This is a genomic window from Bifidobacterium kimbladii (assembly GCF_032193675.1).
GTDB lineage: Bacteria > Actinomycetota > Actinomycetes > Actinomycetales > Bifidobacteriaceae > Bombiscardovia > Bombiscardovia kimbladii.
The window spans coordinates 288,357-342,817 of the sequence record NZ_JASTZZ010000002.1 but is presented as its reverse complement, the minus strand read 5'-3'; the positions used below and the strand labels follow the sequence as shown (position 1 = coordinate 342,817).

Sequence of the window (54,461 nt, the reverse complement as noted above, 5' to 3'; positions counted from 1 at the left end):
CACGGCAATGGTACTGCACCCGGAAGAGTGTGGGAGAGTAGCACACCGCCGCCACTAAACGTGATTAAGGGAGGCATCTCCAGGACAATATCCTTGGAGATGCCTCCCTTTTTCATATCCGCAACAGACTTGGGCTTAAAGATTCATGCCTTCTCGCACAGCCACATTCCAAGTAACTGAACACAGTTAAGCGGAATATGAAAAAGTTGCTTCGTACTCATGCTGACTTGTATTTGAGCGGCCTGCGATTTGATATTCGAAATCACTGATCCGGAAGCTCTGGCTTGTTTTGCCGCCTGTTGTTTCTGATCCAGGACATCTAGAATGGAAAGCAGCCGAATCGGGCGCACAAAAACACATATGCGGAGAAAGCGGATAAACATGGGCAAAAGAATCATTCTTGTAGGAGCCACAGGCAGAGTAGGTGCATTGACCTGCGCTGATCTGGTAAAAGCCGGTCATGAAGTGGTTGCCTGCGCACGAGAGGCCTCGAAGATTCCCGCCAGCCAGCAGGTAGAACCAATCACGCTGGATTTGCATGACCCGCTTTCCCAAGTAACCGACGCATTCCGCAAGTCGCATGCGGATGCTGTCGTCTTCACTGCAGGATCGCGTGGCAAGGACATCAACCAGATTGACGCCCTGGGAGCCATGAAGACCATAGAGGCCGCTAAAGCGGTCGGCATCACGAGGTATGTCATGCTGGGAGCCATGTATGCAGCCGATTGGCTGCGCTGGGAGCAGCCCCAGGTCAAACCTGCTATCGATGCCCTCGCTGACTATTACGTGACCAAGAACATGGCCGACCAATACCTGATCGGTTCCGGGCTGGACTACACCATTATCGAGCCAGGCAGCCTGACCGAGCAGGAAGGCACAGGAACCATCCAGGTCGAGCCAGACGGGCCCGGTCCCATACCGATCGCCGATGTGGCACAATGCCTGGCCGACTGCGTCGACCTGGAGCAGACCATAGGCAGGATCTACAACATCATCGGCGGCAGCACGCCCATCAGCAAGGCCCTGACTGCAAACCAGTAATAGAACCGCCAATTCCTCAAGAGCAATGTCCGCCTACAGACTATGGCGTGTCTGCAGAGCAACAGGAATGGTACCTTGGTTGCATTGCTTGTTGCCTTTATGCTGTTGATCGCGCGCTGGCGCATTGCGTCCCAGTGACCTTTATGAAGGTGGGGTTGGCGTGGGGACTGGGCGCAACCGAAGGAGGTCGTCAATGAACATCACCAATTTCCGGGATCTGGGTGGCATGCGGACCATCCATGGCCGCCGGGTCCGCCAGCACAAGTTCATCCGATCAGGAGAGCTGGTGGGTCTGGACGAAGATACGAAGAGGGAGCTGGTCGACCGCTACCAGGTGACGCAGGTTGTGGATTTCCGACGGCCCTTTGAGAGACAGGAAAGTCCGGACGACAGGATCGATGGCGTGACCTTTACCAACATCGATCTGTTGGAGCAAAGCGGCACCGGCGGCGCCAGCTTGGACGATTTCGCCTCGCTGGGTTTGGCGGAGCAGGTCAACGGCCACATGTTGAATGTCTATCATGACCTGGTCATGAATCCTGCGGCCCAGCAGGGGTATGGGAAGTTCCTGCGCATCGTCGTGGACAACACACAGGGGGCTACGCTCTTCCACTGCTTTGCCGGCAAGGACAGGACCGGGTTCGCCGCGGCCCTGGTGCTCTGGCTGCTGGAGGTGGACGACGACCAGATATTCGCGGACTATCTGAAGACCAACCAAGAGAGGGTCGCGGCCAACAATCAGCTGCTGGACCAATTCCGCGCCAAGGGCTTCGACCAGGATTCGTTGGACGCGCTAGAGATTGCGCTCTGCGTCAAGAAAGAATACCTGGCTCATGCCCAACAGACCATGATCGAGGCCTATGGGGACGTCTTTACCTATGCGCGGCAGGCCCTAGGGTTCGGGCCAGACCAGGTAGAGGCCCTGCGTCGCAACCTGCTTGAGTAACCGCATAAGGCTGGAAGGCGGCTGGAACGGGTAGACTCGAGCCTAGACGTTAATTGCGAGGAGGACATTGTGCGATACATGAACTTAGGACAGTCCGGATTCCGGGCCTCCCGTGTGGCCCTGGGGGTCATGCGGATCGATCAAAAGAGCCGCGAGGAAGCGCGGACCATTGTGGAGACGGCCATGAATGCGGGCGTTGACTTCTTCGACACTGCAGACTGCTACCATGCCGGGGCCAGCAGCCGGGCTCTGGGGCAGGCTCTGAAGGATCTGAGCGTAGACCGGGACAGCGTGGGCATCCAGACCAAGTTCGGCATCTTCCGCAACCCGGACAGCGACCAGATCACCCGCTACGACTTCTCCAAGGATCACCTGCTGAAGGCCCTGGATGAGGAGCTGGTCAACCTGCAGACCGACCATGTCGACTTCGTGCTGCTGCATCGTCCCGACACCCTGGTCGACTTGGGCGATCTGGCCGAGGCCTTCAATGAACTGCAGACCAGTGGAAAGGTTCGGCACTTCGGCGTCAGCAACGTCAACCCCATGCAGGTGGAGCTGCTGCAGAGCGCGGTAAGCCAGCGGCTGGAGGTCAACCAGCTGCAGTTCGGCCTGGGGCACACCGGCATGGTCGACCAGGAGATCCACGTCAATATGGGCGACGATCCCAGCCTGGATCATGATGGCGGTCTTCTGGCCTATTCGCGGCTGAAGTCCATGACCATTCAGGCTTGGAGCCCCTTCCAGACAGGATACTTCGACGGGGTCTTCCTGGACAATCCCCGCTATCCCGAACTCAACGCCGAGCTGGACAAACTGGCCAAGCAGCATGGGGTAGCCAAAAGCGCTATTGCTGTGGCCTGGATTCTGCGGCATCCCGCGGGCATACAGGTGCTTCTGGGATCTATGAACCCCGAGCGCATCACGCAGATGGCCGCCGGCGCGGATGTGGATCTGACCGCTCAGGAATGGTACGACCTCTACCTGAGCGCCGGTCACGACCTGCCCTGATCTGTGCTCTAGGGTCGCTCACGTCCACCCGGCTTTAATTGCTTCGGGTTATGAACGATTGCGCCCTGCCAGTCTGATCTTGCATCATCGGCTTGCGTCATCTGACAGGGCTTGTCTGGCCAGGCGTTGGGCGCTATGAGTGTATAAGTGCGCAGAAGGAAAGTCAGATCGGTTTCGAGGTAGTCGTACGCTGTCATGCATTATTTCACCCCACGACGTTGCGCTGCTACGTCCAAGATCATGTATCACGATCGGGCCAAGGCCCAGCAGGCCGCCGACCGCAGCATGGTCGAACGCAACGTTCTTCTGTGGGTCTACCGTTGCGACTACTGCGGAAGCTGGCATCTGACCAGTCATGAGCCGGGCTCCTACCAGCGCACGAGGATGGGCTCGCGAACTTTGAAACCGCATAGCCGCAAACGTGGGTACAAGCCTCGTCGCAGGTGAGGCAGTCATTGCCGAGTTGATGCTGATTGACTCTGCCGGCCCCTAACAGCAAGATCGGATTCCGCTGATCTCGCTGTTAGGGGCCGATTGGGCTTTGTCTGTTCACTTAAGGCCGGTGAACTAGGCTGGTGAACATATCAGGTGAGCCCTGCAGTTGTCTGGCCAGCAGGGATTTCGTTGCCCTAGCAGGCTGGGTCGAAGCCCTGTCGGCGGATCGAATCCAGCATGGGTTCATGGCCGGAGGCGGGATTGCGAACCTTGTCAGCCATCATGGCGCTGAACGAGCGGTGGGGGTCGTCCAGGTGCCGGATGTCGCGATAATAGCGGGTGACCGTCTGATCGAAGTCAGCCAAGGCATCCTTCATGCCTGCATCATCGTCGGCCCGCTGATAGGTGTTGGTAAAGATTTGCGCCTGACGAGGCATCCTGGGCTTGGGATCCGGATCCTGGGCCGGATGGCCGATGGCAAGACCCAGCACCGGATAGACCAGTTTGGGCAGCTTCAGCAGATCAATCAATCTGTTCGTGTCATTGATGACGCTGCCCAGAATGACGCCGCCCAGGCCCAGCGCGTTGGCGGCGGTCTCCATGGCGTGCAGGGCCAGGACCGCATCGTTCTGTGACTGCAGGAAGACATAACCAGTGTTGAGCAGGGTGGTGTCCGGATCCAGATCATCGGCGAATCGCCGGACCAGATCGGCATTGCGGCGCTGGTCGGCCAGGAAGATGTAGAGCAACGGGGCTTCGGCTACATAGCGCTGATGAGCCATATCGGCGATAGCCAGCGCCTCATCATGATCCGTGATCCTGACGGCCGACCATTCATGGAAATATCGGCTGGTCGCTGCATGCTGGGCCGCCTGCTCCAGCAGGGCGATGGTCTGGTCGTCAACCGGTTCGTCGGTGAATCCGCGGATGGAGCGTCGCTCAAGCAAGGTCCGTATGGTGGGATTGTCGGCCGGATTCGAGGCCGGGGTTTTCTGTGAATTTGATAAGGTCATTTTGACATTCTGGCCGTCAACGCCTGCCAATGCAAGACCTTGTCGTCAAAATCACGCAATCAGCGTTATCAGGACCAGCCTGGTTATCAGTCAGCGTCCTGTGCTTTCAGCTCTGATGGCGGCGATCGATCAGAGCCTGGGAACCACGCTCGAACAGGCCTGAGACCAGAGCGGTGACGGCGGCCGACAGAACGCCAAAGAGGAGGCCGGCGGTAGCGCTCTCCTGATCCTCTTCAGGGCTGTCCGCGCCTCCGTTGCGCTTGCGGACCAGTCCGCCCCAGAAGGCTTGGAAGAGCTTGCCAGCCAGCAGTGCGGCGATGCTGGGAAGCGCAAACTTGACCAGCTTGTCTGTCAGCGATTCCGGGTCCGATTCAATCGAGTTGCGCATGTCATTCACCTTGCCATCCACCTGATGAAGCATGCCGACCACTTGGTCGGCCATCCCGCCAGGTTCCCGTCCTGAGTCCGTCATGGGTCCATTATCCCACACGCCTGGGGGTCTGGGGCGTGACCGGACCGTGGGTTAAACTGCTATCCATGGACATTGCGAAGAATACGTCGGGCAATGATGCCTCGACCGAGAGCGAAGGCTACGCTGTGCTGCTGCGGCATGGTCAGACAGTTTGGAGCGAAACCGGACAATATACGGGGCGCACTGATATCCCCCTGACTGACCAAGGGCGCGAACAGGCCAAAGAGGCGGGTCAAAGGCTGGCTAAGGCCTTCCCCAATGGGTTTGACCCTGACTGCATTTTTTCCAGCCCCCTGCAACGAGCCAGACAGACAGCCGAGCTGGCCGGTTTCTCTGATCCGGCGCCGATGGATGAGATCTTGGAGTGGGATTACGGTCCGGCCGAGGGGCACCGTCCTCAGGATGTGGTGGCCAGCCTTGGCCGTGAGTGGAAACTGTGGATCGACGGTCCGCATGCTTTGGGCATCGATGAGCTGAGTGGCGACCGGGTGGTCGATCTGCCTTCAGGCAGTCCCGTTTCCGTACATGTGACTCAGGGCGAAAGTCTGGATCAGGTAGCTGCCCGTGCGCGTGGGATCGTCGAATGGCTCGAGCCCCTGGTGTGTTCGGGGCGGCATGTGCTCCTGGTGGCGCACGCCCACATCCTGCGCATCCTGACGACGCAGTGGCTTGACTTGGATCCCCATAAGGCCCAGCTGTTCCGGATGAATACGGCGCATTACGGTGTTCTTGGCATCTACCAGGGCAAGCGTGTGCTCAGGCAGTGGAACGTGTGATTGAGCTGAATATCAGTTTGTCTTAGTGGGTTTGACGATTTCGATTGAGTCTGAACGGGATACCGTAAGCCTGGTCGAGCAGTAATCCATGGTGCGTTATGGTTGTCGTCCAGATGTGAGGCTTTCGGCCTCATGCCTTGGACGGGATGTACTGCTGCGTAGAATTAGCCTCGCAGGTACTGTTTCGCAAGGGTTAGTTATTTTCTTGCCCGCAATAAGGTCTAAAGCTTTCTTGGCGGCAATCTCTCCAAGTCGTATGGGATCCTGATGGATTGTAGTCAATCCGACTTCATGAGCGTACAGGCTGTCATCGAAACCTGTCACCGAGACTGTGACAGGTACCTCAATGCCGCTCTTCTGCAATTCAAACATTAAGGGCACGGCTATACCATCCTCTTGGCAAGCTATAGCAGTGGGAAGGGATGAAAGGCTGAATATTTGCGTTAAAGCATCATCTATCTGGTCATGGCTGTCTGCAACCTTGATAATGGTGGGTTCCACTCCATTGGCTCGGCAGGTATCGAGAAAGGCATTAACGCGCTTTTGCGCACTGAAATGAAGTACTGAAGCATACATCTCCGTAATGATGAAGACAATATTTCGGTGCCCCAATGACAGGAGATGACGTGCCAGCAGCATGCCTCCCTGCACGTCATCAATATTGACTGCTGCGTCGAACAGCTCCGATAATGATGAATTGATGCCGACAAGAGGAACATCTACTGAATGAAGTCGTTCAACTTCGTCCTTGTCAATGTCAAACGAGGTTACGATGACTGCATCAGCGTTGCGCCTGATAGGGAGATCACGGAAGAAGTTTTGTCGTTCTTGAAGGGTCAGAATTCGACGTATAGCAATGTCATAGCCAGCCGGGTTAAAGATTGTGTTCAGCCCTTCCAAGATTGAAGAATTGAACCAGGACTGGATAGGGCTGTTAATCAGTAATGCGATACGTAGCGACTGTCCTGATTTCAGTACAGTAGCTGATCTCATGATGGAGAAGTTCAGTCGGCGCGCTGCCTCAAGTACCCGTGCCCTTGTCTTGTCGGATACCAATGAAGGGTTGTTGAAAGCTCGTGAGACTGTGGAAACCGATACATGTGCCGAGGCAGCAACATCCTGAATTGTCGCATTCACAAGGTTGCCGCCTTTCAGTTGTTCCCAGCGCTCGCAGGCCGAGCTCTCCTTCTAATGCGGGGATCGGTCGTAAATGTTCACTCTAATAATATCCATGCAGTGGCATCTCGAGGAAGAAGGTTGTCTACGATTTCTAATGAAGCAAGAACTATGCTACCGGCAGGTAAAGGAATGGGGCGTTCGCCGAAATTGGTGATGACTGCTAGTTTGCCATTTCCGCTGCTGCATGATCGGGTGTATGCAATCACTTTCGGATCGTCATAGTCCGTCAGCCAGGTCAGAGATGTATTAGGCATCTCTGTCAACAATCGTGCACGTTTAGCTATGGCCTGTCTGTAGAGACTCAACATGGATGATGGATCTGACTCTTCGCGATTAACGCAGAACCTTGCGAACCACATGGGTTGGGGCAGGTGAGGCTTTACGAATTGCCCGGATTTGCATGTGGAGAATCCGAAGGTTCCGTTCTGCCCGAATTTCTGATTCCATGATGCTGGCTCGGGGGAGTCATGGTCATCCCAAGGCAAGGGGACACGGCAGCCGTCACGTCCCTTTTCTTTTAAAGGTCCTTTCGAACGTACGGCTGTCGGATCCTCTAAGCGCTCCCACGGAATGTCTGCCACCTCAAAGAGACCTAATTCCTCCCCTTGATAAATGTATACAGACCCGGGCAAGCCCATTTCAAGTAGGATAGCGGCCCTTGCCCTCTGTGTACCTAGCACGCGGTTTTCTTCATAGGACTCGCCGTTTCGTAGCACCCAGTCCTTAGCTAATTGATGCTGTGTTCGGGAGTGGATCTGCGGCAACGCATAACGGCTGGCATGTCGAACCAGATCGTGGTTGCTCATTACCCATGTAGCCGTTGAGCGGGAGCGTTCGGCTGTTTGGAGACCATCCTCAATCGCATTCCGAATTTCTGAGGAATCCCAATTGGCCTTGGCAAATTCGAAATTGAATACCTGTCCTAATTCATTCTTGGAGGCGTAACGGTATTGGTGATCCGGCTCGACCCAAGCTTCTCCAACCGCAAACCGGGCCGGTGTATATTCATCAAATACTTTTCTCCACTCGCGGTAGATGTCATGAACCTCCGGACGATCCCAGAGAGGATTACTCCCATCTGGATTATCTTTGTTTTGCAGGGTCCATTGGTTTAGCTCTTCCAGAGGCCGGTTTAATACGTCTTTGGCCAGGCCATGTGCGACATCGATGCGGAACCCATCGGTTCCATGATCGGACCAGAAGCGAAGCGTGCGCTTGAAGTCTTCGCGCACATCCGCATTCTTCCAGTTTAAGTCGGGTTGTTCGGAAGCAAATATGTGCAGATACCATTGGCCGTCTTCAACTTGTTTCCATGCGGAGCCACCGAATTCTGATATCCAGTCAGTGGGAGGAATGGAACCATCAGGACCTCTGCCGTCACGGAATATATACCGGTTACGGGCCTCAGACCCTTTTGGTGAGGCAAGAGCCTCCTGAAACCAAGGGTGATGATCCGATGTATGGTTGGGCACAATGTCAACAATGACTTTGATCCCATGTGAGTGAGCTGTTGCTGTCATGGTATCGAAGTCCGCCATAGTTCCTAGACGCGGGTCGACATTGCGGTAGTCAATGACATCATAGCCACCGTCGACCAGTTCAGAAGGATAGAAGGGTGAAAGCCAGATGGCATCGACTCCTAGGTAATCCAGATAGCTTATTTTACTCGTAATTCCAGCGATGTCGCCAATCCCGTCTTTGTTCGAGTCTTTGAAGCTACGTGGATAAATTTGATAGACGACCGCTTGTTTCCACCAGTCGTCCCGTTTCTGCATCTGCTGCATAATGCTCCTCCTGTGACATTGTGCTGCGGCAACAGGTAAGTGGCCCCACCGATATGCCTGGTTGCTCATGCCGGCTGCACTGCCAACCTGTACGATTATTGGATGGATGTCCCTATCGGATCGATCGAAAAGACATACCGATCCGTATTGCTTTTATTCGCCGCCTATGGCCTCCTCTTTCAGCAAGTGGTATACAGATAACCTATACTATAGAGATGACAACGATTGCAATTGAGAGTTGCAATAACTCATTACGCCATGCAATTATTATAAGGCATCTGATCAGCTATGAAGACTCATTACCGAAACTATAGAACAATAAGGGGTCTTGAATATAAAAATAACCTCGACTGACTGCCATTAAAGGCAATAAAATAGAGAAGTATTGGAACTCATGCATACGTTGTTTCTGTTTTTGATAGAAGCAAATAGCTGCAATATCAGCTAAATAAGATGTCCTTTTGATTTTGAAGTGTTGATTATTTTCCTCATATTTGACAACGGTTGCAGTAGGTGTCATACTGCAAGTGTCCATGAGAATTCGCAAAGGAGCGTGAGCAATATGCGCAGCGGTATCGTGAAAAGTATGACCGTCATGACCACGGTAGCCATGCTGGCTGTGGGTTTGGCAGGTTGTGGCGGCGGTTCGTCCGCTTCCAGTTCCGACAAGGGAAGGGTTTATTTCCTTAATCACAAATCCGAAGTTGCCGATCAGTACCATCAGCTGGCAAAGGATTTCACGAAGAAGACAGGCATTAAGGTTGATATCGTCACAGCTGCGACCAACACACTAGATCAGACTACACAGTCGGAATTGGCCAAGAAGGATGCGCCGACCATTTTGAGTATCGGCATGGATAACTTCCCGAAATTTAAGAAGTATCTGCTGCCTATTCAGGATACTGATGTTTACAAGCTCCTGGATAAGAATGGCAAGGAGTATTCCATGAAGGACGGCAACGATTCCTTTACCTTCCCCTTCGCAGCTGAATATTATGGCATCATCTACAATAAGAAAATCATCAACGAATATGGGACTAAACCCTATGCAGTAGTTAAAAGCGTCGACGAAATCAAGGATTACGCGACATTAAAGAAAGTGATCACTTCAATTCAGGAGCACAAAGACGATCTGGGCCTGCAAGGTGCAGTGACTACGCCGTCTGTGGACGCTTCCGATGAGCACAGGTTCGTATCCCATATGTCACGAATACCGCTTTTCTACGAATATCAGGACTCCAATACCACCTTCAAGCCTGAATTGAAGGGCACTTATTTGAAGAACTACAAGGATCTTTTTGACCTCGAAGTTGCCAGCAGCCCGTCGAATCCAAAGACTGCCAGCAATAAGACCTATGACGACTGTGTTGCTGAATTCTCTCAGGGACAGGTGGCTTTCTTCCCTGAAGGGGTCTGGGCTTATCCTTTGATCCGCAATAACAAGGTGGCGGATGAGGATATGGGTATGCTTCCTTATTGGATGGGCATTCCCGGTGAAGAAAAAATGGGACCTGCATCTGTATATGATGCTTCATGGGCTATTAACAAAAAAACCAGCAAGGCCAATCAGGAAGCATCGCTGAAGTTCATCAAGTGGATGGTCACTTCCGAAGAAGGCAAGGAAACTCTTTCGCATAAGATGAGTTTCTCCGTACCTTTCTCGGCATTCAACGACAAGTACCAGCCCAACAATGTCTTGACTTTGTCCGCACGAGCCTATGAGAAGCAAGGTAAGCCGCTGGTCCGTAGTTTCAACCTCCCCAGCACACAGTGGGGCGACAACCTGGCCAACGCCCTTTTGGAGTATACCCAAGGTACCAAGGACTGGGACAATGTCGAGCACAGCTATATTGATGGTTGGCAGAAGGATTGGAAGCAGGTCAAACAAACAACCGGCGCCTTGCCCACTGCCACTAAACTTCACTAATCGATCGCAGACGAAAGCGGTCGTCTGAATAACAGCATCGCGCGACGGGGACAGACCCTTGATGCGTGCAAAACGCATGAATCTGCCCCCAGCTTCGTCGTCAGTGATGTCTTAAAAGCTGCTCCAAGCAAAGTTGGCGACCGCTCCATGTTAGAAAGTCAGCAACATAATGATATCGATGATAGGCAAATCCATACGTAAATGGTGGATGTTGTTCTCCTTACCGACCTTGGTAGCTTTTATGGTGGGGTTTGTAGTGCCTTTCATTCTCGGCATTTACTTAAGCTTCACAAACTTCACTACTATTACCGATGCCGAATGGATTGGTGTTGGTAATTATTCAGGTGTCTTTAGTGACCCGGAATTCATACATTCCTTAGTGCTTACAGTTCTATTTACAGTCATAACTACCGTAATCATAAATGTTGTCGGGTTCATGATCGCCTATATGCTGACCAAGAAAATCAGTGGATCGACATTGTTCCGTAGCATCTTCTTTATGCCTAACCTGATTGGTGGCATCATTCTAGGATACATCTGGCAGTTGCTGCTCAATGGTGTGCTGTCGTTCTGGAACCGGTCTATCACCTTTTCGGCGACATACGGATTCTGGGGCCTGGTGATACTTACCTGCTGGCAACAAATTGGCTACATGATGATTATCTATATCGCCGGGTTGCAGGCTTTGCCAGGGGATGTCATCGAAGCCGCGCAGGTGGATGGTGCTAGCCAAGGTCAGACATTGCGACGCGTAATTCTGCCCCTGATGATGCCCAGCATCACGGTGTGCACATTCTTGACCATAACCAACGGATTCAAGACATTCGATCAGAACCTCGCATTGACCAACGGTGCTCCATCCAATAATTCCGAGCTGATCACGCTCAATATCTATCGAACCTTCTACGGAACCGCTGGCATGGAGGGGGTCGGGCAGGCCAAGGCTGTCATCTTCTTCGTTATTGTCGCGATAGTGGCGATTGCTCAGAATCGCCTCTCTGCAAGGAAAGAGGTGGCATTGTGAGCAAAAGCACCTTGCGTCACGGCCGTTTGTGGACCGTGTTCTTTTCGCTGGTCTCATTGCTGTGGATTTATCCGTTGATCCTAGTGGTCATCAACTCCTTTAAGAAAAAGGCATATATTTCCACAGAAACTTTCAGCTTGCCCAATGCAGAAAGTTATGCAGGACTGGAAAACTATCGACGCGGCATTGAGCGTACGAATCTTTTGGTCAGCTTCGGGTGGACCATTATCCTGACCGTAGGAAGCGTTTTGTTGGTCCTGCTATGCACATCTATGTGCGCCTGGTGGATAGTTCGCGTTAACAACAAATTCGCAAAGCTCATCTATGTGTTGTTCCTTTTCAACATGATTGTACCTTTTCAGATGATCATGTTTCCACTGTCCAAAATTACGGACATGCTCGGATTGAACACGCCCTGGGGCTTGTGGGTAATCTATCTGGGCTTCGGTGCCGGTCTCGCAGTCTTCATATTTACAGGGGCTGTGAAATCGCTGCCAATGGAAGTCGAGGAATCAGCCATGATTGATGGGGCATCGGTTCCACAGACTTTCTTCAGAATCATCCTGCCCATGATGAAGCCGACGGTCATGAGCGTGGCCATTCTTGAAACCATGTGGATCTGGAATGACTTCTTGCTGCCATATCTGACATTGGATATCAGAAAATACAAAACAATATCGATAGCAGTGCAATATCTAAAAGGCGGCTATGGCGCAGTCGATCTGGGCGCCATGATGGGCTGCCTGGTCTTGGCCATCATACCGGTCGTCGTATTTTATGTGCTCTGCCAGCGATACATCGTTGAGGGTATCACTACTGGAGCTGTAAAGGGGTGAGCTGTGGGTGAAGTAACCAGTAGGAAATCGAGCGGAATAAGAGGCTTCCAACCAATAATGTGCCAGTCGGTCTCTATGGGCTATGATGCCAAAGGCGGTGCTCGTAACCGGTCTTCATTGTATGCTGCGGCAGGATTGGAATGGCCGAACGACTATATTCCAGAGGATGAGATACCTCGATATAATGATTACCCATTTTGTGTAGATGTTTCTAATAATCGACTTCTGGCTTCGCTAGATCGTTCGGCATTCGTTCGTCGTGCAGTAGTCGGTGTGGGGTCTCAGGATGCGCGGGGTTCTGATGCCCCAGGCGTATACACAAAAAAACAATTGGCTTACTTTGATGGTCATTGCGGATTGCGCATGTCGATTGACAGCAGACCTTTTCAACAGCCGTCGCTGAGCTTCGAAAAAGGCATCGTTCCTGTTTTTTGCTTCTGCCGGCGCGACGTCGAAGTGATGCTGCGGGTATTCGTGCCAGCTGTCTATGAGACAAAGGCGAGTGCTGTTTTCCTGCTGGCTGAGGTGAGAAATCAGAGTGATTCGTCCCATACGCTGAATATTGAGTTGGATTGCGAAGAATCAGGTCAATCAAAGTGGCCGGATTTGGCAACGGACGTAACGCTGATTGCTGACGGTAATACCGATAACCATGGCAGCTGCCAGGTGAGCATGGATGCCGGACAGATGATACAGATCGGTTGCATCTGTAGATTCGCCGTCGACGTGCTTCCATCGCCTCGAGTGGTAACTCTTGAGGAAATGGATTGCGCACTTGAGAAAGTCTTAGAGTCCGTGGGCTCACAAGGAGTGTTAGAAGTACCAGAAGAGCCTTGGGTTGGTGAGGAGCTGACTCGAGCGGCTGAACTTGCTAGGCAGAGTGTCCTTCAACTTGCTGACGGTGAGGTCATCGGCTCTTTCTGGGGGTCTAATGTCAACCCGAAACCTGACGTGTGGATGAGGGATTTTTCCTACACGGCTATTGGCTTAGTTGATACGAATCCACAGTTGGCATATAGGTGCGCTAGATATCTTTGCGCTGCCAGTGCTCCTGGCGAACCGTGGGGTACCTCTGAAGAAGGCCAAGCAGGTGAATCGTCGTATCGGCACTCTTTGGGTAACGCCTGCATGGGCGCAGTTGTCCTCTCGATGATTTTTCGACGTTATGGCTACGACTCAGTGGATCAGCCTGATTCGGTGATTGTCGATTATCTTCATCAGCTTGCAAGGTGCATGATCGCCGACCGGCCTGATCGAGGATCATTGTATGCCACGCGTTTCATTTCCGATGGCTTGTCACGCGGGGACTTTCATACTGGTTCCAATATGCTTGCATGGAGAGCTGCAGATGCCTTAATTGAAGATTTCCATGCTCTGTTTGATAACAGCACGATCGAGACGCTGTCGTCGATTCGTTCACAACTCGTGGAGACCATTGAAACGCTGTGCGTGGGGTCCTTCGGTCAGGGTGAGCAGTTCGTGGAAGGTGCATATGCCGATGGCACTCTAGTGCCAATTCATGATGCTGAGGAAAGTGATTTGGCGCTTGCAAGCGTTTATGGTTTTACCAAACGTGATGATCGCCGCATCATCAACCATATGTATTGGGCTCATAGCACAGCTAATCCATATTATGCCCGGATCTCCCGCGGCATTGATTTCTGGGATTTCGACGGAAGCAATGGCGTTTCATATCCTGGGCACCTGTGTTTGCTGAAGCGGACAAGGAATCGTGAGGATCTTCGGCAGGCTTTTGCAGCAATACGTAGGACAACCGATTTAGATGGGTCGTTTTGGTGGTGGCCGTTTAAACATGACGAGACGGATGCGAATCGAGTAAAACGAGGTCTGGGAAAGTGCGGCTGGTGCGGTGGTGAATTCGTGAGTCTCATACTCCATGACATTCTCGGAATACAAACCGATGCGAAAACCAGCTCTGTAAGCTTTGCACCGTATCTGCCTTGGCGCAAGGCTAGCCTCACCGGTTTCGCTTTTCTGGATGGCACAGTGGATTTTGTGGTGGACGACAAAAAGCTTAGCCTAGTAAACAACACAGGTCGCGATATCCATGCTCGTCTACAACTTTGCATGCCCGCAAATTCCATGCTTGAAGATGTCAAAATCAATGGTTCGAGCAGGAGGATGGAAGCTCAGCTGGTCAGGCTGTTCGACAGTTCTTCAGTAGTTTTGAAAGAGATAGTGGGCCCACGGAAGCGGATTGATATGACTATCGCGATTTCCTAAGCGATCAATAGCCGACATACAAGTTTGGACGAATCAGAAAGCGAATGGTGCGATTGATGGTGCAAGCATACGAGAATGACCTGCTTTATCGCCTGCTGAGGCCCAGGCATGGTGTGACTAGGTGCATAAATGGGGAAAATCCTCAGGGGGGCAAAGGGGAAGCTGGAAATTCAAGCAGTCCTTTAGGGTTTACCAGAAAAGGGCATCCCAGTCTGCCAGTTCTGCGCCGCGGCGAAACAGTCACTATTGCAGACATTCAGGAGCCGGGGATCATCAAGCATATGTGGTTCACTGTCACGGATGCCACTTCGCCACAGGGTTTGTATGTTCTTCGGAATCTGTTAATTAAAATCTATTGGGATGGTGAAGAGAGACCGTCGGTCGTCTCTCCTTTGGGTGATTTCTTCTGCTGCGGACATGGACGGAGTGCTCTGGTGGATTCCTTACCTATCTGCGTTAACCCAACGAGAGGATTTAATTGCTACTTCCCCATGCCGTTCAGCTCGGCTAGAATCGTGCTGGTTAACAACCACGACGAGGATGTGCAATCAGTCTTTTATCAGATCGATTATGAACTTAATGATGCACTGCCTGACGAGCTGATGAGGTTCCACGCTCAGTGGCGGCGGGAACCTGTCACTACTAGACAACAGGATTACACCCTGCTTGACGGTGTAGCGGGTGACGGAATATATGTGGGTACCTATTTGGCCCTTACTGCTTTGCAATCACGATGGTGGGGCGAAGGTGAGTTTAAATTCTTCATCGATGGAGATAACCAATTTCCTACCTGGTGCAGTACTGGTGCTGAGGATTATTTCGGTGGTGCTTGGAGTTTTCGATCGGAAACAAATAAAGATGCCATGCATGAACAGACCTATAATAGGGCCTTCATGGGCTACCCATTCTATTCGCGGACATCTGGGGGTGAAGCCAGTGATTATTGGGATGACTCAGGTCCTGTAGTTCGGGGAATGTATCGATGGCACCTAATGGACCCAATTATCTTCCATCAGGATTTGCGGGTCACATGGCAGCAGATAGGAGGCCGCGAGAGCGGAATGTTCGAGCGGGAGGATGATGTGGCCACTGTGGCTTATTGGTATCAAACAGAACCGCATCTGCCTTTCCCGACTGTTGTCGAAAAGCCTGATCCAAATCTGCTGATGCCTAGGTGACGTCGAAAAGAACATCATGCATTTTCTGTCGCCAGAGTCTGCCTTTATGCGTGGACTATCTACGGTTATTGATGCAGTATGGATAACCATCTTGATGATTGTGGCATCGTTGCCCGCAATTACTGCAGGCTCTGCTTTGGTCGCTGCGAATTATGCGGCCAGGAGATCTTTGGCGGGCATCGGACATGTGACACGAGATTTTTTCGCTGCCTTTAAAAGCAATTTTATGCAAGCAACCATCCTGTGGCTGATTCTTGGTATTCCTGGTGCTGCTTTGATAGTCCTCTGGATTGTTGTGCGTTCATGGGCGTTGCTGGCTCCACAGCTTATTGCTACCTGTTTTTGGATAATCAGTTTTGAGTGGGTTTGGTGGTTACAGGCGCGATTTGCCAACTCTCTTGTGGGAACATTGAAGAATTCATTGATTTTCGGGCTGACTAAATGGCCATATACCGTAGTGATCGTAATGCTTGACTGCCTCATTTTCGTACTTCTATTCGCCTCGATGGCTGTTATGCCACGCGGTCTTTTTTTGCTTGCTCTGGTGGCGCCTGGAGGCTTGGTCATGGTTAAGAGCGCAATTTTAAATTATGCAATGCGTTCCTACGTCGCATAAGAAAGTGACCATCTGAAACTGATGCAGGAATCGTTTACTTGGTCGGGAATAATATTTGCCAGAAGAAGTTGAGTGATGTAGGCTCAAGTTTCGGAGTGGTCATGATAGCTGCTTGCCCGGGCCGACGGGAGCCGGCCATCGGGACCACGAACGAAGCGCGAGCGGAGAACGTGAACGATGAGGTGCAGGGTCAGGCCCTACGCCCCGATTTCATCAGGAGGTAATGAGTATGGCACGTGCAGTTGGCATTGATCTGGGAACCACCAATTCCTGCATTGCAACCCTGGAGGGCGGCGAGCCCACCGTAATCGTCAACGCTGAGGGCGCGCGGACCACGCCATCGGTGGTGGCGTTCAGCAAGTCCGGCGAGATTCTGGTCGGCGAAGTGGCCAAGCGCCAGGCGGTCACCAACGTGGACCGGACCATCAGCTCGGTCAAGCGTCACATGGGCACCGACTGGTCCGTCGAGATCGACGGCAAGAAGTGGACCCCGCAGGAGATTTCGGCCCAGATCCTCATGAAGCTCAAGAGGGATGCCGAGTCCTACCTGGGCGAACCCGTCACCGACGCGGTCATCACCTGCCCTGCCTACTTCAACGACGCTCAGCGCCAGGCCACCAAGGATGCCGGCAAGATCGCCGGCCTGAACGTCCTGCGCATCATCAACGAGCCCACCGCCGCGGCCCTGGCCTACGGCCTGGAGAAGGGCAAGGAGGATGAGCGCATCCTGGTCTTCGATCTGGGCGGCGGCACCTTCGACGTCTCCCTGCTGGAGATCGGCAAGGACGACGACGGCTTCTCCACCATCCAGGTCCAGGCCACCAACGGCGACAACAAGCTGGGCGGCGATGACTGGGATCAGAAGATCATCGACTGGCTGGTCAGCGAGGTCAAGAACAAGTACAACGTGGATCTGTCCAAGGACAAGATCGCCCTGCAGCGGCTCAAGGAAGCTGCTGAGCAGGCCAAGAAGGAGCTGAGCTCCTCCTCCTCCACCAGCATCTCCATGCAGTACCTGGCCATGACCCCCGACGGGACTCCAGTCCACCTGGACGAGACCCTGACCCGGGCGCACTTCGAAGAGATGACCTCTGACCTGCTGGGCCGCTGCCGCACGCCTTTCAACAACGTGCTGCACGATGCCGGCATTTCGGTTCAGGACATCGATCACGTGGTGCTGGTCGGCGGCTCCACCCGTATGCCCGCCGTCAAGGACCTGGTCAAGGAACTGACCGGCGGCAAGGAAGCCAACCAGACCGTCAACCCTGATGAGGTCGTGGCTGTCGGCGCTGCCGTGCAGTCCGGCGTCATCAAGGGCGACCGCAAGGACGTGCTGCTGATCGACGTGACCCCGCTCTCCCTGGGCATCGAGACCAAGGGCGGCATCATGACCAAGCTGATCGACCGCAACACCGCCATCCCGACCAAGCGCTCCGAGGTGTTCTCGACCGCTGAGGACAACCAGCCCTCCGTGCTGATCCAGGTCTACCAGGGCGAGCGTGAATTCGCCCGTGACAACAAGCCCCTGGGCACCTTCGAGCTGACGGGCATCGCTCCGGCTCCGCGCGGCGTTCCTCAGATCGAGGTCACCTTCGACATCGACGCCAACGGCATCGTGCACGTCTCCGCCAAGGACAAGGGCACCGGCAAGGAGCAGTCCATGACCATCACCGGCGGTTCCGCCCTGCCCAAGGACGAGATCGACCGCATGGTCAAGGAGGCCGAGGCTCACGAGGCCGAGGACAAGCAGCGTCGTGAGGACGCAGACACCCGCAATGCCGCCGAGTCCGCCGCCTACCAGACCGAGAAGCTGGTCAACGACAACAAGGACAAGATCTCCGACGAGGTGGCCAAGGAGGTCACCGACAAGGTCAACGCTCTGAAAGAGGCTCTGAAGGGCGAGGACATGGACAAGATCAAGAACGCCCAGAGCGAGCTGATGACCTCTGCCCAGAAGATCGGCCAGGCCCTCTACGCCCAGCAGGGCTCCGCTGACGGTGCAGGCGCCCAGGGCGCTGCAGGTGCCTCCGGTGCCGCCTCGGGTGCAGGCTCCTCTTCGTCCGCCGATGACGACGTGGTGGATGCCGAGGTCGTGGACGACGACGACAAGAAGAAGGACGGCGAGTGACATGTCGGCCTTCGACAAGGATGATGCCGGGCCGCTGAAGGGCGACCCGGCCGCCGCCGGCGAACCGGACGGGAACGAGGCCAAGGCCTCCGACGCCGCTTCGACGCCTGATCAGGAAGCGGCTCGCGGCCGTCATGCCGGCAAGAGCGCTGCAGACGAGAGCCAGGCGGCTAGCCAGTCCTCGTCGGATTCCTCCGTCAAGGACGCGTCGTCAGCGGATGCTCAGGCTGATGACAAGACTGATGCTGACTCGGCCAAGGAGGAGAGCGCCGACAAGGGATCAGATGGGCTGACTCCTCTGGGCCAGGCCAAGAAGGAGGCCGCCGATTACCTGGAGGCCCTCCAGCGCGAGCGGGCCGAGTTCGTCAACTTCCGCAACCGTGCCAAGAAGGAGCAGGACATCTTCCGCCAGCATGGCATCGTGGATGTGCTGACCGCGCTTCTTCCGGCCCTTGATGACATTGACCGGATCAAGGAGCACGGGCAGATGGACGACTCCTTCCAGGCCGTGGCCAAGAAGATCGACAAGACCTTCGAGAAATTCGGCGTCGAGAAGTTCGGTGAGAAAGGCGAGGACTTCGACCCCACCAAGCATGAGGCCATCCTGCACAAGCCGGATCCCAAGGCCGAGAAAGAGACCGTTGACACGGTCGTTGAGGCAGGCTATCGGATCGGTGACCGGGTGATTCGTGCTGCCAGGGTAGTGGTGACTTCGCCCGGGCAGTAGCAGGGACGGTGATTGCGGACCTTCCGCAGGCTGAATAGACGCCTTCGCACGCGGCGGCTGGTGGGTTATGGCCCTGCCCGCCGCCGCACGCGAAAGGGCGGATTCCAATTCGATACATTCGTAGCTTATGAGGAAAGGAGACATGGATGGCTGAGAATGAATGGCTGAGCAAGGACTATTACAAGGTCCTTGGTGTCTCCAAGGACGCCAGCGAAGCGGAGATCACCAAGGCCTACCGCAAGCTTGCCCGCAAATACCATCCCGATCTCAATAAGACCAAGGAGGCTGAGGAGAAGTTCAAGGATATCTCCGAGGCCTACGACGTGCTCAGCAACAAGGAGCAACGTCAGAAGTACGACGCCATCCGCCAGTTCGGCATGGGGGGAGCCCGGTTCGCCGGGGGTTCCGGCCAGGGCGGTTTCAACACCGATGCCTTCTCGGACATCTTCGGCTCCATGTTCGGTGGGGCTGGAGCGCCTGGAGGCACCCGTATCCGTTTCGGCGATGGTTCGGGGCAGCCGGACTTCGCTGACATCTTCTCCTCCTTCGGCGGGGGTGCCGGCGGTGGCGGCCGGACCGCCTACCAGGAGAGTAGGCCCAGGCCAGTCAAGGGCGAGGATCGCAATTCGCGCATCGGCCTGTCCTTCCGTCAGGCGGTCAAGGGGGCTACTGTCTCCCTAAGCGTGGGCGGCAAGCGCTTCAAGACGCATATCCCTGCTGGGGTTCGCAATGGCCAGCGGATCAGGTTGGCTGGCAAGGGTAGGCCCGGCAGGGACGGGGGCGCCAATGGCGACCTTTACCTGCAGATCAGCGTCCAGCCCAGCCAGCGGTTCACCATGAAGGACAGGGATCTGGTCATGACCCTGCCGGTGACGGTATCCGAGGCTGCCCTGGGGGCCAAGGTCCAGGCCCGGGACATCGACGACCAGGTCGTCACCTTCAAGATCCCGGCCGGCTCCTCCAGCGGCGACGAGATCCGCATCGCCGGCAAGGGGGTACAAGACCGGCGCGGCAAGGGCGACCTGGTGGGGCGGCTTGAGATCCGCATGCCAGGCCGGCTGGGCATGGCCCAGAAGAAGGCCATGCGTGACTTTGCCAAGTCCAGCGGTGATTTCGACGAGCGGATCGCCGGCGAGCGCATGAAGATATGACGATCCCGATGCAGGATCAGGTTGGAACGAACAGCGGAAAGGAGTGATGATCATGGTCAGGGTGGATCCCGAGACCAGGCGGATCTATCTGGCCTGCGCTCGCGGTCTGGTGGCCGGGCGCATCAGTCTGGATGCTGCCGATGATGCCGGCTTGGACATCGAGCTGCCGGTCTTCAGCGTCGGCCAGGTCGGGCAGTTGGCCAACATCCATCCGCAGACCCTGCGCCAATACGACCGGCTGGGTCTGATCGTGCCGGAACGGACCGAGGGGGGTGCACGCCGATACTCCCTGCGGGATCTGGACCGGCTGGGTCAGGCTCAGCATCTGAGCCAGGACGAGTCCATCAACCTGGCCGGGGTGACCAGGATCCTGGCCCTAGCCGAGGAGAATCGTCAGCTGAGGCGCCAGCTGCGCCGCTCCCACCAGTCACAGGGATCCAGCATGTTCGCCGCCGCTGCCGACGGCCGGGTCGTCGAAGTCAGGCGGTCCAGCAGGGCCCGGCTCTGGCGGCAGGACACGACGCATGACGAGGCCGATCCGACTGAGTCCAAATCGCTGATCGTCTGGAGCGTACGCTCCTGAAGCAGGTGAGGGGCCTGTGCTATGGTGTACGGGTCGGCCGCTAGCCCAAGAGCTGCGGCTGATCGTCGCCTGAATGCTTTGAGTACGGGGAAACCGCTTGCGCGAAATTCGTCATTCTCTGCTTTGCACGCGGCCTGCGAACTGTCGACCGACAGTACCGTTTTCTTCCCTGTTGTGAAAGGTCATTGTGACTGCTTCATCCATGCCCGATTCCAATTCGTCCAATTCCGACAATTCTGCTGTAGAACCTATGGCTTTTGACCAGCTGGGGGTGCCTGAACCCTTGGTCCGCGTCCTGCGCAAGGACGGCAAGACCAGCGCTTTCCCCATCCAACGGGATACCCTGCCTGATGCCCTGGCCGGCCGTGACATCCTGGGCCGGGGGCGGACTGGTTCCGGCAAGACCCTGGCTTTCAGCATCCCCCTGGTGGCTCGACTGGCTGCCGATGAGGAAGGACGGGTTCGCCACGGCCGAGGGGGTGCCGCCGGATCAGGCAGCCTGCCCCGCCCGCGCGGCCTTGTTCTGGCTCCCACCCGCGAGCTGGCCAATCAGATCGACGAGGTTCTCAACCCCCTGGCCCAGGCCTACGGCATGCGAACTTGCACCGTCTACGGCGGCGTTGGCCAGGGCCGTCAGGTCGATGCCCTTCGGCGCGGGGCCAAGATTGTGGTGGCCTGCCCTGGTCGCTTGGAGGATCTGCTCCGTCAGCACAAACTCAGCCTGGAGGACGTGGAGATCGCCGTGCTGGACGAGGCCGACGAGATGGCTGACATGGGCTTCCTGCCTGCCGTGGAGCGGATCCTGGCCCAGGTTCGCCCGGGCGGTCAGCGGATGCTTTTCTCGGCCACCCTTGACCACGGTGTGGATGCCGTGGTCAAGCGTTTCCTCAAGGACCCCAAGATTCACGAGGTGGACTCGGCAACACAGCATGTGGATCTGATGACCCACCACATCTTCCGCACCACCCAGGCCGCCAAGCATGATCTCGTGCGCAAGCTGGCTTCAGGCACCGGACGTCGTATTCTCTTCACCCGGACCAAGTTCCAGGCCAAGAAGCTGGCCAAGAACCTGATTGACAACGGCATACCGGCCGCACAGCTGCATGGCAACCTCTCTCAGAACCAGCGCGATCGCAACCTAGGGGCTTTCTCACGGGGCGAGGTGAAGGTCCTGGTGGCTACCGACGTGGCCGCCCGCGGCGTGGACATCAGTGACGTAGACCTTGTGGTTCAGGTGGATCCGCCGGCCGATTCCAAGTCCTTCCTGCATCGGTCAGGGCGTACGGCCCGGGCCGGCCGTTCCGGCGACGTGGTCACCTTGGTCCTGCCCGACCAGTGGCGCGACACCAGGCGGATGCTGCGCATGGCCCATATCGATGCCAAGCCGGTTCAGGTGACCGCTGACTCGCCCGAGGTCACCGAACTCGTAGGGCCCGTAGCCAAGCAGGTGCACGGCTGGTCCTTGCAGGCCGAGCAGCCGCAGGCCTCGGGCGGCCGGTCTGCCCGTGGAGGCCGTAGCGGCCGAAGCGGACATCGGGATCGTTCCCGGTCCGACAGGCATTTCGATCGCGGCGGCCAGGCTAGGGCTGCAGGCCGGGACCGGGATCGTCGGCCTTACCGTTCCCGGCGGTCTGGTGACCGACCGGCATTCGATCGTGAGGATGGCCCCTTGGACGGCAGGACCAGAGGCCATCGTCATTCCGGCAGCAGCGAGCGGACCCATGGTCACGACCATGGCCGTGGCAGCGGCCGTGCCGGCTCTCGTTTTGATGCAGACCGTCGTGGGTTCCGCCGTGGTCATCGCCGCCATCGTCGTGACGATAACCCCTTCCGCTCCGCCTCCAGGCGTTGATTCATCGATGGGCGCGTTTGCATAATGCGCCCATCGTGGTTATTGATGCCGATGGTGATTGAATTAACGTTGGCCTAGCTATAGGAAGCGCAATGACATCTCGGTAACTCAGTTGCGTGGCAACCCATCACAGTGATAAAAGATCGTTATATAAGGTATTTATCGAATTGCCGGTTTAGGGTCATGATTGCTGCAGACATAGCTGCAAGAGGGTATGGATGTCGGTGGGATGGGACCCGGCTGTTCAGACCGAGCTGACAGCTAATTGCCCCCCCCCCCCCGCTCCTGTTGATGCACAATTAGGGCTGCTATTCTGATGGAGTGGTCTTAGTCAGCGAATGGACGCCAAACGAATGTTGAGGATGGCACAGGTCTAAGGTCAAGTCCATCGCAGTTACCGCTTAGTTACAAGCAGTTTGAGCTCGGCCACGTACTTCTGGCTATATGGTAGGTCTTTGCGGACGGCAATTGTTTGCGCAGAAGGCAAGAATATCATCAGGCACGCATTGATTAAGGACGATTAAGCAATTGTCCTTTTTTAGACATGCTGTCAATCAGCCATGGAATGTTATTCGTCATCCCGTATAAGCCGATACTGACCAATAATACAGCCCGTCTTTGAAGCTAGGATTCTAGATTGCATTCCTAATCATTTCGTTGAAATGCAGAGGGTCGGAGCTGTCTTCCCGACTGTGTGGAGGATCATTTGTGATTTTGTCGGCGTCCTTGCTTATGAGTCCGAAGTCGCTGAGCTGATTAGGTTAATTTTTGTTCGGCAACAAGACGTTTTCTTTTGTTTCCATTCCCACCATGTTCAGAATGTGGCGAACTTTGAAAAGTGTGACTATGACCACCCCCGACTTCTTGGCTGGCATCACATATAGTTTCTTGGCTGTTCGACACCGGTTGGTCAAAGGCTGCAACAGTTTGTCACAGCATCAGTTCTAAGTTCAAGACTGACGTTTCAATATGCTCTAATGCTGGGTATAGGATTCATCTCACTGGTAATAACGAGATTGAGCAAACATGCCCATTTGTATCGTTACTTCGATTTTCATGTGAAAAGTCAGAATTGGTTCATAATAGTGCGGTCAAGGTGAGCAAAGTTTGCGTAACCTACAGGTTTCAAGCCATGGATAGAATAATTGTTAATTCTAACGCTTGTAAGGTATAAGCCGTTTTAGTCAGCGGGTCATGTCGCCTGGCGCATTCGTATCCGCATACAGGTCAAATCCAGAATTTGGCACTTGGGTATGCAGAAGTGAATACTAAAGCGACTTGTGCTAGGTGTGCTGACATTCTTAGTCTGGGGGAATGGCAATAATAAGCCATCTACATGTGGTATATATATCTCGGTTTTATATAGAATAGAGCAACATGTTAAACTATAAAAATTGGGTTCAATGACTTTCAATCGACTACGCACTACTTGATTAAATGAATAAATGGTTAAAGCCTAGATTAGGCGTTCCATCTGTATTTAATCGCATTTGTTCCTTATGTGCTATGAGAGCTGCTTTTAATATCTTTCGAGAAATCGAATATACCTAGTACGCAGGCCAAGATTGCAGTTTTAAGGTGAATAGATATTCTTAATAGTTTATGCATAAGGACAGGGGGGGGTAAAGTAGTAACGTTATCGAGGACAACGACGTGTAAAGAAGAAGTTGGACAGTGTTTTAGCGATGCCTGATGATTTCAGTAGGGAATTGCTTGGTTCTGGATAGGCTTTCCAGTGGCTTCATCAGCCTACTCCCTTACCATAATTTAGGTGTGAACTAGACATGCTGTTCGTGATCTGACATGAGATTAGTAATTGCAAAAAAGACCATTATTCGGATAGTATATACTTGTAGTTAAAGTAAAATAAGTTAAATTTACAAATTGTTTCTGAATAGGTTCGGAATTCGTTTTTGCGCCAAAGCGTGACGGAAGTATAATGCTACTGATTTGTAGTATTGCCATGTTGATTTTATCGATGAAGGGGTGGAATCATGTATATATCCTGGCTTAGCTTGACGAATTTTCTTTGCCATCAAAACTTAGAGTTGAGATTATCTCAAGGAATCAATTTTTTTGTTGGGAATAATAACTCTGGTAAAACCAGCATATTGCGTGCTATATCATTTTTGCGATCGGGGTTGGGAAGAGGACAGAATCCGTCTGATGTTATCTTTCGAAGCAACGAACCTTGTTCTGATGCGGAATGTTATGTAACGGCTATTATCACTTTTTCCTCAAGTGAGGTGACAGTAAATGATGATGAGAATCAGGACTTATCAAGTAAAACCATTTTGAAAGATCATAAGTTTGATAGGCTTGGGAAATATTTATTTGAGAAAAGTTTGCCTGATGTGGAAGAGCCGATCTATGAACTGAAAATTAAAAGACTGGCATCCGATTCCAAAAAGATATTTATATGCAAACCTAAATCAGAAGATGAACAGGCAGAATCAGAAGACGAACAGACATGGGAAAATCCTACAGGTATACCAGCTCTCGTCCAACGATTACTCGATCCGGTTTTCGTCTGGGCGGAGGATACCCCAGAAACTGTAGCTGACTTCTCTCCCAATAAGGCATTAGGCAAATTGATCGGCCAGCAATTAGAGAGTCTCAAAAAGGGTAACCTGTGGCAAGAATTTCAAGTAGCTCATAAAAACCTGTTCATTGAAAATGATGATGGACATCATGATGAAAAGAATTTTGCTGATTTGGTTGAAGATACTTTGTCTGCTTTGAAAGACAAACTTGATGAGCAATATGGTGGAAATAATAGCGTTCGTTTCCAATTTGATCCGCCGTCGGTTGAGAGTTTTACTAAACAAGGAACGGTAATCCTAAGAGAAGAAAACGGTATTGAAACAGGGCTTGAGGAAAAAGGTACAGGAATGCAGCGGGCATTTGCGCTTGCTGTAATTGAGTTATTGGCAGATCAGACAAATGGCACGGAAAAAAATGAATTATTTTGCCTGGATGAGCCCACCACATACCTTCACCCAAGAGCACAGATTAAACTAGCCAAGGCTTTAGAACAATTGAGCACCGAAGGGAACCAGCTGCTGATAACAACACATTCTCCCTACATGATTAGAGATATTGAAGAAAGTCATGATGCACTTTTTATGTTAAGAGCTGATGACGGTGTTACCACAGTGAATATGCCCGGAAAGAAGGCCGATAGACCCAGATCTTTATCAGAGATTACCTATTTCGCTTTTGATATACCAACAGTTGAATACCACATTGAGCTTTTTGGGGATATTTATGAAATTCTCAATCATAGAAAGGCTGTCTGTAGAAAAAAGCAGACTTCAGAACCTAAGGATATGACTATTCAGGCTTGTGGCAACGAAATGAAGGAGATAGCAAAACAGCAATCGATTCAAACCGAATATATAGTTCGATACGATGATAGAATAAAACATCATTGTAAAGTGACAGAATTCTTGCCTTTAGGTATACGTAATATGATTGACCATCCACATAGAGACGATGATCCTGATAAAGACAACAAGTTTACAGATGAACAGTTAAAAAGCTCAATTGAGATAATGATAAAGATATTGAAGTATCTACAGCAAAACCCCTTAAAAGCTTAATTCTATAGATGAAAATTACCGGGCATTAAAAGAAACGGATCGTCGCTTTAAAAGATAGTGAGTATAATTTTGATTTAGATCTGTTCTGATGGGTATAGATGTATTATTCGGCCCACCGGTATGTTAACTAGAAAAAGTAGAGTGAAAAATTGTCGGAAATTACCTTTTGAAAGTTGGATGGATACTAATGGATTTTGAGTTCCACCAACATGAGGTTAAAATTGTTGCAATCGGGCACTTTGCTTCGAAAGCTAACGGCTAAGATGTGATAAGATCTATCAATCTAATATAGCTCGCTATAATCGATTATCACTCTCGTAGTGCGTACATTAATCTCTATACATTTTAGACAAATAGATTGCAGAATGTGATCAACAGCCAAATTAATTAACCGACAAACATCGATGATTCGGTTATAGTCACGTGAATGTACGTCATTGTGATAATAAGTGGATACACAACTTGGAAAATATCTCGCATTATTGAGTATGGAATTGCTAGGTGTCGAAGAATGTGGCTAATCAGCTATATGTATTTGGACTTTTGGAGTTAAACACAGCCTAGATTAATTTGTCTATCTTAGAAGAAGCTCATCTAACAACCAGAGGTATCGAGAAAGTAGGGACGGGTTTCAACAATGTTTTGCTATTAACCTTCGGGAAAGGTGTTTGCTCACTCTAATGGTGTGTCGTAGTAAAGGGAACCACTGCTTCGATTGAGAAAATCTATTATTTAATGTTTGTATACAGAGTGGTGTGGATAAGGTTCTTATTGCTGAGTGATGAACAAGGGTTGGCGCACAGCATCAGTTGGATCTGTGTTGGCGGAACGAGTAGGGAAACGTAACAAAATATACAATTGAAATTAACGAGGTATTGCATTCAAAACTTATTATATTTAGTTTCTTAAAAAAGAGCTGCAATACTATGGATATTTTGTAAATAAAAAGAGTCAAGTCATAATGGTGGATTGGGCTCAAGCTCATAGGATTTAAACTGCAGTAATTTATGGTTCAAATGACAATCGTGATGAGAACTACTATGGCTCATCTTTGTTCTCGAGAGAGTCAAAGCCATGGCTTTTGTATGGTTGCAGGCTAAAGAACGGGGATTTGGTTGAGACGACGTATGGGATTTTGCATCTTTATCTAGGACTCAGTATATTCCTAAAGATTGATAGATTAGTGTTGATTGAAATCATTGTCCAGTCATGTATAGATTTAGAGTCTGCCATGGTTGGATCCGAGATTCTTTCTGAGAGTTGCCGTTTAATCGTTTCGCACGTGTGAAATCTATATGATGTGGAAATGGTTGTCAATTGAGGCAGACCTATTTCAGATCATTGCCTTGTTGAACTGACTCTTCCTCCTCCACCCCAGATTGCAAAATCAGTACCAACTTGTACAGAGCTTCAAACAGAGAAAGCGAGATGGAATTCTTAGGATATATGGGCTTAGGATGCCGCCATCTGTTTGTTGATAGCAACATATAAATAAAATTGAAAAATGTAAGTCTATGAGAAGACTCACTGACACTGTGGAGCTGAGGGTAGTCGAAACCCCGACCTCTTCGATGCGAACGAAGCGCTCTACCAACTGAGCTACAGCCCCATTCGTTGCCCGACCGTAGCCGAACAACAGAAGCTTACTTTAGCGCGTGCCCTGGCCAAACGCAAAATATCTCAGATCAGCCATCAGTCCGCCTTGGCGCTGGTTTCCTCGGTGGTCGCCTTCTTGCGGCCGAATTTAGCCTTGAGCAGGCCGATGACCGTGGGCAGGACCGAAATGACCAGGATCAGGATGATGACCAGCTCGAAATGCTGTTGGACTGCGGGGATGCCCCCGAAGAAGTAGCCCAGAAGGGTGAAGAGGGTGGACCATATCAGACCGCCCAGGATGCTGAAGGGGGTGAAGCGCCGCCAGCGCATTCCGGAGATGCCCGATATGAACGGCATGAATGTCCTGATGAAGGGGAGAAAACGTCCCAGGACTACGGCTAGTGGGCCCCACTTGTCGATCAGCCCTTCGGTCTTGGCGATTCGTTCGGGGGTCAGTGACTTCACGCGCCCCGAACGGACGATGGCCCGGCCGAAGAAGTGTCCGATGAAGTAGTTGCTCTGGTCGCCCAGGATTGGGGCCAACCAAACGACGGGAAGGAGCACGTCCAGAGCCATGCCGCTGGATGGGTCATGGGCGAAGACGCCGGCGGCGAAGAGCAGGGAGTCGCCCGGCAGGAAGGGCATGAAGACCACGCCTGTCTCGATGAAGATGATCAGGAAGATGAACCCGTAGGTCGGCACCAGCCCCATGGCGATCCAGCTCGCGATGGCGCTGCGCGGATCCTTGAGCAGGTGTATCAGCCAGTTGACGAACCCCATGAATCGCGTTCCATTCCGTCGATGTGTGCTTTTCCAGAACCGAGACACACTTTAACAAGCTGGCCTTGGCACCCGGTACTCCCCGGTCTGATTCCTTGCGAGGACAACACAACCCATCGTTGCCGGACTTATCGGCTGTCGGCCACGGTCCTGTCGTCGGTCCTCCTGTGCGAAGATAGGCAGGAAGGGTCACACAATCGAGGAGTGGACATATGGTCAATGACGAACGGCTCGCCTTCCCTGAGGACTTCACCTGGGGCACGGCGACAGCATCCTTCCAGGTGGAGGGTGCGGCGCATGAGGACGGCAGGGGAGACTCCATCTGGGACGTCTACTGCAGGCAGCCAGGAAGGATAGCGGATGGATCCAATGGCGATGTCGCCTGTGATCAGTACCACCGCTACCCGGAGGACATTGCTCTGATGAAGCAGATGGGGGTGGGGGCCTACCGGCTGTCTGTAGCTTGGCCTCGCATTGTGCCCCAGGCAGGCGGCGCCATCAACCAGGCTGGCTTGGACCACTACCGGCGGGTGCTGGACATGCTGCTGGAAAACGGCATCAAGCCTGTAGTCACCCTCTACCACTGGGATCTGCCTCAGTACCTGCAGGAGGCTGGAGGCTGGGCCAACCGCGACACCGCCCAACGATATGCCGACTATGCAGCCGTCCTGGCCAAGGCTCTGGGCGATCGGGTGCAGACTTGGACAACCCTGAACGAACCTTGGTGCTCGGCCTATCTGGGCTATGGCGATGGCGGCCATGCTCCAGGCATCCGCGACTACGGGCAGGCTCTGGCAGCGGTCCATCATCTGAATCTTGCTCACGGTCTGGGAGCCCAGGCCATCCGTGCCGAGCTGGGTGACAGGGCGCGCATATCGGTGACCCTGAACCTGCAGGTCAACCGGGCCGATAGCGACGATCCGGCGGATCTGGCGGCCAAGACCCGGGCAGACCTGTTCGCCAACGAGGTATGGCTGGGCCCCATGCTGGCCGGAACCTATGACCAACGCATCCATGATGCCGCTGAGGGTATCACTGACTGGAGCTTCGTTCGTGACGGTGATCTGGAACAGATCCATCAGCCCTTGGACGTGCTGGGCATCAACTACTACTCAACCAACCACGTGCGGGGTCGAAGCGGCGCTGGTTCCGAGCGCAACCCCATGCCCGCCCAGGAGATGGTCGAGACTCTGCCTCCTCAGGGGCCGTTGACCGCCATGGGCTGGAACCAGGAGCCTCAGGGGCTGACCGATCTGCTCATGGAGGTCTCCGGCCGTTTCCCCAAGCTGGATCTTATGATCACCGAGAACGGATCTGCCTGGGAGGACCAGGTCAGCATGGATCCATCCTTCCCCGGCGGCAAAGGGGTGCACGATCCCCAGCGGGTGGCCTATCTGGAGGAGCACCTGCGTGCCGTGGCCCGGGCCATCCATGAAGGAGCCCGGATGACCGGTTACTTCGCTTGGTCCCTGCTGGATAACTTTGAGTGGGCTTTGGGCTACACCAAGCGCTTTGGGCTGATCAGGGTCGACTATGACACCCAGGAGAGGATCTGGAAGGATTCCGGTCTGCGGTACGCGCAGATCATCCATGATCGTGCAGTCTGAGCACGACGGCACACAAACGTTGCTGCAAGGCGGTCGGGCATCCCTGTCCGGCCGCCTCCTTTGTCCTAGATCCAGCTGGACAGCCACATGTGCATGCGCCAGAAGTCATAGGGGATGGGCATGGCGGTCCACAGCGGATAGAAGAAGACCGAGGTCAGGCCTAGCAGGGTCAGGCCCATGATCATGGTCTGCCGGTAGAGGATGCTGTCCGAATTCTGCCGTAGCCAGTTGACCACATAGCAGATTGCCAGGATCATCCAGGGCAGGATGACGATGGAATAGAAGGTGAAGGTGGTCCGGTTCATGTATTGGATCCAGGGCAGCCAGCCGGCCAGCATGCCTGCCAAGACCCCCCAGATCCGCCAATCTCCGTGCTTGGCCACGACGGCGATGACGATGGCCAGAACCATGCAGATGCTGCCCAACCACCAGGTCAGGGGATTGCCCAAGGATGTGACGGCGGCCACGCAGGGGGAGTCCTTGGCCAGTCCGCACAAGCCGGGGAAGCCTGTGATCTTCTGCCAGTAGAAGCTGGTGGGTCTGATCTGCAAGGGCCACGTCAGGGGGTTGGCCATGTACGGGTGTCGGGTATGCAGGGTGGTGTGGAAGTGCCACATCTGCCGGTGGTATTCAGCCAGGGACCGCAACCCCTCCGGCAGCCAGGTCAGACCCTGGCCAGGGTGCTGGGCCGCCCAGCTGTGCATGAAGGAATCCCCGTGCAGGAACCATCCCGTCCAGGAGGCCAGATAGGTGCCCGCCCAGACGGGGATCATAAGCAGGGCCGCCGGCAGCCCGTCCCTGAACACGGCGCTCTGCAGCCAGGATCCGTATCCTGCCTGATGGCGTTCCCAGCCATCCCAGAGCACTGAGATCAGGGCGAAGACGGCGAAGAAGTAGGCGCCTGACCACTTGGTGCCGGTGGCCAGGCCCAGGAGCAGGGCGGCTCCTGTCCGCCACCAGGACCAGGCGATGAAGGGGCCGGTAGTGGCCACGGGCAGTTCGACACGGCTTTGCCGTCCTTGCTGTCCCTGTGACTGGATGACCTTCACCCGGTAGTGCAGGCGGAAATCAGCCTGATCCTTGGCCCAGGATTGTCGCAGCCTGGTTCGAGCCCAGTCCCGGTGGCCCATCAGGCACAGCCAGGCTCCCAGGACGAAGATCATGACGAAGTTGTCCAGCAGGCCGGTTCGGCTCATAACGATGCCCAGACCATCGATAGCCATGAGGAAGCCAGCTGTCAGGGCGATGGGCAGATTATGGAAGAGGCGCAGGGCTACTCGGCAGAGCAGCAGGATGGCGATGGTGCCCGCCAGGGCAGTGGCCGCTCGCCAGGCGAAGGGATTCCCGGCTCCGCCGAACAGTTTGAGACCCAAGGCGATGCACCACTTGCCCACCGGCGGGTGAACCACGTATTCGGCCTGGGACAGCCAGTCGCTTGTATGCCCCTGGGCAAAGATCTGGTCGATGGGAAGGTCAAGGGGGCCGGCTTTTTTGGGCCAGTTGCGCGGCTCGCCGGTCATCAGCATGGTCCAGGCGTCTTTGACGTAATAGGTCTCGTCGAAGACGATGGCCCGAGGGCTGCCCAGCCGTACAAACCGCAGAAGCCCGCCCAGAAGCGCCATGAGTATGCAGGCCAGCCAGCTGCTCTGCCGGCGGGAGAACCGGGGTATCGAGATCCCTCGTTTAGTATGGTGACCCTTGGGCCTGCTGAAGATGGACAGCATGGCAGGGCGACCGGACCGGTGGGCGGCGTGCCTGCCGTGTCTGGAGGAGCGATGCTGCGAAGAAAGCCCTGCCAAAGATGTCATCACCCCTAGATTAGGCCATACTGAAGGCATGAGCAGCATGAACGGCCGGAGCGATGGACATATACAGGTTGGAGAAAGCCATGCAGGGTCGGTTTCACCCAGTGTTTCACGTGGAACAGTGGTGCTGGCGGCCACGCCTATAGGCAATGTCGCCGATGCCTCGACACGCTTGGTGGAGCTCCTGCAGTCGGCGGACCTGGTGGCAGCAGAGGACACGCGGCGGCTCTATGATCTGGCCAATCGTTTGGGGGTGCGCGTAGGCGGCAGGGTGGTGGCCTATCACGATCATAACGAGCGGCGGATGGCCGATCCCATCCTGGATCAGGTTTGTGACGGAGCCTGCGCGCTGGTGGTCTCAGATGCAGGCATGCCCACCATCAATGATCCGGGCATGGCCATCGTCAGGCGGGCCATTGAGCGAGGCATACCGGTCACCTGTGCCCCTGGCCCCAGCGCCGTGCTGGATGCCCTGGCCCTCTCTGGTCTGCCGACCGACCGCTTCTGTTATGAGGGGTTTCTTCCCCGTCGGCACCAGGAGCGGTTGCGGCATCTGCGCACCCTGCGTAGCGAGGAGCGGACCATGGTCTTCTACGAGACGCCCCACCGCATTGATCAGGCTATGCAGGACCTTCAGGAGGTCTTCGGCCCCGACCGGCTCATGGCCCTCTGCCGGGAGCTGACCAAGGAACATGAACAGATCCGGCGGGGCACAGTCGGCGAAATTGTGCGTTCCCTCCAGGAGGATCCTCCCCGGGGAGAGATGGTCCTGGTCGTGGCTGGTGCATCCGCCTTGGAGGCAAGGCGCAACGATCCTGAGGCCATGGATGATCGGCGGCTGGCGGTTCTAGCGCGCGATCTGGCTCGAACCGAGGGCCTGCGGCTCAAGGAGGCCATCGCGCGGGTAGCTGCCGAGCACCCCCTGGCTGATGGCAGCCTGCCTAATCGCAAGCGGATTTATGCCCTGGCCGTTCAAGAGGATAAAGAGGACTGATTCCCCTTTCCCTCATCCAGCAGCACCTCCAGCGCTCTGCGCACACCGGGCCCGCCCAGCTGGGAGATGGTCTCCAGCAGGGCTGGCGAAGCAGCGGGATTGGCCACCAGCCACCGGCGCAGCTCAGGCTCTTCTCGGGCGATGGCCCAGAGGATGCTCGGGTCGGTCGCGGGGTCTGTGGCCATCAGCGCTGTGGGCACCAGGGGAGGCTCCGGTGGCGGGGCACGCATCTGGGCCATCGGGTGGATGCCATCAGGTTCGTCTTGGCTCAAATCGTCATCTGCTGGGGAGTGCGACCGGCTGCTGATGGCAGTCATGAGCCGGGCCATGCGTTCAGTGGCGGACAACCCACGATGGCTCCGGGCCCTGCCTCGGTGCCGATGATGGCCGTGCGTACCTCGGGCATACCTCACTGTCAGACTCATAGGATCGCCTTGAGTCTTCTTATGGTCTCCAGCCCTTGAGCGTGGCCAGGCCAGCGGGGGTTGGAGGACAGAAGCGCCTCGCAGGATCCGCAGCTGACCTGATATCGCTCCATGAGCTCATGCAAGACCGCCATGGTCTCTTCTCCGTTGCACTGGCCAGAGGGGTCGCAGGCCAGGTCGCAGGCCGTCCAGAGCGGCGAAGTCACCCAAAGTTTCCCAAGCTTCATCAGATAGCGGGCATCCAGCTGTCGCTGGTGGGGGTGCAGGGGCCTGCCGTGAACGGGCGTGCGGAAGTGGGAGTTGGAGATAATGTCCAGCGTGTCGGGGAAACGGCCGTTGATCCATATCCAGAGCGCCAGTCCGCCACATGCTGCTGCGCCGTAAGGGACCATGGGCATGACGATGGAGGCGCGACCGTAGAGTCCCTCAGCCTGTTCGTTCAGATAGCAGCAGGATCTGTCCAGACAGGTCACGATCCCCTCATTCACCAACAGGCTGAGGCTGAGCGGGCCGGGCAGATCTCCGGTTTGGATCAGACTGGGCAGCGGCTTGGGATCGGGGGTCAGGGCCCCAAAATCGGTCGTAGGAGGACGGCCGCGGGTGCGCATCGGCGCTGCCCCGGCTGGTGGTCCGGGCCACTGTTGAGCGGTGTCGGCGTGCGGTGTTCGGCCTGGCGGCTTTGTTCTAGCTCTGAGGGTGCGACTGGCGCCATGGGCAGTGGTAGGCGTCCACGTCACTCCCCCGAGGACGTGTTCTCGATTCATGGTTCGACTGTAAATGGCTGGTTCCGAGTTTGCCTGAAGGAGGGCCAAATTTGTGTACTTGTGGATAATCTGCTTGCTCGGCGGCAGTCCTGTGGACGAGCAGGGGGATTGTAGGCCTGAGCCGATAATCTTGCTGGTATGAGTCATATCCTTGTTTCCGTCGCCTGGCCCTACGCGAATGGGCCCCGTCATATCGGCCACGTCGCTGGGTTCGGCGTCCCCTCGGACGTCTATGCACGCTACGAACGCATGAAGGGCAATGATGTCCTTATGGTTTCGGGGACTGACGAGCACGGCACTCCCATCCTGGTGGAGGCTGACGCCGAGGGTGTGGGTCCCCAGGAGATCGCCGACCGCTACAACCGGGTCATCGTCAAGGATTTGTGCGATCTGGGGCTCAGCTATGACCTTTTCACCAGGACCACGACCGGCAATCACGAGAAGGTGGTGCAGGAGCTCTTCCGCCAGTGCAGGGCCAATGGCTACATCTATGAAGGCCAGCAGAAGGTGGCCATCTCGCCTTCCACTGGCCGGACCCTGCCGGACCGCTATATCGAGGGGACCTGCCCCATCTGCGGTGCTGACGGCGCTCGCGGCGACCAATGCGACAACTGCGGCAACGAGCTGGATCCGGACGAGCTGATCAACCCCGTATCCAAGATCAACGGGGAGACCCCCCGGTTCGAGGAGTCCAAGCACTTCTTCTTGGACCTGCCCGCCCTGGCCGAGGCCAACCTGGCCTGGTTGAAGACCCGCAAGGGCTGGCGCAGCAACGTGCTCAACTTCTCCCTGGGGTTGTTCAAGGAGGTCAAGCCGCGAGCCATCACCCGCGACATCGACTGGGGAATTCCCGTGCCTGTGGACGGCTGGGTCGACGACCCCAACAAGAAGCTCTATGTCTGGTTCGACGCCGTCATCGGCTACCTGTCGGCGTCCATCGAGTGGGCCCGCCGTCAGGGCGACCCCGAGGCCTGGCGCAAGTGGTGGAATGACCCCAAGGCCCTGGGCTACTACTTCATGGGCAAGGACAACATCACCTTCCACTCGCAGATCTGGCCCTCGGAGATTCTGGCCTACAACGGCCAGGGGTCCAAGGGCGGACAGCCGGGATCCTACGGCGAGCTCAACCTGCCCGAGCAGGTGGTGGCCAGCGAGTTCATGACCATGGAGGGCAAGAAGTTCAGCTCCTCGCGGGGCATCGTCATCTACGTCAAGGACATCCTGGCACGCTACCCGGTCGATGCAGTCCGCTACTACATTTCCATCGCTGGTCCGGAGACCTCGGACTCGGACTTCACCTGGGCGGAGTTCGTCCGGCACAACAACGAGGAGCTGGCCGCCTCCTGGGGCAACCTGGTCAACCGCGTGGCCAACCTGCTCAACAAAGACTTCGGCAGCATCCCCCGCATCGAGGAGGACTGGCTGACCGAGGAGGATACTGCCCTGCTGGCCCGCAGCCTGCAGGCCTTCGATACCGTGGGCTCCCTGATCGAGCACCATCGCCAGAAGGCCGCCCTGGTCGAGGCCATGGCTCTGGTGGGCGATATCAACAAGTACATCTCCGCCCAGGAGCCCTGGAAGATCAAGGATGACCAGAACCGACTGGCTGCTGTCCTGCACACCGCAGCGCAGGCCGTGCTGGACGCCAACACCATGCTGGCCCCCTTCCTGCCGCATGCTTCTCAGCGGGTCTGGGAGACCATGGGCGGCAAGGGCACCTTCTCGCCCCTGCCTCGTGTCGAGGAGGTTGACGACCTGGATCGGTCCGGCTTCCACTATCCCATCATCACCGGCGACTACCGGCTGGGGGAGACGGTCCACCCTTGGGCGCGTGAGCCCCTCAGGGACGGCACGCCAATCGAACGGCCCACACCTATCTTTCCGCGCATTCCCAAGGAGGCCGTGCAGGAGGAGCTGGATCGTTTCCAGGAGCAACTGGACCGCCGCAAGGCCAAAGAGCGCGCCCGATTCGAGGCGGAGCAGGCCAAGCTGGGCGACCAGGGCAAGTGACGGTCGACGCGCCCGGGACGGCATTCGTGATTCACAGAGAACTTTGAGGTTTTCGGGCACTTCCTCCAAGGTAGCGCTGGTTATATTTGTTCTGTCGGTTGAAGTACTGGCCGATGGGGGTCGTGCGGCCCCGATAACTGAACCCCTTCTTCTCTCTCTCTCTTCTCGCCCGGCGGCTCTTCGAACCGCCGGGTTCTTTCGTCATGGAAGACCCATAGGATGAGTAACCATGAAGATTGCCCAATTCGCCTGTGTGCTCTTCGATCTGGACGGGGTGCTGGTGCCCACGACCATCCTGCACAAGGCCGCCTGGAAGGCGTTGTTCGATCAGGTCCTGCCCGGGAACGTCCCGGCCTACACGGAGCAGGACTACTACGCCTATGTGGATGGCCGGCCCCGCTATGACGGCGTCGACGCCCTGCTGCGCAGCAGGGGCATTGAGCTGGACTGGGGCAACCCGGATGACGATCCGCAGCTGGACACCGTCTGCGGATACGGCAATCGCAAGAACATGACCTTTGAGCGGATGCTGAAGCAGAAGGGCATCGATCCCTACCCGGACACCGTGGATCTGCTCAGGCACCTGCGCGCCGACAAGAAGCGTCTGGCTGTGGTGTCCAGTTCCCGCAACACGGCCGAAGTCCTCCAAGCTGCTGGAATCGCTGGATACTTTGACACCGTGGTGGACGGCAACCTCAAGGACGAGATGGGCCTTCAGGGCAAGCCGGCCCCGGACACCTACGCCTATGCGGCCAAAGTGCTGGGCCTGCGCAATGAGGATGCCGTTGTGGTCGAGGATGCCCTCTCTGGCGTGGCCGCCGGTCACGCGGGCAGGTTTGGCCTGGTCGTGGGCGTGAACAGGGGTGCCGGCCGCGAGCAGCTGCTCAAGGCGGGCGCGGACCTGGTGGTGGACCAGCTGATCGAGCTGATCGACGACGATGCCAGCGAACGTGCACAGGCGGAGGACCCCAGTCTGGATGAGGATCGCTTCCCTGTAGAAGAGTGGGGGTTCAGCGAGAACGGTCGGCCCGATGCGGTCAGCGCCACAGTCTTCTCGGTCACCAACGGCTCCGTCGGCGTCAGGGGCGAAGGCGGCGGGGAACGCTGCCTGGGCAACGGTACCTTCCTGAGCGGCTTCCATGACACCTTCCGTATAGCCCACCCCGAAAGCGCCTACGGATACGCCCAAGTGGGTCAGCTGATCCAAGGAGTGCCCGATGCTTCGGACTTCACCCTCAAGGTGGAAGGGCTGCCCCTGGGCAGGCCGGAGAAGACCACGCAGCGTTTGGACTTCCGAACCGGAATCGCAACCACCACCAATCTGTACGATCTGGGCCACGGCATTCACCTGAAGACCGTGCTCACCCGCATGGTCTGTCTGTATGACCGCAGCCTGAGCGTCTGCACGCTGACCGTCGAGTCGCCCGACCGGGACATGGCTGTGGTCGTCGAGGGTCCGGTCAACGCCGACAACCCCCGCCATGTCAACTCCAGCGACCCCCGCAAGTCGACCTTTGTGGACGGCTGTGGAATCCATGAGGTGCTGGACAATGCGGTCTACGGTGAGCTGAGTGCGGATTGCAGGGTCTTCCGCTGCAATAATTCACGGCTCAGCCTGGCCTTGGGCGTCAGGCAGTTCAGGGACGGCCGGCCTGTCGAGGGCTCCGGTTGGCGCATGGACGTGCCCAAGGGCGGTTCCACCCGTCTGGTCCGTTACGCCGTCTATCGCAGCCACCCCATTCTTCCGGCTGGCACCAGCGGCAATGGTCTGGTCGTGCAGACCCGGGGCGAGGGGACCAGGAATCTGGTCGAGGACTGCCGCGATCGGCTGGAGGAGGTCAGCACCCTCTCTCTTGATCAGCTGGAGCGGCGTCAGCGGGAATGGCTGGATCGGTTCTGGGAGCGTCAGGATATCCGCATCCAGGCCGACGATGGCGGTCGTACCCAGCAGATGGTGCGTTGGGAACTCTTCCAGCTGGCCCAGTCCACGGCCCAGATCGAGAACGGTGTGGGCGCCAAGGGTCTGAGCGGGTCCGGCTACAGCGGCCACTACTTCTGGGACACCGAGATCTACATTCTCCCCTTCCTGATCTATTCAGCGCCTGCCCGGGCAAGAGCCGTACTCCACTACCGCTACCTGATGCTGCCTGCCGCCAGGCGCAGGGCCTGCGCACTCAACCTGAACGGTGCCCTCTTCCCCTGGAGGACCATCGACGGTGAGGAGGCCTCCGCCTACTTCCCTACAGGTACGGCCCAGTACCACATCGATGCCGATATTGCCTACGCGGTGGCCCAGTATGTGCAGGTCACCGGCGATGAAGACTTCCTGCAGGCTGAGGGCATCGACATCCTGGTGGAGACGGCCCGTCTCTGGATGAGCCTGGGGCGCTACAAGGAGGACGGCCGCTTCCACATTCACTGCGTGACCGGCCCCGACGAGTACACGGTCCTGGTTGACGACAACCTCTACACCAACCAGATGGCCCGATTCAACCTCCTGGCCGCTTACAAGGCCTACCAGCACCTACGGGAGAAGCACCCAGATCTGATCGGCGGCATACGCGAGAGGCTGCACTTCAACGACGAGGAGGCCGACAAATGGTCCAGCGCGGCAGAGGCCATGTTCGTCCCCTTCGACGATCAGGAGGGGGTTCATGCCCAGGATGCCCAGTTCATGCAGCGGCCACGCTGGCACTTCGACAGGTTCACTGCCAGGCCCCTGCTGCTGCACTACCATCCCTTGGTTATCTACCGTCACAAGGTGCTTAAGCAGACCGACGTGGTCATGGCCCTCTACCTGCTCAGCTCCTGGTTCACTCCAGAGCAGAAGCGGGCTGACTTCGACTATTACGATCCGCTGACCACCGGGGATTCGACCCTGTCGGCAGCCTCCCAGTCCATCCTCGCCGCTGAGGTGGGGCATGACCAGCTGGCCATGCAGTACTTCCGCCGGTCCCTGTTTACGGACGTGGACGATCTGCATGCCAACACGACCGACGGCATCCACCTGGCTGCCTGCGGAGGCGTCTGGTCCAGCCTGGTCTGCGGCTTCGGCGGCCTTCGGGATACCGGCGGGACCGGGCTGAGCATTGACCCCCGCCTGCCTTCGTCCTGGCTCTCGATGACCTACGAGCTGGAGGTGCGGGGCACCAGGTTCCAGGTTGCTGTAACGACAGACGGTGTCGATCTGAAGCGCGTGTCAGGACCCGAGCTGGATCTTCTGGTCCAAGGGCATCCACGCCATATATGATCTCCGGATTCTGGGCCTAGACACACCCGGGATCCGGAGTTGCACCTGATGCAGACCCCAATGGATTAAGTGGATGCCGGACTGATCGAGGATAACTGGGACTTGACGCTAGGGACTTGAGTGGGTCTGTAGCTTCGGGAACAGTCTCATGAAGAAACTACAAGTGGACATGTCCTGATTTGGCTCACTTCTAGCCCAGGTCTGGGTTTTACTGGCCGCGTTCCCTGTTGCGGTACAGGTGGAGGCATTTATTGGAGCACTTACGCACGATTATGGGATTTTATTCGTGTGAGGCTTCGTCATGGTTGCCTGCATGCTGCCGCCGCTCAGCGGGTCAGGGTCCGTTTCAGAATTCGGTATTCGCTCTCGGTGATGGGCATGATGGAGCCGTGGCGCTTGGTCAGCCGGCCGAAGTTCATGTCGCTGACCAAGGCCCAGTCCTGCCGCTCTCTGGAAGACAGATCAGCGGAGCGGAAGGGCAGATAGCCCCGGCCTTCCGCGAACTGGTCGCAGATCAAGCCGAAAGGCATGGTTCGGCCGTCGGGTCCTGCGGCGTCGGCATCGTTGTAGAGGAAGAGCTCGGGGCCCTCCAGATAGCGTGAGGAGTAGCGCCCCTGGCCGAAGATGTCGGTCAGGTTGGACAGGTATGACCAGGCCTGGTCGTCGTCGGTACGCACCAGCTCGTGGGTGGCCGCATAGGGGTTGCGGGTGCGTTCCAGGGTGATCTGGTCATCCTTGGAGGCCCGGTACCACCAGCCGTCAGGCGCCTTGAGCATGGTCGTGTCGATGATGCCGTTGCTGCGGTCGATCCACTTGACCGGGCGGGAGAAGGAAACCAGATCAGTGCTGGTGGCGTAGTACATGTTGATGCCGTCACCCAGCTCGTTGGCCAGGTCGGCTGCGGCCGGGTCCTCGGCGCTGTCGGCGGCAGCTGTGGCCCAGAAGACTATCCACTGCCCTCTGTCGGCATCCCAGCAGGCCTCCGGTGCCCAGGCCATGCCCGCCTTGGGAATGGCCGAGGCCACGTCCACCAGGCGGGGTCTGCCCCAGTGGGCCAGGTCCGGCGAATCCCAGATGACCAGCCCGGTGGATCCATCCACCGTGGACCGGCCCTCCTGCCAGCCGCCCCTGTGGTAGACGGACAGGTCGGTGGCGATGATGTGGAAGAGGCCGTCAGGGCCTCGAACAATATAGGGATCGCGTACGCCGCCCTCGCCTTCGCTCCAGGTCAGAACAGGGTCTCCCTGGGCGCGCAGGTCATGCCAGTGCAGGCCGTCCCGGCTGAGGGCGAAGTAGAGCTGCTCATCCGTCTCAGCCTGTTCATGGCCGGTGAAGTGGACGAAGAGGTAGGCGCTGGTCGCCTCGAACGAGGGCTGCCAATCCATAGACATAATCCACCTTTTCTGCCTTCGGCAACGGTACCGCGGCGGCGGGGGACTGGCAGACGGACGACGGCTGCTTCTTCGTTCTTCCTATCCGGCTGGTCCTGGGCCGTCAGAGGTGATTCTAGCTGCAGTCCTTCCTTTTGGCGGAGTCGGCCACCTGGGCGGGTCGCGGATTCGGCCGCACGAGACCTTAGACTGTGGACCATGAGCAAGCATCATCGCAACCGCAGCTGGGCTCCCGATCCCGAGCCACTGCCCGAAGGCATCGGAGTCATCGACGATCACACCCACATGGCCTCCGTGGTCCCCTTCGCCCAGGAGATGGACCGGCAGGCCAGGGAGCGCGGGCAGGATCCGGTCCCCGTCCGCACAGTCGACCAGCAGCTGGAAAGGGCCCGTGCTGTGGGGGTGGTCGGGGCCATCGACGTGGGTTGCGAGCTGCCCAACCTGCAGACGGCTGTGGATCTGGCGCTGGCCCATCCCGGGGTGGTTCACGCGGCCTTGGCCATCCATCCCAATGAGGCCGTCCTGCACGGCCATCGAGGGGTGCCGGGACCGGATGGACTGCCGCTGCAATATCAGCCCTGGCATGAGGTTTCTTTCGAGCAGGCGCTTGAGGAGGTCGCCCGTCTGGCTCGCGCATATCCCGACCAGGTGGTGGCCATCGGAGAGACGGGCATGGACCTCTTCCGAACCGGCCAAGGGGCCGAAGAGATCCAGCGGCAGGCCTTCCGCGATCACATCGCCCTGGCCAAGGAGCTGGACCTGCCCATGCAGATCCACGACCGCGACGCCCATGGGCAGGTTATTGAGACCCTGCTGGAGGACGGCGCCCCCGAGCGCACGATCTTCCATTCCTATTCGGGGGATGCGCAGATGGCCCAGGTGGCCGCCGAGCACGGCTGGTATCTGAGTTTTTCGGGGACGGTCTCCTACAAGGGCAACGAGGGAATCCGCCAGGGCCTGTCCGTGGTCGGCATGGACCACATCATGGTGGAGACCGATGCGCCCTACCTGAGTCCCATGCCCTACCGGGGACGCACCAACTCCCCCTACATGATTCCCTACACCCTGCGCGCTATGGCTGATGCCCTGGATCGCCCCCTGGCCCAAGTGGCCGAAGCGACAGCAGCCACCACGCGCCGGGTTTATGGCCTGTGAAGGATGTTCGACGCATAGTGCCAGGGCGGGATTAAGCTAATGGTGTGTCGCGGTCTGAATCGCCCCTGCCGAGTGTGGGGGGAGAGTGCTACGGTTGTCGTCGCACGTGTGCGCAAACAGCAACATACGGCACCCGGAAGTAGATGAGTGAAGGCTTTGGCCGATGGAGGGCTCTATGGCGGATGAGCGGCATGAGTTGGCGGCTCAGGATGATGGCAGGGGCGCTGACGAACCACCCCGGTTATCCGGTGAAAAAAGGGCGAAGCCGACGACGGCCCGTCGCAAGGGTCAGCCGACGAAAGAATCGATACTTCCTCAGGAGAGCTTCACCAAGGCTCCCAAGATCTCGGCCAAGTCCCGCACCCGGGAGGAGGAGAACGAGCTCAAGCGGGTCCGGCGCGAGGCCCAGCGGGCGGCCCAGCGTCGCCGCACCCCGCCAAAGGGTCCTCTGGGCCGCTGGTGGCGGCGGGTGCAGTCTTCGCCAGACAGGATCAGCCTGGGCATGTGCATTGTGGCCCTGGGCGTGGTCTACGGCGACATCGGCACCTCACCCTTGTATACCATGCAGGCCTTCGTGGCAGGGCAGGGCGGCATGGCCCGTGTGGACAGGGCGGCCGTGCTGGGTATGCTCTCGCTGGTCTTCTGGTCCATCACGCTGATCACCACGGTCAAGTACGTGCTGGTGGCCATGCGCATCGACAACAAGGGCGAGGGCGGCATCTTCGCCCTGTACACCCTGGTCCGGCACTACGGCAAATGGCTGGCCATCCCGGCCATGGTCGGCGGCGCGGCTTTCCTGGCTGATTCGGTGCTGACTCCTGCGGTCTCCATATCCTCGGCAGTCGAAGGACTCAAGACCATCCCCGTCCTGACTCCGATCTTCCGTGAAAACGGAAACCTGACCATGGTCATCACCTTCGTGATCATCCTGATCCTGTTTGCGGTCCAGTCGCGCGGAACCGAGCGGATCGGCAAGGTCTTCGGCAGCGTGGTCATGGTCTGGTTCGCCTTCTTGGCCCTGATCGGCATCTACTGCATCGGCAACGACTGGTCCATCTTCGAGGCACTGAACCCGGTCTACGGGATCCGCTTCCTCTTCAGCCCGCAGAACCCGGTAGGCCTGACCATCATGGGCACGGTCTTCCTGTCGACCACAGGAGCCGAGGCCCTTTACTCCGACATGGGCCATGTGGGCCGTGGCAACATCTACGCCACCTGGCCCTTCATCAACATCGCTCTGGTCTTCAACTACTTCGGCCAGGGGGCCTGGATCCTGCGCAATCGCGACAATAAGGCCCTGCAGGGTGTGGACGGGCTCAACCCCTTCTTCCAGATGATGCCTACCACCGTGCGGTACGTGGCGGTCCTCCTGTCGGTGACGGCCGGCGTCATCGCCTCGCAAGCCCTGATCACGGGAGCCTTCACCATGGTCTCGGAGGCCACCGGCCTCAACTGGATGCCTCACCTTCAGGTGCGTTACCCGGCGCGCACCCGCGGCCAGCTCTACATTCCCACCATCAACTGGGTGCTGTGCGTAGCTACGCTGACGGTGCTGGCCATCTTCAAGGATTCCGAGCACATCTCGGCCGCTTACGGACTGGCCCTGACCGTGACCATGATCACCACGACCGTCCTGCTGGCCGACTACATCTGGCACGACGGCAAGCGCGTGTTCTCTCTGCTCTTCGCCTTGGTCTTCCTGGCCATCCAGATCCTCTTCTTCATGGCCTCCATGGCCAAGTTCATGCACGGCGGCTGGTTCACCATGCTGCTGACCGCGGCCATCCTCTACATCATGTACACCTGGGATGTGGGCACCAAGGTGGAGCGCTCGCAACGCCGGCATATGACAGCCAAGGAGTGTCTGCCCGCCCTGGAGATGCTCCACAACGACTTCCGCGTCCCCTACTATGCGGACAACCTGGTCTATCTGACCTCGGATGCGGAGATGCGGCGGTTGGACACCGACATCTTCTTCTCCATCTTCGCCAACCGGCCCAAGCGGGCCCGGGCCTGGTGGGCGGTCTCGGTCCAGACTACGGATGCCCCCTACACCCGGAAGTATTCGGTGGAGAACTTCGGCACCAACTACCTCTTCCGCGTGCGCATGAGATTGGGCTTCAAGGTGGATCAGAATGTGGCCACCTACCTGCACCAGATCATGCACGAGCTGATCGACAGCGGCGAGCTGCCCAAGCAGCCCTCCATCTACCCCAAGGTGGACGAGGACCCGCAGATCGGCACCGTCACCTATGTGCTGGTCCACAAGGCCCTGATGCCCGAGTCCAAGATCGACTCCCGCGGCGCCTTCTCGCTGAAGGTCAAGTACGCCATCCGCAAGGTGGCTGGCTCGCCGATCAAGTGGTTCGGCCTGGCTCCCTACAACCCCATCGTGGAAGTGCAGCCCCTGTTCGTCTCCACCAGGGCGGTTCCCAAGCTGACGCGCGTGGTCCTGCCCTCCCGCAAGATCAAGGGCGGCAAGCACCACAAGGGCTGAATGAGTGGAATCTCACCCTGGGGAGCTTGGCCCAAATCGAGTCCGGGCCATAGAATTGACGGCATGGAACCTGGTGCCCGGCCTTTCCGGGCTACCGTCGAAAGGTGATGTGATGACACAAGCTCAAGCCAATATCGGAGTCGTGGGTCTGGCCGCCATGGGTGCCAGCCTGTCCAGGAACCTGGCACGGCACGGCAATACCGTAGCGGTCTACAACCGCCACTATTCGCGCACCGAGACCCTGATCAACGATCATGGCCAGGAGGGCCGGTTCGTTCCGGCCAAGACCCTGCAGGAGTTCGTGGCCTCGCTGACCAAGCCCCGCACGGCCATCATCATGGTCAAGGCCGGGGATCCCACCGACCAGATGATCAATGACCTGGCCGACCTGATGGAGCCTGGTGACATTATCGTCGATGCCGGCAATGCCTACTTCAAGGACACCATCCGCCGGGAGAAGGCCATCAGGGCCCGTGGGCTGCACTTCGTGGGCTGCGGCGTCTCCGGTGGCGAGCAGGGCGCCCTCCTGGGGCCCTCCATGATGCCCGGCGGGACCGATGAGTCCTGGAAGACCCTGGGGCCCATCCTGGAGTCCATCGCGGCCAAGGTCGATGGCGAGCCCTGCGTCACCCATATCGGCACCGACGGTGCGGGCCACTTCGTCAAGATGGTCCACAACGGCATCGAGTACGCCGACATGCAGGTGATCGCCGAGTCCTATGACCTGATGCGCCGGGGCCTGGGCATGGAGCCTGAGGCCATCGCCCAGGTCTTCGAAGAGTGGAACCAGGGGGATCTGAACTCCTATCTGGTGCAGATCACCGCTGAGGTGCTCCATCACACCGATGCCGCCACAGGCAAGCCCTTCATCGACATCGTCACCGACCAGGCCGGCATGAAGGGCACCGGCACCTGGACCGTGCAGACCGCGCTGGATCTTGCCGTGCCCGTGACCGGCATCGGCGAGGCCGTCTTCGCCAGGGGACTGTCCTCCTCGCCCGAGCTGCGCAGCCAGGCGGCCCAAGAGGGTCTGAAGGGGCCGCAGCCCAAGGCCGTCATGGCCGACCTTGCCACCGACCCTGAGGCTCGCAAGTCCTTCATCGAGGACATCCGCCAGGCGCTCTATGCCTCCAAGATCGTGGCCTATGCCCAGGGGTTCAACGAGATGCAGGAGGGCGCCCAGGTCTACGGCTGGAAGCTGGACATGGGTGCCATCGCCCGCATCTGGCGCGGCGGCTGCATCATCCGGGCCAAGTTCCTGAACCGGATCTCCGATGCCTACGCCTCTGGCCGTGAGCCGGGCTCCCTGCTCTTCGATCCCTTCTTCAAGCAGGCGGTCGAGCAGGCCCAGGATTCCTGGCGGCGTGTGGTGGCCCGCGCCACCCAGGCCGGCATCCCCATTCCCGTCTTCGCCAGCTCCCTGTCCTATTACGACGGGCTGCGTTCCGATAGGCTTCCCGCCGCCCTGATTCAGGGCCAGCGTGACCTCTTCGGCGCCCACACCTATGGGCGCGTGGATCAGCCAGGCGCCTTCCACACCCTCTGGGCCGAGGACAAGTCCGAGATCAAGCAGAACTGAGCTTCTCGCCAGAATCGCAAGGGTCCGCACAGCCGTTAAATCGGCAGCGCGGACCCTTTTGTCAACCTGTCAACGGATCTTGGCTGTGGATTCCCGGACCACCAGCCGGCAGGCTGCAGTCGTCCGAGTGGGAGGACGATTATCGTCGTCGCCCTGCAGACGGGCCAGAAGGGCATCCACCGCCTTGCGGGCCAGATCCTCCTTGTCGGTGCTGATGGTGGTCAGCGAAGGTATGTAGGACTCTCCCTCCTGGATGCCGTCGAATCCCACGACGGCCAGGTCTCGGGGGACCTCTACGCCGCATTCGTGCAGTCCTCGAATCAGACCTAAGGCCAGAGAGTCGGTCATGCAGAAGATGCCGTCAAAGGGCAGGCCGGACGTGTCCGCCAGATGATGGCCCAGATCGCGGGCCATCTCCCCGTCCCAGCGGTCCAGGGGCAGGAAGTCTTTGGGGCGGGCTTTCATCCCGGCGTCCTTCAGAGCCTTCAGGCAGCCGGCTACCCTGCGGCCGCGGACCGAATGTCGTTGGACCGGATCAGCGCTGTCCGTCATGTCGGAACCCACTACGCCTATTCGTCGGCATCCGCAGTCCAGCAGGTGCCGCACGGCCATGGCGGCTCCCTCGAATCCGGCCGTCATGACCGAATCGAAGACCGGCTCGGCCGAGGGGTCGTCCAGCAGGACCAGAGGCTTGCCGTCGGCCAGCTCCTGCATCTCCTCGTTGGTGATGCTGCCTGGGCTGAAGATGGTGCCGTCGCAGAGCTGGCTGGTCACATGCCGGAGTATGGAGACCTCGTCTTGCTTGGAGTTGGAGGTCTGCTGGATGATGGCCTGCATGCCGTGGGCGTTGATCTGCCGGGAGATGGCCGCACTCATCTGCGCAGGATAGGGCTTGTCCAGCTCGAAGATGGCCACGCCGATGATGCCGCTCTTGCCTGAGCGCAGGCTTCTGGCTGACAGGTTGGCCGAGTAGCGGAGCTTGCGCGCGGCGAGCAGGACCCTGCGCCTGGTGTCATCCGCTATGCGTGTATCGCCTCGAAGGGCATAGGAGGCAGTGGCCCGAGAGACTTGCGCCTCCTTGGCCACATCGCTCATCGTCACCATCTCGCACCTTTCCCGGGGTTCAGCAATCATCATAGGCACGCAAGGGCCATATCAGAATATGATTGACACGATTCAACCAACGTGCTATACCATATGGTGACAGCAGTTGAATCGTGTCAATTCCCGGGCCTCGACGTTGAACAGCCCGGACGGATGTTCAGAGGATTGATTGCAAGGAGGAGTCATGAAGCTGAAGCGAGCATGGAAGGGCATAGCTGCGGCGCTGGGGGTCGGCATGATGGTGTCGGCCATGGGTGCTTGCGGGGCTGGTGGCGCTGATGGGTCCAAGACCACGCTGACCTTCCTGTCATGGAACAACGAACAGGTGATGAGGCCATACATCGACCAATTCGAGCAGGAGAACCCGGGGATCAAGGTGGACTTCAGCTACTCGCCGCCGACCCCCGAGTACATCCAGACCCTGCAGACCCGGCTGGTCGGCAATCAGGCCCCGGATGTGTTCATCATCACCTCCGAGAACAAGGCTGACCTGATTAAGAACGGCTACGTGCGCGACCTGACCAACGAGCCCTTCATGCGCAACATCTCTCAGGCCAACAAGGACTTCGTCAGCCATCAGGGCAAGGTCTACGGCATGTCCGTGTCTTCTTGGGCCTCGGGCATCGTCTACAACAAGGACCTGCTGGCCAAGGCGGGCGCCAAGGAGGTCCCGCAGACCTGGGACGGGTTCCTGCAGCTGTGCAAGAAGCTCAAGGCAGCTGGGGTTACGCCCTTCCTGGAGACCATCGCCGATGGCCCCAGCAGGATCCCTGATGCCTTCATGGGTTCGCAGTTCGACAGGGACAAGGTCGACGTGACCAGCCTGATCGACCGCCGGCCGCAAAAGCCTGGCAGCGACCAGCGTGAGGCGGCTGCGGCCTGGATGAAGCTCTACGACCAGGGCCTGGTCACCCGTGACACGGTCGGCATCAGCGGCGACGACATGAAGACCCAGTTCATCAACGGCCAGGTGGCCATGATCTGCACCGGCCCCTGGGACCTGCCATCCATCGGCCAGGCCGGGCTCAAGTATGGCATGGCCCCCATGCCGCTCATGGAGAAGGGCATGGTCAACTACGCCCAGGGATCGCCGTCGCCCGCCTACGCCATCTACTCCCACCTCAAGGGCGACAAGCTCAAGGCTGCCCAGAAGTTCCTGACCTTCATGGATGGCCACTGGGCCCTGCAGCGTTCGGCCGACAACGGGGATGCCATCACCGTCCAGGGGTTCAAGGCCAAGGTCAAGCCCGAGTACGAGCAGGTCTACCGGACCAACGTGCAGCCGGGCCACTACTTCCTGCTCATGAACTTCTATGCCAAGCCGGATGTGTTGACCACCGTCCGCCAGTCCGAGACCCAGCAGCTGGTCCAGGGATCCATCAGTCTGGATCAGTGGGCCAAGGCCATCGACGACAAGATGGCCTCGGTCAAGTAGGAAGGGCTGGATCATGGCTTCACAATCTGCCTCGGAGCGTACCAACGCCCATCGGCGGCGCATGCTCGGCCTGCGGCAGGATCTGACCTCCTTCTGGTTCCTCTTGCCTATCCTGGCTGTTTTCGTGGTCCTCTTCGCGGTGCCGCTGGTGCAGACCATCATCTACTCGGTGACCGACTTCAACGGCTACAGCCTGAACATGCACTATGTGGGCTGGAAGAACTACCACAGCGTGTTCACCGATTCGTCGACCATGCAGGGCCTGGTATTCACCATCCTGTACGCCGTGGCTCAGACGGTCCTGGTGACCATCTTCGCCATCCCCCTGGCTGTCACCCTGAACCGGAAGTTCTGGGGCCGCAACTTCGCCCGTTCCCTGTTCTTCTTCTTCAGCGTGCCATCGCTAGCCATCATGGGCATGGTCTGGAAGTACATCTTCTCACCCATGAAGTCAGGCGTCTTCAACACCATTCTGGGCGTCTTCGGTCTGGGTCCGGTGCCCTGGCTGTCCAACTCGACCCTGGCCCGTTGCTGCGTCATCTTCATCGCGGTCTGGGCTCAGATCGGCTGGCATGCCACACTCTACCTGGCCTTCCTGCAGTCCATTCCCGGTGACCTCTATGAGCAGGCCACGGTGGATGGGGCCACCAGCCGCCAGCAGTTCGTCCACATCACCCTGCCCCAGCTGATCCCGGGCATCGTCACCTCCAGCTTCCTGCTCATGTCGGGAGGCCTCAAGGTCTACGACCTGCCCTACACCATGACCAAGGGCGGCCCCGGGTACTCCACCTATACGGTGACCCAGTCCATCATTCAGCAGGGCATCGGCCAGTCCCAGTATGGGCTGGGCTCGGCCCTGGCGGTCCTGTTCACCCTGGCCACGGCCCTCGTGGTCTTCGCTCAGATGGGCGCCGCCAGCCTGATTTCCAGGAGGTTCCAATGAGCAGCAGCAAGAGCTCGACCCTGACCCTGAGCCAGCGGGAACGGCGGCGTTCGGCGGTCAGGAGCGTGGTGGTGCTGATCATCGCCCTGATCTGCGCTGTGCCCCTCTGGTACATCCTGATCAACACCTTCAAGACCGTCCCCGACATGGCCACCAATCCCCTGGGCCTGCCCAAGCAATGGACGCTGCGCAACTACACGCGGGCCTTCGCTACGGTGCCCATCGTCCGCAGCCTGGTCAACACCCTGATCGTCACCTTCTTCGGCGTCCTCTTCCAGGTGCTGATCGGAGCCCTGGCTGCCTACGGGATGATCCTGCGCAAGTCGATCTTCACCTCGGTCATCGGGGTGATCCTCATGATCGCCTTCGTCATTCCCACCCAGTCCACCCTGATTCCCCTCTACCGGATGGAGTCCAGTGTGGGGCTGGTCAATACGCTCCTGGGCCTGATCATCATGTACCTGGGCGGTGCGGTCTTCTGCTACTTCCTGATCGTGGGCTACATGCAGTCCCTGCCTTTCGAGGTCATCGAGGCTGCCAGGATCGACGGGGCCGGCCCCCTAAGGATCTTCTGGAGCATCGTGCTGCCCCTGATCAGGCCCATCCTGACCACGGTGGTGGTCTTCCAGACCATGTCGACTTGGAATGACTTCATGACGGCCAACGTCTTCATCAGCAGCTCCAACCTGCGCACCATCGTCCTGCAGGTCTACAACGCAGTCGGCCAGTTCACCACTGATTGGCCCAGCTTCATGACCATCACGGTCCTGGCCCTGATCCCGGTCTTCGTCTTCTTCATCTTCTGCCAGAAGTGGATCGTCTCCGGGCTGGTTGCCGGGGCAGTCAAGGGGTAAGGCGGCCGGTTGCAAGGTCGTAGCCAATGGCGGCGGTCGGAGGTTCCGGCCGCCGCACTCGTAAGGAATCGGAGTCACAGTCCATGGAGGAATTCGCAAGCGCACATCAAGGGTCGAGGGGGATGGGATTGGCGAGCAGCCCCTTGCATCGCTACTGTGCGGACCCGGATCTGGTCATGATCGGGGATCGCTGGTACCTGTACTGCACCGAGGACGGTCTGCCTGATTGGTCCTCGCGTGCCTTCTACGTCTATGAATCCGGGGACCTTTGCCATTGGACCCGCAGAAAAATTCTGGACCTGGATCAGGTCGCCTGGTGGCATGGGGGACAGGGTGCCTGGGCACCCTGCCTGCTGGTGCGCCAGGGACGCTGCATCCTGTATTTTGTGGCCGACGGGCAGATTGGCCAGGCTGTCGCTCCTGGGCCAACTGGGCCCTTCCGGGCGGCCCAGGAGCCTTTCATCGCTCGGGGGGACTATGACTGCCTGCCCATCGATCCCTCGGTCTTCGTGGATGACGACGATGTGCCCTATCTGCTCTGGGGCAATGGTCGTGCCTACATGGGGCGGCTGAGCCCGGACGGCCTGCGTCTGGAAGAGGGTTCGGTGCGCTCCGCTGTGCCCGACAATTTCCGCGAAGCCATCACTGTTTGCCGACGGGGAGACACCTACTATGCCTCCTGGTCGGAGAACGATACCAGGGATCCGAGCTACCGGATCCGCTGGTCCAGCGCGCCATCGCTGGACGGGCCCTGGACCGCGCCCCAGGTCCTGATCAAGGCTGATCATGCCAAGGGGATCCTGGCTACGGGACACCACTGCATCACCCGTGTGCCGGACCGGGACGACTGGATCGTGGCCTACCACAGGTTCGCCAGGGGCGGGCAGGGTGACGGCTGCCATCGCGAAATCGTCTTCGCTCCCTTGGATTTCGCCGATGACGGCGCCATGGTCCAGGTCAGTCCGCAGGTGGGATCCTACTGGTACCCGGCCCGGAACGCGGTCACTCCCTGACGATGGGGTGGCCGCCGAAGGCGCTGCGCAGGGCGGAGACCACCTTCATGGTCATGGGGTCCTCGATCTTGGAGGACTGGCGGGCATAGAGGGCCGAAGTGATGGCCGGTGTGGGCACCCCCAGCTCCAGGGCGTCCGCGATCATCCACTTGGTCTCGCCGGTCTCATCGGCCTTGCCGGCGATCCCGCTCAGGTGGGGGTCCTCTTTCAGCGCCTGGGCCAGCAGGTCCAGCAGCCAGGACTGGATGACCGAGCCCTTGCGCCAGGATTCGATTACTTCGCCCGGCTCCTTGATCAGGTCGGAGGCCTCCAGGACCGCATACCCCTCGGCCAGAGCCTGCATCATCCCGTACTCGATGCCATTGTGAACCATCTTGGCATAGTGACCCGCGCCGGTTCCTCCCGCGTGGACCAGACCGTAGTCACCCTCGGGCTTCAGGGTGTCCAGAATGGGCTGTATCCGGGCCACGTCCTGGTCCGAGCCGCCGACCATCAGGGCGTAGCCCTTCTCCTTGCCCCAGATGCCATTGGAGGTGCCCACATCCACCAGGCCTATGCCCTTGGCGGCCAGAGCGTGGGCGTGTTCCTGGTCCTGGGTGAAGCGGGTGTTGCCGCCATCCACGACCAAGTCGCCGCGCTCCATCAGATCGCCCAGCTGATCGAGCGTGGACTCGATGGGCTTGCCGGCCGGGACCATGACCCAGATCACTCGGGGGGCCTCGAGGGCCTGGACCAGGGCTTGCAGGCTGTCCACATCCCTGCCCGAGTCCGGCGCGATGTCGTAGCCGACCACCTGGTGGCCGCCGGTGCGCAGACGGTCCGCCATGTTCTTGCCCATGCGTCCCAGGCCGATCATGCCAATCTTCATAGTGTCAGTTCCTCTCCCTTGACTGCAACAGTGTGAAGTTGACCGCGATGGTTGGTGGTCGGCCGCGGTCGGGCCGAATCGTCGGTGCTACTGGCGGGCTGCCTGCCGGGCGCGCTCGGCCTGAACCTGAGCGGTGTGCGCCTTGACGTCGCACTGCAGGCCCAGGGTGTCGATGACCTCTTCGGCCTCGATCTCGGGCGACATGCGCAGACCCACATCGATGGTCAGGTGGATCTCGTCCGGTCCCAGGGGCTCCAGATCGTCGAACTGGGAGCGGAGCATCTGCGGCTTCATGAAATGGCCCTTCCGCTTGGAGAGCCGCTCCATGATGGAGTCGTAGTCCCCGCTCAGGTGAACGAAGACCACCCCAGGCATCCGCAACCGGTCACGATAGATCCGCTTCAGGGCCGAGCAGGTGACGGTCCCAGGCACCCCACGGCGCATGTGATCCTCGATCCAATCATGGATGCTGTCCAGCCAGGGCCAACGGTCCTCGTCGTTCAGGGGAATGCCGCGGGCCATCTTGTCGATGTTGGCCTGGGGGTGGAAGTCGTCGGCCTCGGCCATGTCCCAGCCCAGCTTGTTGCCCAGGTGCTCGTTCATGGTGGTCTTGCCGCAGCCGGCGACCCCCATGATGACCAGAACGGGGGTGCGGCCTCGGAAGTAGTTCGGGGGAACCGTGTTGTCCACTGCCGAGGGGACCTGGGGCTCCGGGTGATCCTCTGCGCTCAGCGCGTCGGAATTCTTTGATGATGTGTCGACCATGTGTAACCTTTCTGAAAAGTGATCCGGCAATGATGTTCAGGCGGTGATGGGCACAAAGATGCTGGCGATCATGACCAGGACCAGTACCACTACCGACAGCAGACATTCCAGAACCGACCAGGTCTTCAGGGTCTCGCCAACGCTCAGGCCGAAGTACTCCTTGATCAGCCAGAAGCCTGCGTCGTTGAGGTGGGAGAGGAAGATGGAGCCGGCGCCGATGGCGATGACCAGGAGCGTAGTGGCCGTGGAGCCGGCATGCATCATGGTCATGGCGTTGCTGAGGATGCCGGCCGTGGTCAGGATGGAGACGGTGGCCGAGCCTGTGGCGATGCGCACGAAGACGGCGATGACCCAGCCCAGCAGGAAGATGGAGATGTTGGAGTGCTCGACAAAGGTGCCGATGATCTTGCCGATGCCGGTGGAGACCAGTACGCCCTTGAAGCCGCCGCCTGCGCCCACGATCAGCAGGATGCCTGCCACAGCGGGCAGCGAGGCTCCCAGGGAGTCATTGACGGTCTTCCAGGAGATGCCCGAGGCGGCCTTGAGGACCAGCATGGAGACAATCAGTGCTATGGCCAGGGCCATGACCGGGTTGCCGATGAAGTTGATGGTCTGGGCCAGGCCGTCCGTGCGATCCTTGAAGCCGGGAATGGCGATCTCGAAGATGGAGGTCAGCAGCATGAGGACTGCCGGCAGCAGGATGCAGCAGACCGAGATGGCGAAGGAGGGCAGTCGGGTCTCCTCCTTGCCGGCCTGCTCGCTCTTGGCCACGAAGTCGGCTGGTGCCTGGATGGGCACCCAGCGGGAGGCCAGCCGGGAGAAGCCCGGGCCCACGACGACCAGGGTGATCAGGGCGAAGGGGATGCCGAACATCATGGTCAGACCCACATTGCCGGTCTGCTTGAACTGGCTCAAAGCGGCCAAGGGACCGGGGTGAGGAGGCACGCAGGCGTGCATGATGGACAGGCCTGCCAGAGTGGGGATGGCCACCCGCATCAGCGGAAGCTTGGTACGGCGGGCCACCAGAATGATGACCGGAACCAGAATGACCAGGCCAACCTCGAAGAACATGGGCAGGCCGATCAGGGCGCCGATCAGGGCCAT

General features: G+C 57.6%; 40 protein-coding genes, 1 tRNA gene and 1 pseudogene (1 of these 42 only partly in view). 28 read left to right on the top strand and 14 right to left on the bottom strand.

The genetic code is table 11. The features are described from left to right. The first annotated feature begins 381 nt into the window (after positions 1 to 381). The 4 genes from QRX41_RS04715 to QRX41_RS04700 all read left to right on the top strand — a co-directional run bounded on the left by QRX41_RS04715 (position 382) and on the right by QRX41_RS04700 (position 3,442). Positions 382 to 1,041, top strand: coding sequence for an SDR family oxidoreductase (locus tag QRX41_RS04715; protein WP_313839036.1), 660 nt, complete (start codon positions 382 to 384; stop codon positions 1,039 to 1,041). A gap of 193 nt (positions 1,042 to 1,234) precedes the next feature. Further along, positions 1,235 to 1,987: a tyrosine-protein phosphatase gene (locus QRX41_RS04710; RefSeq protein ID WP_313839034.1), complete on the top strand. Its 753-nt coding sequence runs from the start codon at positions 1,235 to 1,237 to the stop codon at positions 1,985 to 1,987. Positions 1,988 to 2,056: 69 nt separating this feature from the next. Further along, a complete protein-coding gene (locus tag QRX41_RS04705) occupies positions 2,057 to 2,995 on the top strand; it encodes an aldo/keto reductase (protein WP_313839033.1) in 939 nt (312 codons plus the stop codon). 195 nt (positions 2,996 to 3,190) lie between these two features. Then, a complete protein-coding gene (locus QRX41_RS04700) occupies positions 3,191 to 3,442 on the top strand; it encodes a hypothetical protein (protein ID WP_313837257.1) in 252 nt (83 codons plus the stop codon). A 182-nt stretch (positions 3,443 to 3,624) separates the two neighbouring features. Here QRX41_RS04700 and QRX41_RS04695 read toward each other — a convergent pair whose 3' ends face one another. Together QRX41_RS04695 and QRX41_RS04690 are read right to left on the bottom strand one after the other, a co-directional pair. Continuing rightward, positions 3,625 to 4,443 (bottom strand): nitroreductase family protein, encoded by an 819-nt coding sequence (locus QRX41_RS04695; protein WP_313839031.1) that lies wholly within the window; start codon positions 4,441 to 4,443, stop codon positions 3,625 to 3,627. Positions 4,444 to 4,549: 106 nt separating this feature from the next. Beyond that, a complete protein-coding gene (locus QRX41_RS04690) occupies positions 4,550 to 4,915 on the bottom strand; it encodes a DUF4235 domain-containing protein (protein WP_313839030.1) in 366 nt (121 codons plus the stop codon). Positions 4,916 to 4,980: 65 nt separating this feature from the next. On the opposite strand from QRX41_RS04690, the gene QRX41_RS04685 reads away from it, so the two are divergent. After that, positions 4,981 to 5,691 (top strand): histidine phosphatase family protein, encoded by a 711-nt coding sequence (locus tag QRX41_RS04685; RefSeq protein WP_313839029.1) that lies wholly within the window; start codon positions 4,981 to 4,983, stop codon positions 5,689 to 5,691. A 96-nt stretch (positions 5,692 to 5,787) separates the two neighbouring features. Here the strand turns inward: QRX41_RS04685 and QRX41_RS04680 are convergent, their stop codons facing one another. Both QRX41_RS04680 and QRX41_RS04675 read right to left on the bottom strand, forming a co-directional pair. After that, positions 5,788 to 6,828, bottom strand: coding sequence for a LacI family DNA-binding transcriptional regulator (locus tag QRX41_RS04680; RefSeq protein WP_045923850.1), 1,041 nt, complete (start codon positions 6,826 to 6,828; stop codon positions 5,788 to 5,790). Between the two features lie 77 nt (positions 6,829 to 6,905). Further along, on the bottom strand, positions 6,906 to 8,654 hold the full coding sequence (locus tag QRX41_RS04675; RefSeq protein ID WP_313839028.1) for a glycoside hydrolase family 13 protein: 1,749 nt from the start codon (positions 8,652 to 8,654) through the stop codon (positions 6,906 to 6,908). A gap of 562 nt (positions 8,655 to 9,216) precedes the next feature. Between QRX41_RS04675 and QRX41_RS04670 the strand changes: the two genes are divergently transcribed. From QRX41_RS04670 to QRX41_RS04615, 12 genes are all read left to right on the top strand, one after another. Further along, entirely contained in the window at positions 9,217 to 10,581 is a 1,365-nt protein-coding gene (locus QRX41_RS04670) for an ABC transporter substrate-binding protein (RefSeq protein WP_045923852.1), read from the top strand. A gap of 169 nt (positions 10,582 to 10,750) precedes the next feature. After that, positions 10,751 to 11,605 (top strand): carbohydrate ABC transporter permease, encoded by an 855-nt coding sequence (locus tag QRX41_RS04665; RefSeq protein WP_045923853.1) that lies wholly within the window; start codon positions 10,751 to 10,753, stop codon positions 11,603 to 11,605. Continuing rightward, the gene (locus QRX41_RS04660; RefSeq protein ID WP_045923854.1) at positions 11,602 to 12,441 is read left to right on the top strand and encodes a carbohydrate ABC transporter permease; all 840 of its coding nucleotides are present in this window, start codon (positions 11,602 to 11,604) and stop codon (positions 12,439 to 12,441) included. Before QRX41_RS04665 ends, QRX41_RS04660 begins: the two co-directional genes overlap by 4 nt. Positions 12,442 to 12,516: 75 nt before the next feature. Next, entirely contained in the window at positions 12,517 to 14,685 is a 2,169-nt protein-coding gene (locus QRX41_RS04655; protein WP_313839025.1) for a hypothetical protein, read from the top strand. A gap of 56 nt (positions 14,686 to 14,741) precedes the next feature. After that, positions 14,742 to 15,863, top strand: a complete 1,122-nt coding sequence (locus tag QRX41_RS04650) for a glycoside hydrolase family 172 protein (protein ID WP_045924220.1) — start codon at positions 14,742 to 14,744, stop codon at positions 15,861 to 15,863. A gap of 16 nt (positions 15,864 to 15,879) precedes the next feature. Further along, positions 15,880 to 16,479 carry a YesL family protein gene (locus tag QRX41_RS04645; protein ID WP_313839024.1) on the top strand — a complete coding sequence of 200 codons (600 nt, stop codon included), beginning with the start codon at positions 15,880 to 15,882 and terminating at the stop codon, positions 16,477 to 16,479. 229 nt (positions 16,480 to 16,708) lie between these two features. Further along, positions 16,709 to 18,607, top strand: coding sequence for a molecular chaperone DnaK (dnaK, locus tag QRX41_RS04640; RefSeq protein ID WP_198178561.1), 1,899 nt, complete (start codon positions 16,709 to 16,711; stop codon positions 18,605 to 18,607). Between the two features lies 1 nt (position 18,608). Then, positions 18,609 to 19,334: a nucleotide exchange factor GrpE gene (gene grpE / locus QRX41_RS04635; protein ID WP_313839021.1), complete on the top strand. Its 726-nt coding sequence runs from the start codon at positions 18,609 to 18,611 to the stop codon at positions 19,332 to 19,334. A 146-nt stretch (positions 19,335 to 19,480) separates the two neighbouring features. Then, entirely contained in the window at positions 19,481 to 20,485 is a 1,005-nt protein-coding gene (locus tag QRX41_RS04630) for a DnaJ C-terminal domain-containing protein (protein WP_024627810.1), read from the top strand. Between the two features lie 52 nt (positions 20,486 to 20,537). Further along, on the top strand, positions 20,538 to 21,068 hold the full coding sequence (locus QRX41_RS04625) for a heat shock protein transcriptional repressor HspR (protein WP_024627809.1): 531 nt from the start codon (positions 20,538 to 20,540) through the stop codon (positions 21,066 to 21,068). A 202-nt stretch (positions 21,069 to 21,270) separates the two neighbouring features. Beyond that, on the top strand, positions 21,271 to 22,920 hold the full coding sequence (locus tag QRX41_RS04620) for a DEAD/DEAH box helicase (protein ID WP_313839050.1): 1,650 nt from the start codon (positions 21,271 to 21,273) through the stop codon (positions 22,918 to 22,920). 1,994 nt (positions 22,921 to 24,914) lie between these two features. Continuing rightward, positions 24,915 to 26,522: an ATP-dependent nuclease gene (locus QRX41_RS04615; protein ID WP_313839018.1), complete on the top strand. Its 1,608-nt coding sequence runs from the start codon at positions 24,915 to 24,917 to the stop codon at positions 26,520 to 26,522. A 1,536-nt stretch (positions 26,523 to 28,058) separates the two neighbouring features. On the opposite strand, the gene QRX41_RS04610 is transcribed toward QRX41_RS04615, so the two are convergent. Then, positions 28,059 to 28,131: transfer RNA gene (locus tag QRX41_RS04610), tRNA-Ala, on the bottom strand. Between the two features lie 83 nt (positions 28,132 to 28,214). Then, positions 28,215 to 28,898 carry a DedA family protein gene (locus tag QRX41_RS04605; protein ID WP_313839016.1) on the bottom strand — a complete coding sequence of 228 codons (684 nt, stop codon included), beginning with the start codon at positions 28,896 to 28,898 and terminating at the stop codon, positions 28,215 to 28,217. 212 nt (positions 28,899 to 29,110) lie between these two features. Here QRX41_RS04605 and QRX41_RS04600 point away from each other — a divergent pair, with 212 nt between their 5' ends. After that, a complete protein-coding gene (locus tag QRX41_RS04600) occupies positions 29,111 to 30,505 on the top strand; it encodes a GH1 family beta-glucosidase (protein ID WP_313839014.1) in 1,395 nt (464 codons plus the stop codon). A gap of 65 nt (positions 30,506 to 30,570) precedes the next feature. Here QRX41_RS04600 and QRX41_RS04595 read toward each other — a convergent pair whose 3' ends face one another. Beyond that, positions 30,571 to 32,127 carry a dolichyl-phosphate-mannose--protein mannosyltransferase gene (locus QRX41_RS04595; protein WP_313839048.1) on the bottom strand — a complete coding sequence of 519 codons (1,557 nt, stop codon included), beginning with the start codon at positions 32,125 to 32,127 and terminating at the stop codon, positions 30,571 to 30,573. A gap of 223 nt (positions 32,128 to 32,350) precedes the next feature. On the opposite strand from QRX41_RS04595, the gene rsmI reads away from it, so the two are divergent. Then, entirely contained in the window at positions 32,351 to 33,304 is a 954-nt protein-coding gene (gene rsmI, locus QRX41_RS04590) for a 16S rRNA (cytidine(1402)-2'-O)-methyltransferase (RefSeq protein ID WP_313839012.1), read from the top strand. On the opposite strand, the gene QRX41_RS04585 is transcribed toward rsmI, so the two are convergent. Together QRX41_RS04585 and QRX41_RS04580 are read right to left on the bottom strand one after the other, a co-directional pair. Further along, complete coding sequence (locus QRX41_RS04585) at positions 33,283 to 33,729, bottom strand: variant leucine-rich repeat-containing protein (RefSeq protein WP_313839011.1); 447 nt, start codon at positions 33,727 to 33,729, stop codon at positions 33,283 to 33,285. The two genes, rsmI and QRX41_RS04585, sit on opposite strands and share 22 nt — an antisense overlap. Then, positions 33,726 to 34,337 carry a hypothetical protein gene (locus QRX41_RS04580; protein WP_313837228.1) on the bottom strand — a complete coding sequence of 204 codons (612 nt, stop codon included), beginning with the start codon at positions 34,335 to 34,337 and terminating at the stop codon, positions 33,726 to 33,728. Before QRX41_RS04580 ends, QRX41_RS04585 begins: the two co-directional genes overlap by 4 nt. A 294-nt stretch (positions 34,338 to 34,631) precedes the next feature. Between QRX41_RS04580 and metG the strand changes: the two genes are divergently transcribed. Then, positions 34,632 to 36,503: a methionine--tRNA ligase gene (metG, locus tag QRX41_RS04575; protein WP_313839010.1), complete on the top strand. Its 1,872-nt coding sequence runs from the start codon at positions 34,632 to 34,634 to the stop codon at positions 36,501 to 36,503. Between the two features lie 229 nt (positions 36,504 to 36,732). Then, a complete protein-coding gene (locus QRX41_RS04570; protein ID WP_313839009.1) occupies positions 36,733 to 39,753 on the top strand; it encodes an HAD-IA family hydrolase in 3,021 nt (1,006 codons plus the stop codon). 326 nt (positions 39,754 to 40,079) lie between these two features. On the opposite strand, the gene QRX41_RS04565 is transcribed toward QRX41_RS04570, so the two are convergent. Then, a complete protein-coding gene (locus QRX41_RS04565) occupies positions 40,080 to 41,138 on the bottom strand; it encodes a glycoside hydrolase family 43 protein (protein WP_313839007.1) in 1,059 nt (352 codons plus the stop codon). 204 nt (positions 41,139 to 41,342) lie between these two features. On the opposite strand from QRX41_RS04565, the gene QRX41_RS04560 reads away from it, so the two are divergent. From QRX41_RS04560 to gndA, 3 genes are all read left to right on the top strand, one after another. After that, the gene (locus QRX41_RS04560) at positions 41,343 to 42,299 is read left to right on the top strand and encodes a TatD family hydrolase (RefSeq protein ID WP_313839006.1); all 957 of its coding nucleotides are present in this window, start codon (positions 41,343 to 41,345) and stop codon (positions 42,297 to 42,299) included. Positions 42,300 to 42,474: 175 nt separating this feature from the next. Then, positions 42,475 to 44,796: a KUP/HAK/KT family potassium transporter gene (locus QRX41_RS04555; RefSeq protein ID WP_313839005.1), complete on the top strand. Its 2,322-nt coding sequence runs from the start codon at positions 42,475 to 42,477 to the stop codon at positions 44,794 to 44,796. A gap of 112 nt (positions 44,797 to 44,908) precedes the next feature. Beyond that, positions 44,909 to 46,375 (top strand): NADP-dependent phosphogluconate dehydrogenase, encoded by a 1,467-nt coding sequence (gene gndA, locus QRX41_RS04550; RefSeq protein WP_313839004.1) that lies wholly within the window; start codon positions 44,909 to 44,911, stop codon positions 46,373 to 46,375. Between the two features lie 69 nt (positions 46,376 to 46,444). Here the strand turns inward: gndA and QRX41_RS04545 are convergent, their stop codons facing one another. Next, the gene (locus tag QRX41_RS04545) at positions 46,445 to 47,479 is read right to left on the bottom strand and encodes a LacI family DNA-binding transcriptional regulator (RefSeq protein ID WP_313839003.1); all 1,035 of its coding nucleotides are present in this window, start codon (positions 47,477 to 47,479) and stop codon (positions 46,445 to 46,447) included. Positions 47,480 to 47,663: 184 nt separating this feature from the next. Here QRX41_RS04545 and QRX41_RS04540 point away from each other — a divergent pair, with 184 nt between their 5' ends. From QRX41_RS04540 to QRX41_RS04525, 4 genes are all read left to right on the top strand, one after another. Continuing rightward, complete coding sequence (locus QRX41_RS04540; protein WP_313839001.1) at positions 47,664 to 48,914, top strand: ABC transporter substrate-binding protein; 1,251 nt, start codon at positions 47,664 to 47,666, stop codon at positions 48,912 to 48,914. A 13-nt stretch (positions 48,915 to 48,927) separates the two neighbouring features. After that, positions 48,928 to 49,857 (top strand): carbohydrate ABC transporter permease, encoded by a 930-nt coding sequence (locus QRX41_RS04535; RefSeq protein WP_313838999.1) that lies wholly within the window; start codon positions 48,928 to 48,930, stop codon positions 49,855 to 49,857. Continuing rightward, entirely contained in the window at positions 49,854 to 50,711 is an 858-nt protein-coding gene (locus QRX41_RS04530; protein ID WP_313838997.1) for a carbohydrate ABC transporter permease, read from the top strand. Before QRX41_RS04535 ends, QRX41_RS04530 begins: the two co-directional genes overlap by 4 nt. A gap of 122 nt (positions 50,712 to 50,833) precedes the next feature. Next, on the top strand, positions 50,834 to 51,724 hold the full coding sequence (locus QRX41_RS04525; RefSeq protein ID WP_313838996.1) for a family 43 glycosylhydrolase: 891 nt from the start codon (positions 50,834 to 50,836) through the stop codon (positions 51,722 to 51,724). Here the strand turns inward: QRX41_RS04525 and gnd are convergent. From gnd to QRX41_RS04510, 3 genes and pseudogenes are all read right to left on the bottom strand, one after another. Further along, positions 51,714 to 52,625 (bottom strand): annotated as a pseudogene (gene gnd / locus QRX41_RS04520) (phosphogluconate dehydrogenase (NAD(+)-dependent, decarboxylating)); the annotation flags it as partial. The gene QRX41_RS04525 and the pseudogene gnd overlap by 11 nt on opposite strands. Positions 52,626 to 52,679: 54 nt before the next feature. Beyond that, positions 52,680 to 53,357, bottom strand: coding sequence for a gluconokinase (locus QRX41_RS04515; protein ID WP_313838995.1), 678 nt, complete (start codon positions 53,355 to 53,357; stop codon positions 52,680 to 52,682). A gap of 36 nt (positions 53,358 to 53,393) precedes the next feature. Then, positions 53,394 to 54,461, bottom strand: the 3' portion of a protein-coding gene (locus QRX41_RS04510) for a GntP family permease (protein ID WP_313838993.1). The gene runs 378 nt beyond the window's last position; the window shows 1,068 of its 1,446 coding nt (coding positions 379-1,446); its start codon lies off the right edge, out of view — the gene reads right to left on this strand; it ends in the stop codon at positions 53,394 to 53,396.

Bases quoted from the DNA above. Each gene is read 5' to 3' on its own strand.
- QRX41_RS04710 (WP_313839034.1), top strand. From the start codon at position 1,235: ATGAACATCACCAATTTCCGGGATCTGGGTGGCATGCGGACCATCCAT.
- QRX41_RS04715 (WP_313839036.1), top strand. From the start codon at position 382: ATGGGCAAAAGAATCATTCTTGTAGGAGCCACAGGCAGAGTAGGTGCA.
- QRX41_RS04700 (WP_313837257.1), top strand. From the start codon at position 3,191: ATGCATTATTTCACCCCACGACGTTGCGCTGCTACGTCCAAGATCATG.
- QRX41_RS04690 (WP_313839030.1), bottom strand. From the start codon at position 4,915: ATGACGGACTCAGGACGGGAACCTGGCGGGATGGCCGACCAAGTGGTC.
- QRX41_RS04530 (WP_313838997.1), top strand. From the start codon at position 49,854: ATGAGCAGCAGCAAGAGCTCGACCCTGACCCTGAGCCAGCGGGAACGG.
- QRX41_RS04625 (WP_024627809.1), top strand. From the start codon at position 20,538: ATGGTCAGGGTGGATCCCGAGACCAGGCGGATCTATCTGGCCTGCGCT.
- QRX41_RS04525 (WP_313838996.1), top strand. From the start codon at position 50,834: ATGGGATTGGCGAGCAGCCCCTTGCATCGCTACTGTGCGGACCCGGAT.
- QRX41_RS04565 (WP_313839007.1), bottom strand. From the start codon at position 41,138: ATGGATTGGCAGCCCTCGTTCGAGGCGACCAGCGCCTACCTCTTCGTC.
- QRX41_RS04670 (WP_045923852.1), top strand. From the start codon at position 9,217: ATGCGCAGCGGTATCGTGAAAAGTATGACCGTCATGACCACGGTAGCC.
- QRX41_RS04545 (WP_313839003.1), bottom strand. From the start codon at position 47,479: ATGGTGACGATGAGCGATGTGGCCAAGGAGGCGCAAGTCTCTCGGGCC.
- gndA (WP_313839004.1), top strand. From the start codon at position 44,909: ATGACACAAGCTCAAGCCAATATCGGAGTCGTGGGTCTGGCCGCCATG.
- grpE (WP_313839021.1), top strand. From the start codon at position 18,609: ATGTCGGCCTTCGACAAGGATGATGCCGGGCCGCTGAAGGGCGACCCG.
- QRX41_RS04540 (WP_313839001.1), top strand. From the start codon at position 47,664: ATGAAGCTGAAGCGAGCATGGAAGGGCATAGCTGCGGCGCTGGGGGTC.
- QRX41_RS04620 (WP_313839050.1), top strand. From the start codon at position 21,271: ATGCCCGATTCCAATTCGTCCAATTCCGACAATTCTGCTGTAGAACCT.
- QRX41_RS04675 (WP_313839028.1), bottom strand. From the start codon at position 8,654: ATGCAGCAGATGCAGAAACGGGACGACTGGTGGAAACAAGCGGTCGTC.
- rsmI (WP_313839012.1), top strand. From the start codon at position 32,351: ATGAACGGCCGGAGCGATGGACATATACAGGTTGGAGAAAGCCATGCA.
- QRX41_RS04655 (WP_313839025.1), top strand. From the start codon at position 12,517: ATGGGCTATGATGCCAAAGGCGGTGCTCGTAACCGGTCTTCATTGTAT.
- QRX41_RS04695 (WP_313839031.1), bottom strand. From the start codon at position 4,443: ATGACCTTATCAAATTCACAGAAAACCCCGGCCTCGAATCCGGCCGAC.
- QRX41_RS04560 (WP_313839006.1), top strand. From the start codon at position 41,343: ATGAGCAAGCATCATCGCAACCGCAGCTGGGCTCCCGATCCCGAGCCA.
- QRX41_RS04645 (WP_313839024.1), top strand. From the start codon at position 15,880: ATGCATTTTCTGTCGCCAGAGTCTGCCTTTATGCGTGGACTATCTACG.
- QRX41_RS04570 (WP_313839009.1), top strand. From the start codon at position 36,733: ATGAAGATTGCCCAATTCGCCTGTGTGCTCTTCGATCTGGACGGGGTG.
- QRX41_RS04535 (WP_313838999.1), top strand. From the start codon at position 48,928: ATGGCTTCACAATCTGCCTCGGAGCGTACCAACGCCCATCGGCGGCGC.
- QRX41_RS04555 (WP_313839005.1), top strand. From the start codon at position 42,475: ATGGCGGATGAGCGGCATGAGTTGGCGGCTCAGGATGATGGCAGGGGC.
- QRX41_RS04650 (WP_045924220.1), top strand. From the start codon at position 14,742: ATGGTGCAAGCATACGAGAATGACCTGCTTTATCGCCTGCTGAGGCCC.
- QRX41_RS04515 (WP_313838995.1), bottom strand. From the start codon at position 53,357: ATGGTCGACACATCATCAAAGAATTCCGACGCGCTGAGCGCAGAGGAT.
- metG (WP_313839010.1), top strand. From the start codon at position 34,632: ATGAGTCATATCCTTGTTTCCGTCGCCTGGCCCTACGCGAATGGGCCC.
- QRX41_RS04600 (WP_313839014.1), top strand. From the start codon at position 29,111: ATGGTCAATGACGAACGGCTCGCCTTCCCTGAGGACTTCACCTGGGGC.
- QRX41_RS04665 (WP_045923853.1), top strand. From the start codon at position 10,751: ATGATATCGATGATAGGCAAATCCATACGTAAATGGTGGATGTTGTTC.
- QRX41_RS04630 (WP_024627810.1), top strand. From the start codon at position 19,481: ATGGCTGAGAATGAATGGCTGAGCAAGGACTATTACAAGGTCCTTGGT.
- QRX41_RS04615 (WP_313839018.1), top strand. From the start codon at position 24,915: ATGTATATATCCTGGCTTAGCTTGACGAATTTTCTTTGCCATCAAAAC.
- dnaK (WP_198178561.1), top strand. From the start codon at position 16,709: ATGGCACGTGCAGTTGGCATTGATCTGGGAACCACCAATTCCTGCATT.
- QRX41_RS04585 (WP_313839011.1), bottom strand. From the start codon at position 33,729: ATGAGTCTGACAGTGAGGTATGCCCGAGGTACGCACGGCCATCATCGG.
- QRX41_RS04595 (WP_313839048.1), bottom strand. From the start codon at position 32,127: ATGGCGCTTCTGGGCGGGCTTCTGCGGTTTGTACGGCTGGGCAGCCCT.
- QRX41_RS04580 (WP_313837228.1), bottom strand. From the start codon at position 34,337: ATGCGCACCCGCGGCCGTCCTCCTACGACCGATTTTGGGGCCCTGACC.
- QRX41_RS04685 (WP_313839029.1), top strand. From the start codon at position 4,981: ATGGACATTGCGAAGAATACGTCGGGCAATGATGCCTCGACCGAGAGC.
- QRX41_RS04605 (WP_313839016.1), bottom strand. From the start codon at position 28,898: ATGGGGTTCGTCAACTGGCTGATACACCTGCTCAAGGATCCGCGCAGC.